Source organism: Streptomyces sp. NPDC044106, assembly GCF_056433985.1.
The window spans coordinates 55,420-112,304 of record NZ_JBWKFZ010000022.1 but is presented as its reverse complement, the minus strand read 5'-3'; the positions used below and the strand labels follow the sequence as shown (position 1 = coordinate 112,304).

At 71.8% G+C, this 56,885-nt stretch carries 47 protein-coding genes and 3 pseudogenes (1 of these 50 running past the window's edge); 23 read left to right on the top strand and 27 right to left on the bottom strand.

Going from position 1 to position 56,885, the window contains the following annotated elements; all coding sequences use genetic code 11:
- Window positions 1-1,516 precede the first annotated feature (1,516 nt).
- On the bottom strand, window positions 1,517-2,425 hold the full coding sequence (locus AC07DI_RS32195) for a pirin family protein (RefSeq protein ID WP_478907965.1): 909 nt from the start codon (window positions 2,423-2,425) through the stop codon (window positions 1,517-1,519).
- A gap of 121 nt (window positions 2,426-2,546) precedes the next feature.
- On the opposite strand from AC07DI_RS32195, the gene AC07DI_RS32190 reads away from it, so the two are divergent.
- Complete coding sequence (locus tag AC07DI_RS32190) at window positions 2,547-3,140, top strand: carboxymuconolactone decarboxylase family protein (RefSeq protein ID WP_478907963.1); 594 nt, start codon at window positions 2,547-2,549, stop codon at window positions 3,138-3,140.
- Between the two features lie 22 nt (window positions 3,141-3,162).
- On the opposite strand, the gene AC07DI_RS32185 is transcribed toward AC07DI_RS32190, so the two are convergent.
- The 4 genes from AC07DI_RS32185 to AC07DI_RS32170 all read right to left on the bottom strand — a co-directional run bounded on the left by AC07DI_RS32185 (window position 3,163) and on the right by AC07DI_RS32170 (window position 7,054).
- A complete protein-coding gene (locus tag AC07DI_RS32185) occupies window positions 3,163-3,903 on the bottom strand; it encodes a YoaK family protein (protein ID WP_478907961.1) in 741 nt (246 codons plus the stop codon).
- The gene (locus AC07DI_RS32180; RefSeq protein WP_478907959.1) at window positions 3,884-4,405 is read right to left on the bottom strand and encodes a DoxX family protein; all 522 of its coding nucleotides are present in this window, start codon (window positions 4,403-4,405) and stop codon (window positions 3,884-3,886) included. The genes AC07DI_RS32185 and AC07DI_RS32180 overlap by 20 nt, the downstream gene beginning before the upstream one ends.
- A gap of 8 nt (window positions 4,406-4,413) precedes the next feature.
- Window positions 4,414-5,076, bottom strand: a complete 663-nt coding sequence (locus AC07DI_RS32175) for a hydrolase (RefSeq protein ID WP_478907957.1) — start codon at window positions 5,074-5,076, stop codon at window positions 4,414-4,416.
- Window positions 5,077-5,176: 100 nt separating this feature from the next.
- On the bottom strand, window positions 5,177-7,054 hold the full coding sequence (locus tag AC07DI_RS32170) for an amidohydrolase (RefSeq protein WP_478907978.1): 1,878 nt from the start codon (window positions 7,052-7,054) through the stop codon (window positions 5,177-5,179).
- Between the two features lie 262 nt (window positions 7,055-7,316).
- Here AC07DI_RS32170 and AC07DI_RS32165 point away from each other — a divergent pair, with 262 nt between their 5' ends.
- Window positions 7,317-8,315, top strand: coding sequence for an alpha/beta hydrolase (locus AC07DI_RS32165; protein ID WP_478907955.1), 999 nt, complete (start codon window positions 7,317-7,319; stop codon window positions 8,313-8,315).
- A gap of 89 nt (window positions 8,316-8,404) precedes the next feature.
- Window positions 8,405-9,130: an alpha/beta fold hydrolase gene (locus AC07DI_RS32160; protein WP_478907953.1), complete on the top strand. Its 726-nt coding sequence runs from the start codon at window positions 8,405-8,407 to the stop codon at window positions 9,128-9,130.
- Between the two features lie 95 nt (window positions 9,131-9,225).
- Here the strand turns inward: AC07DI_RS32160 and AC07DI_RS32155 are convergent, their stop codons facing one another.
- Window positions 9,226-10,353 (bottom strand): low temperature requirement protein A, encoded by a 1,128-nt coding sequence (locus AC07DI_RS32155; protein ID WP_478907951.1) that lies wholly within the window; start codon window positions 10,351-10,353, stop codon window positions 9,226-9,228.
- An 83-nt stretch (window positions 10,354-10,436) separates the two neighbouring features.
- Window positions 10,437-11,837 carry a dihydrolipoyl dehydrogenase family protein gene (locus tag AC07DI_RS32150; RefSeq protein WP_478907949.1) on the bottom strand — a complete coding sequence of 467 codons (1,401 nt, stop codon included), beginning with the start codon at window positions 11,835-11,837 and terminating at the stop codon, window positions 10,437-10,439.
- Between the two features lie 265 nt (window positions 11,838-12,102).
- Between AC07DI_RS32150 and AC07DI_RS32145 the strand changes: the two genes are divergently transcribed.
- From AC07DI_RS32145 to AC07DI_RS32125, 5 genes and pseudogenes are all read left to right on the top strand, one after another.
- On the top strand, window positions 12,103-12,681 hold the full coding sequence (locus AC07DI_RS32145) for a Dps family protein (protein ID WP_478907947.1): 579 nt from the start codon (window positions 12,103-12,105) through the stop codon (window positions 12,679-12,681).
- 89 nt (window positions 12,682-12,770) lie between these two features.
- Window positions 12,771-12,881 (top strand): annotated as a pseudogene (locus tag AC07DI_RS32140) (mycothiol transferase); the annotation flags it as partial.
- Window positions 12,882-13,569: 688 nt separating this feature from the next.
- Window positions 13,570-14,604, top strand: a complete 1,035-nt coding sequence (locus AC07DI_RS32135) for a hypothetical protein (protein ID WP_384258800.1) — start codon at window positions 13,570-13,572, stop codon at window positions 14,602-14,604.
- 34 nt (window positions 14,605-14,638) lie between these two features.
- Complete coding sequence (locus tag AC07DI_RS32130) at window positions 14,639-16,189, top strand: amino acid permease (protein ID WP_478907944.1); 1,551 nt, start codon at window positions 14,639-14,641, stop codon at window positions 16,187-16,189.
- Window positions 16,190-16,278: 89 nt separating this feature from the next.
- Window positions 16,279-17,073: a GNAT family N-acetyltransferase gene (locus tag AC07DI_RS32125; protein WP_478907942.1), complete on the top strand. Its 795-nt coding sequence runs from the start codon at window positions 16,279-16,281 to the stop codon at window positions 17,071-17,073.
- A gap of 16 nt (window positions 17,074-17,089) precedes the next feature.
- On the opposite strand, the pseudogene AC07DI_RS32120 reads toward AC07DI_RS32125, so the two are convergent.
- The 3 genes and pseudogenes from AC07DI_RS32120 to AC07DI_RS32110 form a co-directional block, all read right to left on the bottom strand.
- A pseudogene (locus tag AC07DI_RS32120) lies at window positions 17,090-17,248 on the bottom strand (SAM-dependent methyltransferase); the annotation flags it as partial.
- Window positions 17,227-17,307 (bottom strand): annotated as a pseudogene (locus AC07DI_RS32115) (SAM-dependent methyltransferase); the annotation flags it as partial. The pseudogenes AC07DI_RS32115 and AC07DI_RS32120, both read right to left, overlap by 22 nt.
- A gap of 100 nt (window positions 17,308-17,407) precedes the next feature.
- The gene (locus AC07DI_RS32110; protein ID WP_478907940.1) at window positions 17,408-18,025 is read right to left on the bottom strand and encodes a hypothetical protein; all 618 of its coding nucleotides are present in this window, start codon (window positions 18,023-18,025) and stop codon (window positions 17,408-17,410) included.
- A gap of 689 nt (window positions 18,026-18,714) precedes the next feature.
- On the opposite strand from AC07DI_RS32110, the gene AC07DI_RS32105 reads away from it, so the two are divergent.
- From AC07DI_RS32105 to AC07DI_RS32095, 3 genes are all read left to right on the top strand, one after another.
- Window positions 18,715-19,308, top strand: a complete 594-nt coding sequence (locus AC07DI_RS32105) for an HPP family protein (protein WP_384258810.1) — start codon at window positions 18,715-18,717, stop codon at window positions 19,306-19,308.
- 162 nt (window positions 19,309-19,470) lie between these two features.
- A complete protein-coding gene (locus tag AC07DI_RS32100) occupies window positions 19,471-20,049 on the top strand; it encodes a carboxymuconolactone decarboxylase family protein (RefSeq protein ID WP_478907938.1) in 579 nt (192 codons plus the stop codon).
- Window positions 20,046-20,897 carry an RNA polymerase sigma-70 factor gene (locus AC07DI_RS32095; RefSeq protein ID WP_478907936.1) on the top strand — a complete coding sequence of 284 codons (852 nt, stop codon included), beginning with the start codon at window positions 20,046-20,048 and terminating at the stop codon, window positions 20,895-20,897. The genes AC07DI_RS32100 and AC07DI_RS32095 overlap by 4 nt, the downstream gene beginning before the upstream one ends.
- A gap of 120 nt (window positions 20,898-21,017) precedes the next feature.
- On the opposite strand, the gene AC07DI_RS32090 is transcribed toward AC07DI_RS32095, so the two are convergent.
- Window positions 21,018-21,992 (bottom strand): threonine/serine dehydratase, encoded by a 975-nt coding sequence (locus AC07DI_RS32090; protein ID WP_478907934.1) that lies wholly within the window; start codon window positions 21,990-21,992, stop codon window positions 21,018-21,020.
- Between the two features lie 398 nt (window positions 21,993-22,390).
- Here AC07DI_RS32090 and AC07DI_RS32085 point away from each other — a divergent pair, with 398 nt between their 5' ends.
- Window positions 22,391-23,560 (top strand): alanine--tRNA ligase-related protein, encoded by a 1,170-nt coding sequence (locus AC07DI_RS32085; RefSeq protein ID WP_478907932.1) that lies wholly within the window; start codon window positions 22,391-22,393, stop codon window positions 23,558-23,560.
- 68 nt (window positions 23,561-23,628) lie between these two features.
- A complete protein-coding gene (locus AC07DI_RS32080) occupies window positions 23,629-24,291 on the top strand; it encodes a class I SAM-dependent DNA methyltransferase (RefSeq protein WP_478907930.1) in 663 nt (220 codons plus the stop codon).
- A 170-nt stretch (window positions 24,292-24,461) separates the two neighbouring features.
- On the opposite strand, the gene AC07DI_RS32075 is transcribed toward AC07DI_RS32080, so the two are convergent.
- The 3 genes from AC07DI_RS32075 to AC07DI_RS32065 all read right to left on the bottom strand — a co-directional run bounded on the left by AC07DI_RS32075 (window position 24,462) and on the right by AC07DI_RS32065 (window position 27,087).
- Window positions 24,462-25,619, bottom strand: a complete 1,158-nt coding sequence (locus tag AC07DI_RS32075) for a serine hydrolase domain-containing protein (RefSeq protein WP_478907928.1) — start codon at window positions 25,617-25,619, stop codon at window positions 24,462-24,464.
- A 57-nt stretch (window positions 25,620-25,676) separates the two neighbouring features.
- Window positions 25,677-26,213 carry a putative immunity protein gene (locus AC07DI_RS32070; protein ID WP_478907926.1) on the bottom strand — a complete coding sequence of 179 codons (537 nt, stop codon included), beginning with the start codon at window positions 26,211-26,213 and terminating at the stop codon, window positions 25,677-25,679.
- A 70-nt stretch (window positions 26,214-26,283) separates the two neighbouring features.
- Window positions 26,284-27,087 (bottom strand): methyltransferase domain-containing protein, encoded by an 804-nt coding sequence (locus AC07DI_RS32065; protein WP_478907924.1) that lies wholly within the window; start codon window positions 27,085-27,087, stop codon window positions 26,284-26,286.
- Between the two features lie 423 nt (window positions 27,088-27,510).
- Between AC07DI_RS32065 and AC07DI_RS32060 the strand changes: the two genes are divergently transcribed.
- Window positions 27,511-28,131 (top strand): L-threonylcarbamoyladenylate synthase, encoded by a 621-nt coding sequence (locus AC07DI_RS32060; RefSeq protein WP_384258829.1) that lies wholly within the window; start codon window positions 27,511-27,513, stop codon window positions 28,129-28,131.
- 28 nt (window positions 28,132-28,159) lie between these two features.
- On the opposite strand, the gene AC07DI_RS32055 is transcribed toward AC07DI_RS32060, so the two are convergent.
- A complete protein-coding gene (locus tag AC07DI_RS32055) occupies window positions 28,160-31,414 on the bottom strand; it encodes an amidohydrolase family protein (RefSeq protein WP_478907922.1) in 3,255 nt (1,084 codons plus the stop codon).
- Window positions 31,415-31,570: 156 nt separating this feature from the next.
- Between AC07DI_RS32055 and AC07DI_RS32050 the strand changes: the two genes are divergently transcribed.
- Together AC07DI_RS32050 and AC07DI_RS32045 are read left to right on the top strand one after the other, a co-directional pair.
- Complete coding sequence (locus AC07DI_RS32050) at window positions 31,571-32,812, top strand: alpha/beta hydrolase family protein (RefSeq protein WP_478907920.1); 1,242 nt, start codon at window positions 31,571-31,573, stop codon at window positions 32,810-32,812.
- 299 nt (window positions 32,813-33,111) lie between these two features.
- Window positions 33,112-34,716, top strand: a complete 1,605-nt coding sequence (locus tag AC07DI_RS32045; protein WP_478907919.1) for a sigma-70 family RNA polymerase sigma factor — start codon at window positions 33,112-33,114, stop codon at window positions 34,714-34,716.
- 28 nt (window positions 34,717-34,744) lie between these two features.
- Here AC07DI_RS32045 and AC07DI_RS32040 read toward each other — a convergent pair whose 3' ends face one another.
- The gene (locus AC07DI_RS32040) at window positions 34,745-35,872 is read right to left on the bottom strand and encodes a hypothetical protein (protein WP_478907917.1); all 1,128 of its coding nucleotides are present in this window, start codon (window positions 35,870-35,872) and stop codon (window positions 34,745-34,747) included.
- A gap of 339 nt (window positions 35,873-36,211) precedes the next feature.
- On the opposite strand from AC07DI_RS32040, the gene AC07DI_RS32035 reads away from it, so the two are divergent.
- The 3 genes from AC07DI_RS32035 to AC07DI_RS32025 all read left to right on the top strand — a co-directional run bounded on the left by AC07DI_RS32035 (window position 36,212) and on the right by AC07DI_RS32025 (window position 39,634).
- On the top strand, window positions 36,212-36,865 hold the full coding sequence (locus tag AC07DI_RS32035; protein WP_478907915.1) for a M23 family metallopeptidase: 654 nt from the start codon (window positions 36,212-36,214) through the stop codon (window positions 36,863-36,865).
- Between the two features lie 33 nt (window positions 36,866-36,898).
- Window positions 36,899-38,659, top strand: a complete 1,761-nt coding sequence (locus AC07DI_RS32030) for an ankyrin repeat domain-containing protein (RefSeq protein WP_478907913.1) — start codon at window positions 36,899-36,901, stop codon at window positions 38,657-38,659.
- 102 nt (window positions 38,660-38,761) lie between these two features.
- A complete protein-coding gene (locus tag AC07DI_RS32025) occupies window positions 38,762-39,634 on the top strand; it encodes an AraC family transcriptional regulator (RefSeq protein WP_478907911.1) in 873 nt (290 codons plus the stop codon).
- Here AC07DI_RS32025 and AC07DI_RS32020 read toward each other — a convergent pair.
- Complete coding sequence (locus AC07DI_RS32020) at window positions 39,624-40,403, bottom strand: AraC family transcriptional regulator (RefSeq protein WP_478907909.1); 780 nt, start codon at window positions 40,401-40,403, stop codon at window positions 39,624-39,626. The genes AC07DI_RS32025 and AC07DI_RS32020 overlap by 11 nt on opposite strands.
- A gap of 84 nt (window positions 40,404-40,487) precedes the next feature.
- Here AC07DI_RS32020 and AC07DI_RS32015 point away from each other — a divergent pair, with 84 nt between their 5' ends.
- Window positions 40,488-41,297 (top strand): TSUP family transporter, encoded by an 810-nt coding sequence (locus AC07DI_RS32015; protein WP_478907907.1) that lies wholly within the window; start codon window positions 40,488-40,490, stop codon window positions 41,295-41,297.
- Between the two features lie 78 nt (window positions 41,298-41,375).
- On the opposite strand, the gene AC07DI_RS32010 is transcribed toward AC07DI_RS32015, so the two are convergent.
- The gene (locus tag AC07DI_RS32010; RefSeq protein ID WP_478907905.1) at window positions 41,376-41,810 is read right to left on the bottom strand and encodes a VOC family protein; all 435 of its coding nucleotides are present in this window, start codon (window positions 41,808-41,810) and stop codon (window positions 41,376-41,378) included.
- 388 nt (window positions 41,811-42,198) lie between these two features.
- Here AC07DI_RS32010 and AC07DI_RS32005 point away from each other — a divergent pair, with 388 nt between their 5' ends.
- The 3 genes from AC07DI_RS32005 (at window position 42,199) to AC07DI_RS31995 (ending at window position 44,183) form a co-directional block, all read left to right on the top strand.
- On the top strand, window positions 42,199-42,534 hold the full coding sequence (locus AC07DI_RS32005) for an STAS domain-containing protein (RefSeq protein ID WP_478907903.1): 336 nt from the start codon (window positions 42,199-42,201) through the stop codon (window positions 42,532-42,534).
- A 151-nt stretch (window positions 42,535-42,685) separates the two neighbouring features.
- Window positions 42,686-43,546, top strand: coding sequence for a DUF1206 domain-containing protein (locus tag AC07DI_RS32000; protein WP_384258857.1), 861 nt, complete (start codon window positions 42,686-42,688; stop codon window positions 43,544-43,546).
- A gap of 88 nt (window positions 43,547-43,634) precedes the next feature.
- Complete coding sequence (locus AC07DI_RS31995) at window positions 43,635-44,183, top strand: tellurite resistance TerB family protein (protein WP_384258900.1); 549 nt, start codon at window positions 43,635-43,637, stop codon at window positions 44,181-44,183.
- Window positions 44,184-44,330: 147 nt separating this feature from the next.
- Here the strand turns inward: AC07DI_RS31995 and secD are convergent, their stop codons facing one another.
- The 9 genes from secD to AC07DI_RS31950 form a co-directional block, all read right to left on the bottom strand.
- A complete protein-coding gene (gene secD / locus AC07DI_RS31990; RefSeq protein ID WP_478907900.1) occupies window positions 44,331-46,673 on the bottom strand; it encodes a protein translocase subunit SecD in 2,343 nt (780 codons plus the stop codon).
- Window positions 46,674-46,853: 180 nt separating this feature from the next.
- Window positions 46,854-47,270 carry a hypothetical protein gene (locus AC07DI_RS31985; RefSeq protein WP_478907898.1) on the bottom strand — a complete coding sequence of 139 codons (417 nt, stop codon included), beginning with the start codon at window positions 47,268-47,270 and terminating at the stop codon, window positions 46,854-46,856.
- A gap of 56 nt (window positions 47,271-47,326) precedes the next feature.
- Window positions 47,327-48,412, bottom strand: a complete 1,086-nt coding sequence (locus AC07DI_RS31980) for a LacI family DNA-binding transcriptional regulator (protein WP_478907896.1) — start codon at window positions 48,410-48,412, stop codon at window positions 47,327-47,329.
- Window positions 48,413-48,460: 48 nt separating this feature from the next.
- The gene (locus AC07DI_RS31975) at window positions 48,461-49,342 is read right to left on the bottom strand and encodes an ROK family protein (protein WP_478907895.1); all 882 of its coding nucleotides are present in this window, start codon (window positions 49,340-49,342) and stop codon (window positions 48,461-48,463) included.
- Window positions 49,339-51,057, bottom strand: coding sequence for a class I mannose-6-phosphate isomerase (locus AC07DI_RS31970; RefSeq protein ID WP_478907893.1), 1,719 nt, complete (start codon window positions 51,055-51,057; stop codon window positions 49,339-49,341). The genes AC07DI_RS31975 and AC07DI_RS31970 overlap by 4 nt, the downstream gene beginning before the upstream one ends.
- Window positions 51,058-51,104: 47 nt before the next feature.
- Window positions 51,105-54,329, bottom strand: coding sequence for a glycoside hydrolase family 38 N-terminal domain-containing protein (locus tag AC07DI_RS31965; RefSeq protein WP_478907891.1), 3,225 nt, complete (start codon window positions 54,327-54,329; stop codon window positions 51,105-51,107).
- 33 nt (window positions 54,330-54,362) lie between these two features.
- Window positions 54,363-55,175: a carbohydrate ABC transporter permease gene (locus AC07DI_RS31960; protein WP_478907889.1), complete on the bottom strand. Its 813-nt coding sequence runs from the start codon at window positions 55,173-55,175 to the stop codon at window positions 54,363-54,365.
- A gap of 14 nt (window positions 55,176-55,189) precedes the next feature.
- Window positions 55,190-56,164, bottom strand: a complete 975-nt coding sequence (locus AC07DI_RS31955; RefSeq protein ID WP_478907887.1) for a carbohydrate ABC transporter permease — start codon at window positions 56,162-56,164, stop codon at window positions 55,190-55,192.
- A protein-coding gene (locus AC07DI_RS31950) for an ABC transporter substrate-binding protein (RefSeq protein ID WP_478907885.1) crosses the window boundary here: on the bottom strand, window positions 56,161-56,885 show its 3' portion. The gene runs 631 nt beyond the window's last position; the window shows 725 of its 1,356 coding nt (coding positions 632-1,356); its start codon lies beyond the right edge, outside the window — the gene reads right to left on this strand; its stop codon occupies window positions 56,161-56,163. The genes AC07DI_RS31955 and AC07DI_RS31950 overlap by 4 nt, the downstream gene beginning before the upstream one ends.

Sequence of the window (56,885 nt, the reverse complement as noted above, 5' to 3'; positions counted from 1 at the left end):
ACGTGCGTCGCCCGTGCGTCAAGATGTCGCCCGTAACGCACACAACGCCCATAATGCACACCAGGCGAAACCGCAGGTCAGCGGCCCTTCTCGGCAGGCTCAAGGATCGCGACACACTCAACGTGATGGGTCATAGACAACACGTCGAGACGACTCCAACGCCCCCATCACCGGCGCAAGGTGATACATGCACCGCCGACGTCGAGCCCCGTCCTGTAGCACTGAGAGCCACCAAGCGAGCCTTCCCCTTCGGTCCTGTCAGTAGCCCTTACAAGGTCCTCCCGCTGGGGAGTATCTGGGGAGAACTGAGCGTCCTGGGGAGCGGCTGGGGAGGATCGGCTGCACAAGACCGCACGAACCTGAAAGACTGAGAAAGAAGCGTACGCGCAGGTCAGGACACTTGCAGCGCGAAAACCTGCAGGTCAGTGAGGTCAGGTGGAGGACTTCAAGAAGATCTCCTCACCTAGCCACTCCGCTGTTCAACTGGCTTGCCAGCCCGGTGCGCAAGTGCTCGACGGCGCAGCTGGCGGCCGTCGGCGGGGATCGCTCTGATGGAGCACACGGCCAAGGACGGCAGCTCGAAAATCCTCGCCGACTGCACGTTGCCGCTGACCGGCGAGTGGTGCGTCGGACGCGTGATCACGAACCTCGGCGTTCCTACCGTGACCAGGACGGTATAGCCCTGGTAGAGACGGCGCCGAGCGTAACCATCGAAGACGTCCACCCCCCGACTGCCGCTCCAGTGCTCGTCCACGCAAGTACCGAGAGCTACTGAGGCAGCGCATGATGCCTGATTCCACCCACCAGCGTCCGCCCCGAGCACAAGGCCTGCGGTGCTGGGGGCGCCGCCGATCGCTTACCGGGGCAAGTGTGAGGCTGGGGTACGACCATGCGGGGCACCCGCTCGCTTCTATCTGCCGGATGGCTCTGCGACGACCGACGGCCGTAGTCGATAGCACGGGCTACCCGCGGGAGTGCGTGCCCCACCTGCTCCCGATCGCTCCCACGACTTCCCACTATTCACCGGCCCCTATCGCCGATGCCGTGGCTACCAAGATCCGGACCAATTCCGGACCAGCCCCCGCGCGAAAGGCTTACAAAGCACCGTTTTCCGAGGTCAGCCAGGGTGCAGCTGCTGTACCACCAGCAGACGTGCTTTCTCCCAGCGGTCAGAACGCGTCGATCACTGCCACCGCACTGCGACGGCACGAGCTCGAACGGATGTGGTCAGTAGAACCAACGGGGGCAGCCTCGACTTCTCGACGCGGGATACCAAAGGAAGGCTGGGGGGAGAGAGCGGCGCCCGTCGAGCTTCTGGGCGACCTGACGCCTCATCAGGTGAGTCGGCATTGGGTCAGCATTGCTTTGCCAGATCCTGCCGCACAAGATCACACCCTGGACTCCAGAGCCACCCTACTCGGCCTCGTTCAGGGTTTTCGGCGCAGCGGCGATCGACCGGCCCCGGCATCGGGTTCCGCGCCACCCACGCGCTCTCTTCAACACACATCCACGCAGATCAGCGCACCCGACCCCGGGGCTTCAAGGGCACGGACGGGAGTTCTGGAGCGGGCAGTGGATCCCCGTCGTACCCCCGCACCTCACCGAACCGAGTCCCGGTCATCCAGTCCGCACGCGCCTGCGCGATGTCCTCGTGCGACCGTCCGATGAAGTTCCACCACATGACGATCTCCTCCTCGAACGGCGTGCCGCCCAGCAGGATCACGCGTGCCGCGGTGTCCGTCTCGTTCGTCAGCGTCAGGGTGGTGCGACCGGTGTCGAGGTAGCCCAGCTCCGCCTGGTCGAGGAGGGTGCCGGCCAGGCCGACCTGCCCCTGGTCGACAAGCAGCCCGTGCTCGAACGTGGCGTCCACGGCGAGCGTGACCGTCGCGTGCGGGTCGAGGACGAGTTCGGCGCCGAGCAGTGGTGTGAAGGTTCGCACCGGTGAGGTCTCGCCCGCCAGAGTGCCGAGGAAGACCCGCACGCGGGCGCCGTCCAATTGGACCGGGGCGGGGACGTGGTGCTGGAAGTCGCGGGCGGCGTGCCGGTGTTCGTCGGGGAGCGCCACCCACAGTTGCACGCCGTGGAGCACGGTGGTGCGCGCGGTGGACACCTCGGTGTGGCTGATGCCGTGCCCGCCCGTCATGAGGTTCAGCTCACCGGGCCGGACGAAGGCGTGGCTGCCGAGACTGTCCCGGTGCTCAATCTCCCCGCTGAACAGCCAGCTCACCGTCTGAAGTCCGGTGTGCGGATGCGGTGCCACATCCATGCCGCCGGTCTCGGCGACGTCGTCGGGGCCGTAGTGGTCGACGAAGCACCAGGCGCCGATCAGGGTCCGGGCCCGCTGCGGCAGGGTGCGGCGCACCGTCATCGACCGCGGGCCGCCGAGCGGGACATCACGCGCGGGCAGGATGTCGGCCTCGCTCATCGCGGGCTCCTTCCACCAAGGTATTTTGACTTTCAACAATTGTGTTCGATGATAAGCCCTGCGCCCGGCCGGGTGCGCCGGCACGAGCCAGGGCCCCGAGCGGCCCGCGAGGGAGTCCAGGGTGAGTGACACGACAGCGGGCACGGGCAGTCGCGTCCGCACGGGCACGGGGCATCGCGCCCACACGGGCACGGGGCATCGCGTTTACGTCGACAAGCAGAGCCCCAAGGCGTACCGCGCGCTGGTCGAGACATCCGAGGCGGTCCGCGGGACCGCGGCCGAAGCGGGCCTCGACCGCGTCCTCGTCGAACTGGTCAACCTGCGCGTCTCCCAACTCAACGGATGCGCCTACTGCCTCGACGTACACACCAGGGCCGCCCTGCGCGCAGGCGAGACCACGCGGCGCCTCGGCACCCTGGCCGCCTGGCGCGACACCGAGTTGTTCACGGAGCGCGAGCGCGCGGCACTTGCCCTGGCGGAGGCGACCACCCACCCCGCCGACGCCTCCGCGCAGGAGAGCGCCTACGACGCCGCCCGTCGACAGCTCACCGACGACGAGATCTCGGCGGTGATCTGGGTGGCGATCACCATCAACGCGTTCAACCGCGTCTCGATCCTGAGCAAGCACCCCGTGCGCGAATCCGCGGTACGCGAACCCACCGTGCGCGAGTCCGCGGTTCACGAGGGCGTCGTCCGCGAGGCCCCCGCGCGGTGACACGGGGGCCTCGCGGTCCCGGTCACCCCGGCGGCCTCGTCCAGGCGGCCGCGGAGGATGCCAGGCGCCGGGCGGCCAGCGCCGTCACCACCGTCAGCGCCGCCAGCACCAGCCCCAAGGTCAGGGCGAGTTGGCCCTTCGACAGGAGCCACGCTCCGACAAGCGCCCCCAGGAAGATGGCCAGGACGGACAGGATCCGCCGTCCCGGCCGGGGCGCCGCACCTCCGGCGGGGGCTGAGTCGGCGGCCAGCCCCGTGAGGGTCAGGGTCAGCACGGTCGTGGTCAGGTCCGGGACGCCGAGCCGCCTGGCGACCGCGTTCTGCAACCCCATGGCGAGGCCGAGCAGGACGATCAGGGCGTACTGCACGGGTGTCGTCACCCGGCCGTGTGCGACGAGCGCCGTGCCGAGGGCCGCGGCGACCAGGACCGCCTGCACCGCCGCGCCCAGGGCCAGCAGCCGCCCACGGTGCGCCGCGAAGCGGGTGCCGAACCGCCCGCCAGCCAGCGCGCCCGCGAGGAACGCGGCCATCGAGACGACGGACGCCGTCGCGGACAGTCCCTCGGCGCCCGCCAGGGCGAACCCCAGGAAGACGACGTTGCCGGTCATGTTGGCCACGAAGACGTGCCCGAGGGCCAGGTAGCTCACGGCGTCCACCAGGCCGGTCACCACGGTCAGTGCCAGCAGGAGCGGCGGCAGCGGGCCGTGCCGGTCGTCCTTCGGCGGCACCAGCGTGCGGGCCGCGTCAGCCAGCAGCGCGCGCATGGTCGCTCCTCCCTGCGGTGTACGGGCGGTGCAGCACCGCGCGAGTGAGCAGTCCGCTCGCCGGTCCTGCCACGAGGGCCGCGGCCTGTACCCAGGCGGGCCACGGGGTCAGTCCCAGGGCGTGGTCGGCCGACCAGCGGCCCGGCCCGGTAAGCACCAGCACCGCGGCGGCCCCGACGAGGACCAGAGGGTACTCGTATCCGTCGTTCTGCACCCAGAGCCCGTTGTGCCGCTTCACGGTGCCCGCGACCGTCATGACTCCCATGGCGGCCATCGCCGCCAGAGGGGTGAGCAACCCGGCCGCCAGGAACAGGCCCGCCCCCAGCTGGCTGCCGCCCGCGGCGAGCGCGGTCAGCCGGCCGCCCCGGAAGCCGTCGCGGCGGAACTCCTCCGTCCCGCCCGCCAGGCCGTTGCCGCCCAGCCGGAAACTCACCTTCTGCACTCCGTGTCCGGCGATGAGCAGACCCACCACCCAGCGGAGGACCAACAAACCGGTGTCCATGTGTGTTCCTAGCCCGCCGCGTGGTCGCCGATGACCGCCTGGGCGTAGACCACGCCGAGGCCGTAGGCGCCGGCGTGCTCCTTCACCACCTCGGTGACCGGGACGTACGTCTCCGTACGTGCCCAGTCGCGCTGGAGCTCCAGCAGGACCTGCACCCAGGTCACGGGCACCGCCCCGGCCTGGACCATGCGCTGGACGGCGTGCTCGTGCGCCTGGGGGCTGATGCCACCGGAGGCGTCCGTGACCACGTACACCTCGTAGCCCTGGGAGAGGGCGGAGAGCGTGGGCAGGACGACGCAGACCTCGGTCCACAGGCCGGCCACGACGAGCTTCGGGCGGCCGGTGGCCTTGACGGCCTCGACGAAGGCCGCGTCCTCCCAGGCGTTCATCGAGGTGCGGTCGATGACCTCCTGGTCCGGGAAGACCGCCGCGAGCTGCGGCAGGATCGGGCCCGAGAACGACTCGGCGGCCACGGTGCTCAGCACGACCGGGACGTCGAAGACCTTGGCGGCCTTCGCGAGGCCCACGGTCGAGTTGATGATCGCGGTGCGGTCGCCGCTGCCGGTGGCGAAGAACATCTGCGGCTGGTGGTCGACGAAGAGGACGGCGCAGTTGTCGGGGGTGAGCAGGTCGGGGCCAGGGGCGGGGGTGACCTGCGAGATGTCGGTCATGAGTGTGCCTTTCGGGTGTGTGTGTGTCGGGATCGCGGACGGTCGTCGTCCGCGTCACTGGTGAGAGTGGAGGAAGAGAGGTGGAGGAAGAGAGGTGTGGTCAGAGGCCGAAACAGGGGTCCAGGAACGGCTCCCCGGGCTCCGGAGCCGGGTCCCGCCGCGTCCGCCACTGCCGGTGCAGCTCGGACTCGGCGACGGCCTGGCCCAGCAACTCGGCCTGCCGGGCGCCCGATACGCCGCCGGGCGCGGCCTGATAGCCGCCGAAGTGCGCGACCGGGCTCCACTCCGGACTGACCGGCGGCAGCTCCTCGTCGAGGCCCTCGTACTCGGCGGCGGCGTAGACGATCCGCCCTCCGACCACCGTGAGCAGGGACTCGATGCGGGCGATGTCCGGTTCGGGCACGGTGAAGTAGTCCTCGGACAGCACGGCGAAGTCTCCGAGGAAGCCCGGTCGCAGGACGCCCTTGACGCCCTCCTCACCGGTGAGCGCCGCGCCCGCCTCGGTGAACATGGCAAGCGCCGTGTGCCGGTCGACCCGGTTGTGCGGCGGCCGGACCACCAGGTCACCGACGGTGCGTCCGGTGATCAGCCAGTGCAGGGCGATCCATGGGTTGTAGGTGGAGACGCGGGTGGCGTCGGTGCCGGCGCCGACCGTCAGGCCGCGCTCCAGCATGGCCCGGACCGGCGGGGCGTCCGCGGCGGCTCCGGGACCGTACCGGCGTACGAACGCCTCCCCCTGGAAGGACAGCCTGTTCTGTACGGACATGGCTCCGCCGAGGGCGGCGATACGGTCGAGGCTTTCGGCGGAGACGGTCTCCGCGTGGTCGAACAGCCAGCGGTTCCCGGCCGGGAACAGGCCGTCCGCGGCGAGCTTCTCGAACACCGCGAGGTCACGCCGGATGGTCTCGTCGTAGGTGGCGTGGAGCCTGAACCCCCAGCCGTTCTCCATGAGGAGACGCACCGCGGCCTCGAAATCCCCCTCGTAGCCGGAGGAGAGTTCCGGGCGCGGCTGAGCGAAGTTCTCGAAATCCGCCGCCGCCCAGGTGAGGTTCTCACCGGCGCCGTTGAGACGCAGCCATTCGTCCCCGTCCTCGGGGCCGGCCATTTCGATCCAGCGTTTGAGGTCGGCTATTTCCTGTCCGGCGGTCTGCGGGAAGAGGTGATAGGCGATGCGCAGCGACAACTGGCCCGCCGCGGCGAGTTCGACGACGGTGCTGTAGTTCTCGGGGAAGTTCTGGAATCCCCCGGCCGCGTCGATGGCGGAGGTGAGTCCGAACCGGTTCAGTTCACGCAGGAAATGACGCGTGGACGTCGTCCTGTCCGCCCCTTCCAGGACCGGCGCCTTGGCCAGCGTCGAGTAGAGGATCAGTGCGCTGGGGGCGGCGAGCAGCATGCCCGTGGGCGTCCCGTCCCGGCCCCGGACGATCTGACCGCCCCGGGGCTCGGGGGTGTCACGGGTGTAGCCGGCGGCCTTGAGCGCGGCGCGGTTCAGCACCGCCGACTGGTACAGGTGCAGGACGAACACGGGAGTGTCCGGCGCCGCCGCGTTGAGCTCGGCGACGGTCGGCAGGCGCCGCTCCGCGAACTGCTCGGCCGACCAGCCGCCGACCACCCGCACCCACTGGCCCTTCGGGGTGCGCGCCGCCTGCTCGCGCAGCATCGCCAGACCCTGTCGCAGGGTGGGAACACCGTCCCAGCGCAGCTCCAGGACGTAGTTCAGGCCGCCCCTGATCACGTGCAGGTGGGAGTCGTTGAGCCCGGGGACGATACGGCGGCCGAGCGCATCGACCACCTTCGTCGCCGGCCCGATCAGGGCGGCCACGTCCTTGTCGTCCCCGACGGCCGTGAGCAGGCCGCCCCGGACGGCCAGCGCCCCGGCCCGGGGGCGCCCCCGGTCTCCGGTGTGGATGTTCGCGTTGCGGACGACGAGGTCCGCGGCGTTTCCCGTGGCGCTGGGAATCAGCCCACCGGCCGGCATCGTGGACACCTTTCGACAACCTCCTGATATGTCGGCACCGCTCGATCGCTTCGCCGCCACGCTAAGCCGGGGGAATTCAGCCGGGTTTTCCCTCAGTGCACTGTCCGCGGTCCGACAGTGCACTGCGATTCCCGCCGTGCGCTGTGGGTTCAATGCCGGTGCGCTGACGGTCAATCGGGGCGGCCGGGCGGCTCTTAGGTTGAGGTCGCCGGAAGAACCGGCCTGCTGACCCACACCCTTACGTGACACCCAGGAGAACCACATGTCCGACGCCGTCGAGCCGATCGCGTCCACCCGGCCGATCGAACCCGTCCAGCCGGTCCTGGAACCGGCGGCCGCCGCGTTCGCCGAAGCGACCGGCCGGTCGCCCTTCCTCTTCGAACTCCCCCCTGCCGAAGGCCGCAAGGCGGTCGACGAGGTGCAGTCCGGTGACATCGCGAAGCCGGAGATCGACGAGGAGTGGATCACTGTTCCCGGTGGCCCGACCGGCGGTGTCCGTACCCGTGTCGTCCGGCCGGCCGGCGTCCGGGGGAAACTGCCGGTGATCCTGTACATCCACGGTGCGGGCTGGGTCTTCGGCAACGCCCACACGCACGACCGGCTGGTCCGTGAACTCGCCGTGGGCGCCGGGGCCGCGGTGGTCTTCCCCGACTACGACCTCTCCCCCGAGGCCCGCTACCCGGTGGCCATCGAGCAGAACTACACGGTCGCCCGGTGGATCGTCCAGGAGGGCGCGTCCATGGACCTGGACGGAACCCGTCTCGCCGTGGCAGGCGACTCCGTCGGCGGCAACATGACGGCCGCGCTGACGCTGATGGCGAAGCAGCGCGGCGACGTGCCGCTGATCCAGCAGGTGCTGTTCTACCCGGTCACCGACGCGCGCTTCGACACCGGCTCGTACCGTCAGTTCGCCACGGGCTACTTCCTGCGCCGCGACGGCATGCAGTGGTTCTGGGACCAGTACACGACGGACGAGGCCGAGCGCGCGCAGATCACCGCGTCCCCGCTGCGGGCCTCCACCGAGCAGCTCGCCGGGCTGCCGCCGGCCCTGGTCATCACCGGTGAGGCCGACGTGCTGCGCGACGAGGGCGAGGCTTACGCCAACAAGCTGCGTCAGGCGGGCGTCCCGGTGACCGCCGTCCGCTTCCAGGGCATCATCCACGACTTCGTCATGCTCGACGCCCTGCGCGAGACGCACGCCGCCGAGGCCGCCATCACCCTCGCCACCGGCACCCTGCACGCCGCACTCCACCGCGACTGACCGGCGGCTTTCGTACGACGACGCCCCACCACGCACACCCGCACCCCGGCACTGGACACGTGCCCTTCCACGAGGAGACCCACCCCATCATGAGCACCTCCACCACCCCCACCGTCCTGCTCGTGCACGGCGCCTTCGCCGACGCCGCCAGCTGGACCGGTGTCATCACGGAACTCCAGAACGACGGCATTGCTGTGATCGCCCCGCCCAACCCGCTGCGCGGTCTGGCGTCCGACGCCGCGTACGTCGCGTCGGTGGCCGCCCAGATCGACGGCCCGGTCGTCCTGGTCGGCCACTCCTACGGCGGCGCGGTCATCTCCGTGGCCGGGACCACCGAGAACGTGACCGGCCTGGTCTACGTCGCGGCCTACGTCACCGAAGAGGGCGAGAGCCTCGGTGAGTTGCAGGGCCGCTACCCGCTCTCGCCGCTCGGCGACCACCTGGCGCAGTCGACGTACCCCGTCGAAGGCGCCGAGCCCGCCGTCGAGTTCACCATAGAGGCGCAGGCGTTCCCGGGGATCTTCGCCGCCGACCTTCCGGTCGACGTCACCAAGGTGCTCGCCGTGGCACAACGCCCGCTGGCCGCCGCCGCGTTCACGGAGCAGGCGACGGCCGCCGCGTGGCGGACCAAGCCGTCGTGGATGCTCGTCGCCGATGCGGACCGGGCGATCAACCCCGATGTGCAGCGGTTCGGTGCGCGGCGGGCCGGTGCGACGACGGTCGAGGTCGAGGGCGCCTCGCACGCCGTCGCCGTGTCGCGTCCCAAGGAGGTCGCCGACCTGATCCGTGACGCGGTGCGCGGCACCGCCGTCTGACGGTCGACTCTCCCCAACGAGAACACGAGAACTCCCCGGCGGTGCCTTCGCGGACACCGCCGGGGAGTTCTCGCATACGTGCGGCCGTGACCTCGTCACCCTCGCGGCGCCGTGACCACTACGACGAGCACCACCAGGGCCGTACCCGCGGCGAGCGCGGGCCACGGGGTGAAGGTCGCCGCGAGGAGGCCGAACACCGCGACCGGATACGGAACTTGTTCGGCCACGGTGCCGAGGTGCGGTCGCAGATGCACGGCCCAGACAGTGCTCAGGAAGACGGCCGCCGGGACGGTGACCGCTGCCGCCGCGGCGAGTGGCGAGGTGTGCGCGTGTCCGGTGAGGTGATCGGCGTACGCGGCGAGGCCCGCGCCCTCGGCCGCCGCCGAGGCGAAGATCAGGTAGTGGCCGTAGGCCCAGACGAAGCGGTGGCGGTGCGCCCGGTGCGTGGTGGCGAGCAGGGTGTGCGCGGGCCTGGAGAAGTACAGCCACCACAGCGCGAAGGCGGTCAGGAGGCCGCCCGCCGCTGTCGCGCAGAGCGAGCCGGTGCTCTGGTGCCGGTCGAAGGCGCCGCGCACCGCGACGGTGGCGGCCGCCACGGACTCGCCGAGGACAATGAGGGTGAAGAGTTCGTAGCGCTCGGCGATGTGACGCGGGTGCCACGGGGTCATCCCGGCGGACTGGGCCCATACCGGCACGGCGACCTCGGCGAGGATCAGCGCGGCGACACCCGGCAGGCGCGCCGCTTCCGGCAGGGCGAGCAGGCCCACCCAGCCGGCCTGACACAGCGTCACTCCGGTGGCGAAGCGCAGCGCGGTGGCCCGGCGTGCGGGGTCGCTGCGGGCCGCCCGCAGCCACAGGGCTGCCAGCGCGGTGCGCAGTACGACGTAGCCGATGGTGATGGTCCGCAGGTCTCCCTCCGCGAACGCGTGCGGTACCCCGGCGGCGAGGATGAGCGACCCGGTGATCTGGACAAGCACGGTGAGCCGGTACGGGATGTCGTCCGGGTCGTAGGCGGACGCGAACCAGGTGAAGTTCATCCACGCCCACCACACGGTGAAGAAGACCAGGGCGAAGCGCAGGACCCCGGTGGCGGTCGCGCCGTCGGCCAGTGCCTCGTGCAGGCTCGCCGAGGCCTGCGCCACGGCGATCACGAAGCAGAGGTCGAAGAGGAGTTCCAACGAGGTGGCGGTCCGGTGCCGCTCGTCGGGGTCGCGCCCCGGCATGGCGTGCCGCTTCCCGGGGTCACGCCTGTGGATGGTGTGCCGCCACCGGGCCGCCGGGGGCCCGGTGGTGGCGTTCCGGGGGCTCAGCGGAGCGCTCCGAGTGCGGCTTCGACCGTGCGGTGGAACGTGGGGTACGTGTAGATCATGTGCCGGAGCCGGTGCACGGGCACTTCGGCGTGGACGGCCACGTTCAGTCCGTAGAGCACCTCTCCCCCGGCAGGGCCCGCGGAGGTGGCACCGACGAGCACGCCCCGGTCGGCGTCCTCGACGAGCTTCACGAAGCCCGCGTTGCCCGGCCCGTGGATCCAGCCCCGCGTGGAGGAGTCGAGGGGGAGCACGCCGGTGCGCACCCGCAGTCCCCGCTCCCGCGCCTGTCGCTCCGTAAGGCCGACGGCGCCGATCTCCGGATCGGTGAAGGTGACCCGGGGCAGGGCCCGGTAGTCGGCGTCGGGTCCCGGCTCGCCCAGGATGTCGCGCACTGCTATCTGCGCCTGGTACATGGATACATGGGTGAAGGCGCCGCGGCCGGTGATATCGCCGACCGCCCACAGGCCCTCCGCCGCCCGCATCTGCCCGTCCGTGGCCACGGCTCGCGCGGCCGGGTCGAGTCCGGCCGTCTCGACGGCGAGTGCGCCCAGGTCGGCCCGGCGGCCCGCGGCCACGAGAAGCCGCTCGGCACGCAGCGGCGTGCTGTCATCGACCGTCGTCCGCACACGGAACCGGGTGCCGTCGTGGCCGACGTCGAGCGCGCGGGCACCGGTGAGCACGGTGACGCCGTCGGCCTCCAGCGTCGCGGCCGCGAGCTCGCCCGCCTCCGGTTCCTCCTGCGAAAGGAGCCGGTCCTGCCCTTCGATCACGGTGACCGCGCAGCCGAAACGGGCGAAGACCTGGGCGAGTTCGACGCCGATGGCACCGCCGCCGAGCACGATCATCGACGCGGGCAGTTCCTTGGCCGCCATCGCATCGCGATTCGTCCAGTAGGGGGTCTCCCGCAGCCCGGGGGCCGCCGGGATCCCGGGGCGGGTGCCGGTGGCGAGGATCACTCCGCGCCGGGCCTCGATCGTGCGGTCGCCGACCGTGACGCGACGCGGTCCGGCGAGCCGGCCCCTGCCCCGTACGAGGCGGGCGCCCTTCGACGTGAGCCGGTCGGCGGCCACCCGGTCGTCCCAGCCGTCGGTGGCCTCGTCGCGGATGCGCCCGGCGACTCTCCCCCAGTCCGGGGTCACGACCGCCGTACCGGCCAGGGCGGGCACGCGCCCCGCCTCGGCGAGCAGGTCCCCGGCCCTGATCATCATCTTGCTGGGCACGCAGCCCCAGTACGGGCACTCGCCACCGACGAGCTCCGCCTCGACCCCGACGACGTCCAGCCCCGCTTCGGCGAGGGCACCCGCGGCGTATTCACCACCGGGCCCGAGCCCGACGACCACGACATCCGCGTGTCCGCCCCCAGGCATCCCGCCCGCACGCATTTCGTCCACACTCATCCCGTCCGCACTCATCCCGTTCCACTCCTTCTCGGTCGTCCACCTGCGCCCCGCCGTCGGGGCGGCCCGGCCGAGGCTAGGCCGGTCCGCCGCGCCGTCCCGCCGGTCAGTGCACGGGTGCTGGCACGAGAGCGAACGGGACAGAAGCGGGAGGTGAGCGCCGTGCGCGGACCGGCAGGACCGCGTGCGCTGTGGGACAAGAAGGATGCGGCGATGCCGCTTAGCGTCCTGCGGTAAGCACAGTTCGGCGCCTCAGGAGGCAACGATGACCAGCAAGTCCCGTTCCGTGAACGGCAGTCAGCCGCGGCTGCACCAGAAGGGCGAGGTGATCCAGGAGTACGGCACGGTGAAGCAGCTGCCGATCGGCCTCTCGTACGAGGCGAGGATGTACGCCTGCCAGCGCCTGAACCGGGTCCTCGCGGACACCCAGATCCTGTACGGCCTCTACAAGAAGCACCACTGGCTGATGCGCGGCGCGACCTTCTACCAGCTCCACCTGGTCCTCGACAAGCACGCCGGTGAACAGCTCGACCTCGTCGACACCCTCGCCGAGCGCGTCCAGACCCTGGGCGGCGTCGCGGTGGGCGACCCCCGGCACATCGCGGAACTCACGTCGATCCCACGCCCGCCGGACGGTGTCGAGGAGGTCCCGGCGATGCTGTCGCGGCTCCTGGAGGCCCACGAGACGATTCTCGTCGAGGCGCACGACGCGGCGGCCAGGACCGCGGAACTGGGCGACGACGGCACGAACGACGTGCTGGTCTCCCAGGTGATCAGGACCGGCGAGCTGCAGACGTGGTTCCTGGCCGAGCACTTGGTCGACACCCCACTCGTCCGCGCCTGACCCGTCCGCCAATCCGGGGGCCGTCCCCTCTCCGACTAGCGGGGGGGGCGGCCCTACCAGCTCCGCACTCCTGCTTCAAGACACCCGACCAAGCGCCCTCATTCGGGCGCATCCTCTTCCACCTGCTCCAGGAGTACGCCCGGCACGTCGGTCACCTCGATGTCGCGCGCGAGCTCATCGATGGCGAGACCGGTGAGTGAGTCCCAGCTCCGATCCCACCGCATTCACACGCGTGTCGCCCCCTGATCACGGCCAGTGATCAACGTACTGAACGGGCCGAATGATCGCGCGTTCGCAAGACGGCCATTGGGACATTCACACAGCCTCACCGCGGTGCTCCTCACGGCGGGTGGGCACCTTCAGCACGCGTGCACCCATGGCAGTTCACGTGCCGGGCACGCGCGTTGATGCTGCTTCACGGTCCGGTGGGGAGTCACAGCGACCACTCCCTTCACCGCCCGAGTGCCGCGCGTGGCTTGTTGATTACGGCATGTGACGCCCGGTTGCCGCGTGGCCGAAACCCTCGCCTGAGCAGTCAAACAATCTTGGAATCCCTGGTCATGCGCGTCTCCAGGCACTTAAGTAGCTGCCGGGCACTCGTTACCGGCAACGGGCGTAAGCCATCGACCCGGTCCTGCGCAAGCGGCCGTCTCTGCTCTGCTCGTCGGCCCGTACCGCCGCTGCCCTGCGTACGACCGTGCCACCGCCCACCCTTACCGTCCCGAGGATCGTTCTGCCTATGGCCGCCCGTGCACACCGTTCGGTGTCGTGCTCACGTCGCGCGGCGGGCCCCAGCGCTCATGGCGGGCCGGGCAGGGGTCGGCAGGCTCCCCCGACGGTCCCGACAGCAGCCGCCGCGAGGCCTCCATTCGGGCCCGAGGGTTGCTGATGGAGAGCTCGAACCCCGCGGGTGGCGTCAACCCGGCCGGCCGCGACACCGACCTCTACGCGGCCGTGCAGGACATCCAGGCCGGCTACTGGATGCAGATGCGACAGGTGCTGGCCCGCACGGACAACTGGCCCCAGTGGACCTCCCGCACGCAGGTGCTTGGCGTCCTCGCGGCGCAGGCCAATGTCGTGGAGTTATGGCTGGAGGAAGAACCCGAGAGCCTCGCCGCCCGCGTGATGTACGCCCGAGTCGCCACCGAACGAGTACTGCAGGCCCACCGGCGGGGCTGGGCGCGTGACCACCGGAAGGCGCAGGACCTGGACACGCTGGTGGCCCGGGCCCGGGATGCGTGCCACCGGGCGAGCGAGGGGAATCCCGACGACGCGGTGCCCTGGATCTGCCGCCTGGCCCTGGCCGAGGCGGACAGCGCGGGGCGCCATCCGGAACACCACGTGGCTCCGCCGCCCCACGAGTACCTGCTGCCTGGCGGGCCATGGGGCCTGCTGGCGGAAGTGCACCGACGGGATCCGTTCAACCGCGAGGCATGGCACCGTATGTCCCAGGCGCTCCAGGCCCGTCCGGGCCCTGCGGGCCGCCAGGCGGTCGCGACGGATTTCGCCCGCTGGACGGTCTCCTTCGCGCCGCTCGACTCACCACTGCTTCTGCTGCCCCTCTACGCCCGCGTGCAGGAGCACCGGGAGCGACGGGACGACGGCGCCGCGGTCATGCTGAACCTTTTATGGACCAGGGAGGACAGCACCCGGGCCATCACGCGGGCATTCGAGGGCTGGTTCCGCAAGAGTGAGCCGGCCACCAGTTCCCAGCTGGACCTGAACCACCTCGCCTACGCCCTGGCGAGGGGCGGCTTCGCTCCGTGGGCCGCCGAAGTGTTCGCCGCCATCGGCGACTTCGCCACTCCCGCCCCGTGGCACTACGACGCCCGGTACCCGGAGCGCCAGTGGCGAAAGGCATTCGAGGAGGACCGCGTCGCCTGCCTGAGATCCCGCCCGCGGCATACGGGAGGGCATCCATGACTGCCGAATTTCAGCTTTCCCGTGCGGAGAACCAATGACTGCGATGAGAACACCGCGCCAGCAGCGGAACCCTGTCGACCACGGCGTCGACCAGAACGTCGACCGCGACGGAGAGGACGCGCGCATCCTCCAGTCGCTGGGCTACACCCAGCAACTGCACCGCCGCATGGGGGCTTTCGGCAATTTCTCGGCCTCCCTCTCGGTCATCTCGATCATGTCGGGCACCTTGCTGCTGTTCGGCTACGGCCTGAACTCGGGCGGCCCCGCGGTGATCACATGGGGCTGGCTCGCCGTCGGACCGCTGGTGTTGTGTCTGGCCGCGGCCCTGGCCGAGATCACCTCCCGCTACCCCACCAGTGGCGGCCTGTACTACATGGCCCGCCAGCTCGGAGGTGAGCGGTGGAGCTGGTACACCGGCTGGCTCAACCTCTTGGGCCTGCTCGGCGGAATCGCCGCCCAGGACTACGGCATCGCGACATTCACCGCCGCGTGGATGAACCTGCAATTCGACTACACCCCGACCCCGGGCTCCCTGCTGTGGCTGTACGCGGTCATCCTTGCCCTGCACGCGGTCATGAACCTCTTCGGCACCCGCCTGATGAACATCCTGACGTCGTTGAGCGCGTGGTGGCACCTGGCAGGGGCCGTCGTCATCATCGGCTCCCTGGCATTCGTACCCTCCCACCACCAGTCGGCCGGCTTCGTCTTCTCCGAGTTCACCAACAACACCGGGTGGGGCGCCCCGGCGTACGTGATTCTGCTCGGCATGCTGCTGCCCGTCTTCGCGCTGGCCGGCTACGACACCTCGGCCCATCTGAGCGAGGAGACCACCCATGCCTCCGTCGCCGCGGCCCGCGGGGTCTTCCGCTCGGTGGCGGTGTCCTGGATCGCCGGGGGCATCCTGCTGACCACGCTGCTGTTCGCCGTCCAGGACTACACCGCGACTCTGGGCAGCCGGACCGGCGTACCCGTGGCACAGATCCTGCTGGACGCGCTGGGCATGGCGACGGCCAAGGCGCTGTTGCTTGTGATCATCGTGGCGCAGTTCCTGTGCGGCTACACCGTGACCGCCAGCGCCAGCCGGATGATCTACGCCTTCGCCCGTGACGGCGCCCTGCCCGGATCGGCCCTATGGAAGAAGGTCAGCCGCCGCACCGCCATCCCCGCCAACGCGGTCTGGCTCGCGGTCGTCGTGGCGTTCGTACTGGCACTGCCTTCCCTGTACTCCAGCACGGCGTTCTCCGCGGTGACCGCCATCTCGGTCGTGGGATTCACCTCGGCCTACGCCATCCCGGTACTGCTACGGCTGATCCATCCCGACCGATTCTCCCCGGGGCCCTGGAACCTGGGCCGCTGGAGCCGGCCGATCGGCTGGATCGCGGTGGTGTGGGCGGCTGCGGTCACGATGCTGTTCCTGCTGCCGCAGAGCAGCCCGGTCACCGCCACCACGTTCAACTACACCCCTGTCGCCGTAGCGGTGGCCTTCCTCATAGCCGCCTTGTGGCGCCGCTTCGGCCGCGACTCCTACCATGTTCCGCGCTCCAACTCCCCCACAGAGGAGAAGCAATTCGAGAGCATCATCTGATGACGATGACAGCGCCGTCCCCGTCCCAGTTTACGGCGACCTCAACCACCTCGACCACTTCAACCACCTCAACTGCGCATGGGAGTACGGTGACTGGCCTTACGGCGTCCATCGAATCAGTACAGCAGCTCACCGTGGCCTGGCGCGCCCTGGTGCTCGACCGCGATGCGGACGCGGATACGCGCGACCTCCCCGGCATCGCCGTCCGCTGGGCCGACTGCCGATTCTCGTTCTACAACTGCATCACCCTGACCGAACCAGGAGCGGGAGCCGACCTCCTGACGCAGCGTCTGGCCCAGGCGGCGGACATCATGCGGGCGAAGAAGCACTTCGGCTTCCTGTGGCTCTTCGAGGACCTCCTCGAAGACGAGGCCCGCACCACACTGAGCGCGGTGGCCGAACAGGCCGGCCTGCGGTACGCCTTCCCCGGCACGGGCATGGCCGGAGACCTCCTGCCCATCCCGGACCCGGTCCACCCCGACCTGACGTTCGTGCGTGTGCGTACGGACGACCACTTGCGGGCCTACGCGGACCTCCAGTCGCGCGCGTACGGTTTTCCCTTGGAGGAGGGCCGCGACGGCCTGGTCGGATCCGCGCACTGGAAGAGCGGGGTCTACGCGTACCTGGCCATGCGCGGCGATGTACCGGTGGCGTGCGCCGCGACGGTCGAAGCGGACGGCCGTCTCTTCGTCGCCTTCGTCGCCACCGACCCGCAGTGGCAGCGCAAGGGCTACGGCGAAGCGGTCACACGTAAGGCCCTCCATGCGGGCGCCGCGGCCACCGGGCTGACCCGCGCGACTCTCCACGCGACCGTTGCCGGGGCGCCCGTGTACCCGCGTATCGGCTTCGAGCCGAACACACCCATCCACTTCTTCAGCCTGTAGCAGCGAGCCGGGTCCATCACGGGATGCGCGCCACGGCCGCGTAGATCCCGCAGTTCTCCGTGGCCGGCTCCGCCGTGCCGTTGAACCACTCCGTGGCCGTCACCAGACCTGGTTCACGGAGGTCCAGTCCGTCGAAGAAGCGGGCGACCCCGGACCGCCGAGCAGCCAGTCGTAGACACGGGCGGGGTGCGGGTTGCTGGTGTCGATCGTCGGCTTGGGCACACCTGTGGTCATGGCCTACTCCGTTGCTGCTACGAGACGCTTGGCGCGCCGCAGTCTGCCACAGCAACACCACCTTGCCGGAGTGCCGTTGGGGAGGGCCCGCTCAGTTTGCTCAGGCTGCCGGAGTGGCCTTCGGCCAGTCGCTGTCGTCGCGTTCGTTCCTTGACCGAACCCGGTCGACGGACCACGCGCCCAGCCCCACCAACGCCGCCACCCCGGCCGCGTAGACCGGCAACCACAAGGTCGTGGTCGCGGACAGGCAGTCGGCGACGGCGTCATGGCTCTGTACGTCCTGCGCCACGGCCAGGGCGGCAGCGTCCCGGTGCGCCAGGTCCGCCAGCGCCGCCTCCGCGTGGAGCCTCGCGTAGGCGCCCAGCTCGGGGCAGCTCGCACGGGTGCCCGGCATCGGGAACAGCCAGGCCCAGCGCTGCAGCACGGGGGCCAGGGCGATCGCTGTGCACAGGCCGACGACGAGCGAGAACGCCAGCAGGTTCCGCAGGTATGCGGAGCGCAGGCCGGGCGCCCACGGGGGCAGTCGGTAGAAGGAGAAGATCACCGCGAGAAGCGTCACCCCGATGTACGTGGCGAACCACTGCCACGATCCTTGCGCGAACGCGGCCGTCAGGACGGCGGCGAGACCGATGCCGATGACCCCCGCCTGGCCGGAGGCATCGCGGCTCACCCTCGTCGACACCGGACCGCCGCTTCCGTGCGGGGTGGGATCGTCCACGGTCTCTCCCTGTCTGGTCCGGCCCCCTGGTCCTCACCTCCCCCCAGCATCCAGGCGCGTACGCCGCCGTCCACCGGACCATGCCGGACCGGACCGGACGCCCGGCCCGATTGGCGGAACCACCCTGCCCCTGAGCTCCACCGTGTCCACTGTCACGTCTGCCGCAGCCGCTCAGTCCGCATCGCAGCCCGGAAGCCCGGCAGTCCGGCAGTCCGGCCCGGTCATCGTGAGGCGTGCTGATCGGCATCGGCGCACGGACCGCCGAATTCTCCACGCGGTCCGCCGCACACGTCTTCGTGGCCACGCTCTGCCCCGGGCGGGCCCCGGCGCGTGTGTTCGTCGCCGTTGCCCGTCCAGCGCGGGGACGGCGCCCGATCGTCCTCGCGGCCGGGGGCTGATTTCGTTGCGGCGCGGGGCCCGCATCACGCGCGACGGGTCGCGGGCGCGGCGGCACCGGCCGGGCGTCGACAGACCCCCGCCGCCTCGCCTCCGGAGGTCGACAGGACCCTGACCTGCGGCTACGAGTCGACGCCTCGTACAATCCGGAGAGAGTACGCGGATATCCCGACCCCCGGACCGCCGCCGGTGCCCACGTTCCCTGCCGACCGCGAGGGAAGCCGGGCCTACTCCTGCCCTTCTGCCTTCGCCGTCCGGGTCTCCCGTCGGCCCTGCCCCGGAACAACACTGTCTTGAAGACCGACGACATAGTCATCGAGGCGCCGCCCTCGCCCGCCGACTCCCGCCTCCCCACCCGCCCCGGGCCCCTCCCCCGTCCGCGATCCCGCATCCGCACCCGTCTCGCGGGCCGCGCCCCCGCCCCGCCGCCACCGGGTGCCGCAGCGCACAACATCAGCGCGGCCACGGCCGTGCTGCTCGCCCTTGTGGCCATCGGCTCCTTCATCCACGAGCCCGTACTGATCCCTCCGCTGGCCGCCTCCGCCGCGATCATCCACGGCGCTCCGCGCCTGCCGCTCGCCCAGCCGCGCAGCGTGATCGTGGGCCACCTGCTGTGTTCCGCCGTCGGGTACGCGGTCGTCGCCGTCTCGGGCAGCACGCCGTGGGCCGCGGCGCTGGCCGCGGGGATCAGCCTGGCCGTGATGACGGTGGCCCGCACCCCGCATTCGCCCGCGTGCGCGACGGCCGTGGTCATCGTGCTCAACACCCCGCGGCCCCTGACCTTCGTCCCGCTGCTCGTGGGCTCCAGCGCGCTGCTCGTCCTGGCGGGCTGGGCGGCGTCGTGCGCCCGACCCGGCGCACCGCGCTACCCCGCCTACTGGTGGTGAACCGGAGACGCCGCACGCCCCCGGCCGCGTAGCGGGAAAGCGGGAGTGTCACATCTGCCGACCGGGCGGTGTCTTCATGCCGAACAGCCAGACAGGCAAAGAGCCGGACAGGCAGAGAGCCAGTCAGGCAGACGGCATAGAGACAGATACAAGGAGAACACCGTGACACTGCGTCTTCCCAAGACCGAGCTCCCCGCCGATCTCAAGGAAAGCATGATCGAGCGGTTCGGGGCCGTGCCGGAGAACGTCGAGGTGGCGTGGCACAACCCCACGGTCACCCAGGCCAGCCAGGAGTTCGGCGGCTCGGTGGCCGGGTGGGACACGGTCGACGCGAGCCTCAAGACGTTCGCGCACATGGCCGTCGCGGCACAGGTCGGCTGCAGTTGGTGCCTCGACGTCGGCTACTTCCACGCGAAGAACACGAACCTGGACCTGGCCAAGGCCAGCCAGGTGCCGCTCTGGCGGGATTCGGCGGTGTTCACACCGCTGGAGCGGGACGTGCTGGAGTTCGCCGAGGCCATGACGAGCACGCCGCTCACCGTCACCGACGAGATGTACGCGAGCCTGCTGGAACGGCTCGGCGCGGAGGCGATGGTCGAACTCTCCACGTTCATCGCCTACATCAACCTGGCGACCAGGGTCAACGTGGCCAACGGCGTCACCTCGCAGGGCTTCTCGGACGCCTGCGAGATCCCGTTGGCCCAGCGGTCCGAGCAGCCTGGCGTACCGTCGCACGCATGATCGAAGATCCGTTCGTCACCCATCGCAGCCTGTTGTTCACGGTCGCCTACGAGATGCTCGGCTCGGCGGCCGACGCGGAGGACGTGCTGCAGGACTCCTGGCTGCGGTGGGCCGACGTCGACCCGAGACAGGTGAGCGACCCGCGGGCGTACTTGGTCCGGATCGTCACACGGCAAGCGCTCAACCGTATGCGAACGTTGTCGCGCCGCCGTGAGGACTATGTCGGCGAGTGGCTGCCGGAACCGCTGTTGACCAGCCCCGACGTCGCCGAGGACGTCGAGCTCGCGGAGAGCGTTTCGATGGCGATGCTGACCGTCCTCGAAACGCTCGGACCGACGGAGCGCGCGGTGTTCGTGCTCCGCGAGGTCTTCGACATGCCGTACGGCGAGATCGCCGAGGCCGTCGGGAAGTCCGCGGCCGCGGTCCGGCAGACGGCGCGGCGGGCCCGCGAGCATGTGGCGGCCCGGCAGCCGCGGGTGCGGGTGAGCCGGTCGGAGCAGCAGGCGGTGGTGGAGCGGTTCATGACCGCGCTGCGCACCGGCCAGGTGCGGGAGTTGCTGGAGGTCATGGCCCCTGATGTGGTCCTGATCGCCGACGGTGGCGGCATCGCGACCGCTGCCCTGGTTCCGATCCATGGGGCCGAGGTGGTGGCGAAGGCCCTCGCCCGCCCGGGCCGGATGGTCTCCCTCCTGTCGCTCAACGGCGCGCTCGCGGGCCGGACCGAAATCGACGGCCGGGTGGCCGCGGTGAGCCTCGTGGTGGAGAACGGGCGGGTCACCCGCATCTACGCGGTGGCGAACCCGAGGAAGCTGACGCGTCTGGACGAGCCGGCCGAACTCACGAGGTAGATCTGCGGGCGTGTGTTGCAGTGCGTGTTCCGTGCGGCCCGGGCAAGGGTCGCACGGAACACGCTTGACGAGGGTGCTCCGCCGGCAGGCGAAGTGGCCGAATGACCCAGTAGTGCTTCGTCAGGTTCTGGCTCGGGCCCCTGCCGGGGGTTGTGCGGGGTAGGCGGTGATGTCGTCGAGGGTGGTGTTGCCGCCGCAGATCACCAGGCCGAGGTGTGTGTCGTTGCCGGTCTTGGCCAGGACTCGGCGGGCGGCGGGCAGGAGGCAGCCGGCTGCGGGTTCGGCCCATACCTTGGCGTGTTCGGCCAGTTCGCGTACGCCGACGTAGGCCTCGGCCTCCGGCACTACCAGGACCTCGTCGACCATGTCCCGCACCATCGTGTAGGTCAGCGGGGAGACCGTGGGCGCGCCGAGTGTGCTGATGCGTGAGTCCACGTTCACCTGGAGCGGTCCGCCGTGGGCCAGGGCCTGTGTCATGGCGTCGGCTCCGGTGGTCTCCACTCCCCATACCCGTACTCCGGGCCGTCGCGCTTTGAGGGCTGCCGCCACGCCCGCGATCAGGCCACCGCCGCCGATGGAGACGAGGACGTCGGTCAACTCGCCTGCGTCTTCGGCCAGTTCCAGTCCTACGGTGCCCTGTCCCGCGATGACCACCGGGTCGGCGAAGGGGTGCAGCAGGGTGAGTCCGTCGGCTTCCAGCTGTTCCATGAGTGCGAAGGCTTCGGCCATGGTGGGGGTGAGCCGGACGTCGGCGCCTGCGTTGCGGGCGATGTCCACGGAGCGTGCCGGGGCGGTGCGGGGCATGACGACGGTGGCGCGTATGCCCAGAGCGGCGGAGGTCTCGGCCACGGCGACACCGTGGTTGCCGCCGGAGACGGCGACGACCCCGGCCTCGCGTTGTGCGTCGGTGAGGGTGAGGAGCTTGGCGACCGCACCGCGCGCCTTGAAGGAGCCGCTGCGCTGGAGCAGTTCGAGTTTGACCGTCACCGGTACGCCGAGCAGTGCGCTCAGGCCCGGGCTGGGCACTGTGGGAGTGCGCACCACGTGGCCCGCGATGTGTGCCGCGGTGGCCTCCAGCTTCTCGACGCCGATCATGGTGCTCCTCCGGAGGGTGGGTCAGTCGTATGGCGTGTTCGCTCGCACGATACGTGGAGGTGGGCGGGAGGGAGGGGCGGTAAAGGGATGTTGGGACCGGCTTGGCTCAGGCATCCCCGCGTAGGAGCATGCGGCGCCTGCGCCGGGGCGCGGTAAATCGTGTGCCGAGCCGGACCGAGCGCGTTATCGTAGATCGCATGAACGTCACCGGCCATGGCCACGACCTCACCGCGACCGCGCGAGCGACCAGCTCGCCGGTTGCCGCCGCCTGACGTCTTCACCTCCCATCGGCGACCGGAAACGGCCCGCCGATGGCTCCGCGGTTTCACTCCGCGCCTCACTGTTCGTGCGGACCCGTGTCCGGTGCCTCCCCGCTTGTTGTTGCGAAGGAGCACCCCATGAACACCGACACGGACCGTGTCATCCGCACATTCGTCGAGTACTTCGAGGAGCGCGGGCACCAGCGGATCACCGGTTCCACCCTGTTGCCGCCACCTGGCGACTCCGTGCTGTTCACCACCTCGGGCATGCATCCCCTCACGCCCTACCTGGAGGGGCGCCCGCACCCCGGCGGCAGGCGGCTGGTCAATGTGCAGCGCTGCCTGCGCACCACGGATCTGGAGGAGGTGGGCGACGCCACGCATCTGACCGTCTTCGAGATGCTCGGCACCTGGTCGCTCGGCGACTACGAGGGTCCGCAGAGTCTGCGCTGGGGGTATGAGCTGCTGACGGAGGGTTTCGGCGTCGATCCGCGGCTGCTGCACGCCACGGTGTTCGGCGGCGACCAGGCCGGTCCGGACACGGCCTCGTCCGAGGTGTGGGACGAGCTCGGGGTGCCGGTGGAGCCGACCGTCGAGGACAACTGGTGGGACAACGGCCCGACCGGCCCGTGCGGCCCCGATTCGGAGATCTTCCTGTGGACGGGCGACACCCCGCCGCGGTCGACGCCCACACAGGACGACCGTTGGGTGGAGATCTGGAACCACGTCACGATGCGCTACCGCAGGCTCGACGACGGTTCCCTCGTGCCGCTGCCCCAACGCAATGTCGACACCGGGATGGGCCTGGAACGACTGGTCTCCCGGCTGCAGGGCAACTCCTCGGTGTTCGAGTGCGACGTCTTCGCTCCCTGGCGTCTGCTCGTACCGCGTCTGTGGCCGTTGGACGAGCCCTCCCTACGGCTGGTCTGCGATCACCTGCGGTCGGCGGTGGTGGTGATCGGCGACGGGGTGCGTCCGGCCAACACCGGTCGCGGGTACGTGCTGCGCCGGCTGGTACGGCGTCTGCTCACCGTGTTGTGGCGTGACGATTCCACGCGCGGCCTCCATGACCTGCCGGGCGAGCTGGTAGGGCACACCCTGGACCACTTCCGTCAGGACGTGGACCCCGCTGTCGTACGCGAGATCCTGCTGGAGGAGGAGCGGCGGTTCCGTCGGCTCCTGGAACGCGGCCGCCGGATCCTGTCCCGGCCCAGGTTCCAAGGCCCGCTCACCGAAGACGACTTGCACTACCTCCATGACACACACGGCCTGCCGAGCGATCTGGTCCTGGGGCTGCGGACGGAGTGAGAGAGAGGGCGGAGAGCGGGTCCGCATCACTGCTTGCGCGAGAGAGCACAGCGCTACTGTCGTCGACCATGACTGAAGCCACCTACTTGCAGGCCACTCGGACCGCCTACGACACCGTTGCCGCCGACTACGAGAAGCTTTTGCGCGACGAACTGGACGCCAAACCGCTGGACCGCGCCATGCTCGCCGCGTTCTCGGAGCTCGTGCGGGCAACGGGCGTCGGGCCCGTCGCGGACCTCGGTTGCGGTGCCGGCCGCATCACGGCCCACCTCCACTCTCTCGGGGTGGACACCTTCGGCATCGACCTCTCCCCCGAGATGATCGCCGTCGCCCGCCGGACCCACCCGGGTCTTCGGTTCGAAGAGGGGTCGATGACCGCTCTGGACCTGGCGGATGAGGCGGTCGGAGGCGTCGTCGCCTGGTACTCGACCGTCCACACCCCGCCGGAGCTCCTGCCGACCGTGTTCGGTGAGTGTCACCGGGTGCTGGTCCCGGGCGGTCACATGCTCCTAGCGTTCAAGGTCGGGGACGAGCGTCGTCATCTGAAGCAGGGGTACGGCCACGAGCTCTCGCTCGACGTCTACTGGATGTCCCCTGATCGCGTCGCGGACCTGATGGGCCAGGCCGGCCTCGTCGTGGACGCCCGATTGGTCCGCGAACCCGACGAGAGCGAGCGGCCCCGGTCGGGGCGGCAGGCCTTCTTCCTCGCCCACAATTCGCCCAGTCACTGACCGCGTCCCGGAACACACTCATCTCCGCCATGAGGGCGAATCTGCGCCTCCCGGCCCGGCCCCGCGGGACGTCCCGGAATATTGATCCCCTGGGCCCGCGGACTACCGCGCTGCCGAATCGGCAAGCCGCCGAGCCGCCGAATCGCCGAATCGCGATGAGGGGCGTCCGCCTACGACGCCCCCTGCGACCGCGCCGCGCACCTCCAGAAGTCCCGCATCAGCGGCGTCGGTGCCGGGCTCTCCATCGCCACCTGCGTCAGCAGGATCGCGACGGTTCCCGTGGACGGGACGAGGTGCGCGGTCGTCCCCGTCCCGCCCACCCAGCCGTAGCGGCCCGGAACGTTCCAGGGATCGGTCGGGGCGACGTCGACCTGGCCCCCGTAACCCCACCCCTGGCCGTCGAGGAAGAGCGTGGACCTCTCGCGTTGTGCGGCCGTGAGGTGGTCGGTCGTCATGCGGCTGACCGAGGCCGGGGTGAGGAGGCGGTGGCCGTTGCCCTCGCCGCCGTTCAGGAGCATGCGGGCGAAGGCCAGCCAGTCGTCGGCCGTGGAGACGAGGCCCCCGCCACCCGACTGGAAGCGCGGAACGTCGCACCACTCGCCGTCCGGGGAGTCCCTCAGCTCCAGGCCGCCTCCGGGAGCCGGGGCGTAGGACGAGGTGAAGCGGTGGCGCTTCGCCGCGGGGACCGCGAAAGCCGTGTCCTTCATGCCCAGTGGCTGGAAGATCCGTTCCGTGAGGAAGTCGGAGAGCGTACGGCCCGAGGCGCGGGCGATCAGGATGCCCTGGAGGTCCGACGAGGTGCCGTACAGCCAGGCCTCTCCCGGCTGGCAGAGCATCGGCACCTGCGCGAGCAGGCCGAGCCAGGTGTCCTGGTCGGGCCACTCCTGCAGGGCGCGGCCGTCCTTCTGCACCGTGAACAGGGACCGCACGGCCGGGAGCGCGAAGTTCGAGGGGAAGCCCCAGCCGGTGCGGGAGGTGAGCAGGTCCTCGACCGTGATCGGCCGGGTCGCCGGGACGGCGTCGTCGGCCGGGGCGTCCGGGGTGCGCACGACGCTCGGTTTCGCCAGTTCCGGGAGCCAGGTGTCGATCGGGGCGTCCAGTGCGAGTCGCCCCTCCTCCACCAGCATCTGGACCGCCGCAGCGGTGACCGGCTTGGTGATGGACGCGATACGGAAGATCGAGTCCCTGGCCATCGGGGTGATGCCCTCGGAGTCCACCGAGCCTACGGCCACCACCTCGGTGCCGCCGCCGTCGCTCAACAGGCCGACGGCGCCCGGCACCCTCCCGTCGTCGACATAGCGGTGCAGGGTGTCGCGCAGAGCGTTCATCGGTCCACCTTCAGGTCGCGTCGTCGTTACCTGTACGACCCCGAAAGCGCCGGAAAGTCATCGGCCGCGCAGGTCTTCGTCCAGCATGCGGATCAGCTCGCCGACCCGTCCTCCGCCGTCCGGTGCCGCCGGAAAACGAGTGAGCACGTCGACCACGGCCGGTGTCGCACGCCGTGCCGCTTGTCCGAGGTGTTCGGTACCGACGGTCCGGTCGTCACCTGCGGCGAGTTCGGCCGCTCTGGCCGCGTGGGCGCCCGCGCCGAGGATGTGTTTGACCTGGGTGGCCTTGGCCAGCGGATGCAAGTAGGCCGCACCCGCCGCGGACATCGCCGCGCGTGCGGACTCGCGCGCGGCCTCGGTGTCCGCGCTCTTGGCCGCCCGGAGCGCCGCCCACGCCGTGTCGCGCAGAGCCTTGCCCCGCTCACCGCCGCGAGCGAACTCCCATGCGGCGTCGACGGCCTCCCGCGGGCGCGGGTCGTCCGGCTGGTCCGCCTCGAACACGTCGAGCACCGCCTCCGCGCACGCCGCGGCGAACGCGGTGACCTCACGGAGGTCCTGCTTGCTCAGGACGATCTCGTCCGCTTCCCCTGGCATGGCCCCATCTTCGTCCACCGCGCCGGACCGGGATGCGCGGATGTCCCCGTGGTCACGGTGGTCACGGTGGTTACGGCCGGTGGCCCCAAGCGGAGATCATCGGGGCGGTGGCGAGGTCGAGGCGGCCGTCGGCGACATGAGCCAGGTGACGGTCGATCTCCTCGCCCGTGGCGAGTCCTTCCGTCACCAGCAGCCGGCGGATCTGCCGCACGGTCGCGGCCTCCAGGGCGACGCAGGCGGGCGACGTGATCGGGAAGTACGCGTCGGCCCCCACATCGTCCAGACCGGCCTCGCGCAGCAGTCTCGGCAGGGTGCGCCCGTACGCGAGGTCGGCGCCGCGCGCGGCCATCAGGGTGCGGAAGCCGGACCGCAGCCGGTTGGCGAGCCGCTGCTCGGGGCCCGACTCGTCCGGGCACAGCAGCGGCTGCAGCCCCGGGTCGGCGTCCTCCAGGAGGAGTCGGCCGCCCGGCCGCAGCGCCTGAACCATCCTGCGCAGCGCCTCCGCCCGGTCGGCGACGTGGACGAGGACCAGCCGGGCGTGGACGAGGTCGAAGCCGCCGGGTGGCGGCGGGTCCGCGGCCACGTCGTGGCGCAGCACCTCGATCACGCCACCGGCGATCCCCCGCGTCCAGGACACGTCGATGTCGGTGGCGACCACCGTCCCCGTGGGGCCGACGCGCTCGGCCAGTCCGAGGGGTACGGAGGGGCCGCCGGCGCCGATCTCCCAGCACCGCATGCCGGCGGCGAGCCCGAGCCGGTCCACGTGCCGGAACGTCACCGGATCGAACAGCTCGCTCAGCGCCGCGAAACGGACCCCTGCCTCCGACTGCCGGTTGTCCAAGAGGTATCCGTGGTCCGCGCCCTGGTCAGCCATGGGGTGATTCTGGCAGAGGGGGGTGGGCTCTGCCGCTGCGCAGGCGAAGAGCCGAGGAGTCGAGGGCCGGAAACCTGGCTTCTGTCCTGTGTGGCACACGTCACCCCATATGTGGCGGTGGGCCCGGAACAACCCGAGAAGGCTCCTCGTTCATTCAAGTGTGGCTGCGGAGGGGACAGTGTCCCCGGGCCTCACCTATAGCCCATGGGGACGATCGTTCGGCTGAAGCCCCATGGAGCCTTTCGCCGAGAGGCGACCGCCCTCCGCTTGCCACCTTTACGGCCCCGGCTGGTCTCCCCCGTCCAGCCGGGGCTCTTTTCTTGCCCGCCCTGTCCGACTCCGACTGGGTCGAGGCCCTGGCTCACGCGCCACACAGGTGTCGCCGCGCCCCGGCCGTCCCAACCCGTCACCTAGACTCGAACAATGGCCAAGTACTTCGACGTGCATCCTGACAACCCCCAGCGGCGCAGCATCAGCAGCGTGGTCGACGGGATCCGGTCCGGCGCGCTCGTCGCCTATCCGACGGACTCCTGCTACGCGCTGGGTTGTCAGCTCGGCAGCCGCGACGGCATGGACCGCATCCGGTCGATCCGTCAGCTCGACGACCGCCACCACTTCACCCTCATGTGCGAGAGCTTCGCGCAGATGGGGCAGTTCGTGCATCTGGACAATGACGTGTTCCGCGCCATCAAGGCGGCCACCCCGGGCAGTTACACGTTCATCCTGCCCGCCACCAAAGAGGTGCCGCGCCAGATGATGCACCAGAAGAAGCGGACCGTCGGTGTACGCATCCCCGATCACACCGTCACCCAGGCGCTGCTCGCCGAACTCGGCGAGCCGCTCCTCTCCAGCACGCTTCTTCTGCCCGATCAGGAGGAGCCGCTGACCCAGGGCTGGGACATCAAGGAGCGCCTCGACCACCTGGTGGACGCGGTCATCGACTCCGGCGACTGCGGCACCGAGCCCACCACGGTCATCGACTTCTCGGGCGGCGAGGCGGAGATCGTCCGCCGGGGAGCGGGCGACACCTCGCGCTTCGAGTAGCGCCCCAGGGACACGGGCGGTCCGCCGCTCAGGTCGGCGGTGCGCAGCAGCCGTCCCTGCGCATCAGGCGTCCCGCCTCCAGCCAGTACGCCTCGTCTTTCCCGTACGCCTCGTCCTTCCGGTACGCCTCGTTCTTCGCGGCCGGGGCCGGGCGGGCCGTACCCGCCCTGGTCCCGGGCCGCCGCTCGAACGCGGACGTCAGGTCGTCGGTCGCGTACGGGGTGCCTCCCCGAAGTACCGATACCGTCCGCACCATCGTGTCGAAGTCCTTGAACGGGTCGCCGTCGACGATCGTCAGGTCGGCGACCTTTTCCTCCTCGACGGTGCCCAGGTGCCGGTCGAGGCCGAAGACCCGGGCCGGCAGCACCGTCGCGGTGCGCAGCGCCGCCGCCGGGGAAAGTCCTCCCCGGTGCAGGGCGCGCAGCCCCAGGTGGAGCGAGAGTCCCACCGGGACGAGGGGCTGGTCGGTGCCGAGGGCCACCTGGCCGCCGGCGGCCAGGACGCGCCGGTAGATATCGGTCTCCCTGCGGAGTGTGGCCAATTGGGCCTCGCTCGGTGGCACGCCGGCCCCGGCCTTCACCGCGGCGGCGTCCCAGGGCGGCATCACCGCGGTGACCCGCGGGTCGTCCGCGAGAGCCGGGTCGGCGCCGAGCAGGGGCGCCGAGGTGAACGGCGTGGCGATCAGGGAGAAGGCCGCGCCGTGCGCGCTGTAGATCTCGATGACGTCGTCCCAGGCGCGGCCCGATGCCGTGACGGCGTGCCCGAACTCCATGCGTTGAGTGGCCTGCAGATGGGTCGTCAGGTCCTGGCCCAGCTGGATTCCGGGTGAGAGAAGATGGCTTCCCGCGCGTACGCCGAGCTTCTCGTGGGCGAAGCGTGCCGCCTCCGCCATCACCCAGCCCGGCGCCCGTACGTAGGTCTTCACGAAGTCCCAGTCCAGTGCCGCCGCCCGGTCGAGCGAGCGCCTCAGCGCCGCCCTGCTCCGGTGGGCGCGGCCCATGCTGTACGCGACACGGGCGCCGTCCAGGAGTTCGCCCGTGGTCAGCAGGCGGGGGCCCGCCAGTTCGCCCGCGGCCACCGCTTCGCGTACCCGGGCCTGCTCGTACGCGAAGCCGCCCAGGGACACCGCCGTCGTGATGCCGTACGTCAGCTGGCCCACCGTCTGGCGTCCGCCGTACGTCGTCTGCCACGGGTGGGTGTGGGTGTCCCACAGGCCGGGGACGACCGTCTGCCGGGAGGCGTCGACGCGTCGTGCGGCGGGGGTCCGGGCCGCGGGGCGGTGCGGACGCACATCGGTGAACCGGCCGCCGCGCACGACGATGTCGACGTCCTCGCGCACCGTGTCCCCGGTGCCGTCCCACAGCCGGCCCGCGTGCACGACGAGGTCGGCGGGCGTGGGCCTGCGCCGGTCCAATGGCACCTGCACCGTACGGGGAGTGCCCCCGTCGGCCCCGATCAGACGCAGTCGGCCGCTCGACAGATAGAGGAGTGTCTTCCCGTCGCCCGACCACGACGGGTGGTCGGCCGGTTCGGCGGAGAGCATGCGCGGCGCACCGTCCGGCGTGCCGTCGGGCGTGACGGGCAGGAGGTGCAGCGCGGATTCGACGATCACCGCGATTCTGCGGCCGTCGGGGGACCAGACGGGCCCGGAGTCGTACCGGTCGGAGAGCGAGGTGTGCGGGGCGACGGCGTGCAGGCGGTCAGCTCCGGTGGTGGCGTCGACGATCCGGATGAGGTTGTAGCCCTCGCGGAAGCGGTAGTTGAGGCGGTTGCGGTCGCACAGCGCGAGGTACCGGCCGTCCGGCGACCAGCTCGGTCTGCCCGGCAGTCCGCCGCCGCCGAGGGGAGCCGCGAGCGCGCGTTCGTCGCCCGTGGCGAGGTCGCGCACCATGAGGCGTCCGGTCATGTCCAGGCAGGCGAGCCGCTTGCCGTCGGGCGAGAGCGCCGGATGGACCCGGCCACCGGTCGCGAGCGCGGTCTCCTTTCCGGTGGCCAGGTCGTGGCGGTACACGCCGAGAAGTCCGTCGCGGTCGTCGGCGTACACGAGCGACTTCCCGTCCCGTGCCCAGGTCGGGCCGATGAGGTAGCCGGTGGCCGCCGCCCGGCGCAGCCTGCGGGGCGGACGGCCGCCCGATGTGCCCGCAAGCCAGAGCGAGTTGAGGGCCGCGAAGGCGATCCGGCGCCCGTCCGGCGACAGCGCGGGCAGGTGAATGCCACGGGTCGGACGCGCTCGCCCCAGGCCCAGGTCGTACTCCTTGACGCGGTAGTGCGGGCGGTCCACCGGCAGGGTTCCCTCGAAGGGGATCACCTCGCGCTCGCCCGGACTGCCGGGACGTACGAGCGTGAAGCGGCCGTCCACGGTGAGGAGGAGCTGCCCTTCCTCCGTCCAGCGCGGTGGCACCGGAGCCAGGTCGCCGGCCAGCTCGACGGGGCGGCCGTCGACGACGAGGGTGCAGGAGGCGTGCGGGGAGGCCGTGGTGCGCAGGTAGGCGACGCGGTGTCCGTCCGGGGCCAGGGCGGGCGTCATGACCTGCGCGGCCGTGGTCTCGGTATGGGTGACGGTGACGGGGCCCTTCCCGTCCACGGGGACGGCGGCGATGGTCCGGGCGTCGAGCGAGGTCCCTTGCGGTGTGGTGACGGGCTTGCCGCGGACGAAGAGGATCCGCTCGCCGTCCGGTGACCAGGTGGGATCGAAGTCCTCCCACGGCCCGTCCTGGAGCGGCCCGTCCTGACCGGGCAGCCCGGTCACCCGGCTGATCCCGCCGCTCGCGAGATGGAGGACGTGGATGCGGTACGAGCCGCCCTTGACCGGGTCGCCGCCGCGCTCGGACGCGAAGGCGACGCGGGTGCCGTCGGGTGACCAGGCGGGGCCCCGGTCGTCCCAGGGGCCCTCGGTGCGCCTGCGCAGCTGAGTGCCGTCGGTGCGCATCGTCCAGAGGTGGAAGCCGCCGTCCTGGTAGGCGCAGAACACGACCGACGCGCCGTCCGGGGCGTACACCGGCCTGTTGGGCTCCAGGCCCGCCGGTGTCAGCGGCACCGCCTCGCCGCCGCCGCGTGGCAGTGACCAGAGGGTGGCCTGGGCTTCTACGATCAGCCGGTCCGCGGCGGGCGAGAGGGTCGCCGAGCCGTTGGTGACCCGGGTGAACGAGAGGGGAACCGTGGTGCGCGGCCGGGCCGGAGCGGGGGCGGTTCCGAGGGCGGCGACCGCCCCGGACACGCCTGCGGCGACGAACAGTTGGCGACGGGTCAGGGGCAGCATCGCATGGTGCCGGTCACAGTCCATGACACAGAACACTCGCCCATCGCCGCGCACGCGGACAACACCGCGGGGCGACAACACGCCGCTGATCCGCATCGATCGTGTCCACCCAAAGTCTGATCGCGCGTGCTACCGCAGGTCGACGCGGCGCCAACCCCGTTGTCCCTACTGTCTTTCGACATGACGAGAACCACCTTCGGCATGACGAGAATCCGCACCGCGCGGCGCGGCGGTACCCTTGCCGCCGCCCTCGCGCTCGCCGTCGCCCTGCCGGTCGCGGGCGGCACGGCGGCCTTCGCCGCCGGACCGGGAGCCACCGGCGCCGTGCACGGCGTCGGCCCGGACGACCGGGCGGGAGACGCGGTCACGGCGCCGCTCCAGCTGCCCCGGCCCACCGGCGCGTTCGGCGTCGGGCGCGACACCCTGCACCTTGTCGACAAGAGCCGCCGCGACCCATGGGTGCCCTCGGCGGGCGCACGCGAGTTGATGGTGTCCCTGTACTACCCGGGGCGGCACAGTGGCGGGCGCCCCACCTCGTACACCTCCGAGGAGGAGGCCCGGCTGCTCCTTGAGTGGTGGAAGGTGGACAAGCAGCTCCCCGCCACCGCGTACAGCTCCACCCGCACCTTCGCGCGCGCCGGGGTGCGGCCCGCGCCGGGACGCTTCCCCCTGGTCGTGCTCTCCCCCGGGTTCACCGCTCCGCGCTCCACGTTGACCCACCTCGCCGAGGACCTGGCGAGCCGCGGCTTCGTCGTCGCCACCGTCGACCACGCCTACGAATCCGTGGGCACGGCCTTCCCCGGTGGCCGGATCCTCACCTGTGAGGCTTGCGGCCCCTCAGAGGAGGACGGCGGCGGCAAGCGCGTCACCGAGGGGCGAGCCAAGGACCTCTCGTACGTTATCGACCGGCTGACCGGCCGAAAGGCGTCCTGGCGGCACGCCGGCATGATCGATCCCGAGCGGATCGGTGCGGGCGGGCACTCCATAGGCGGTGCCGCCGCGCTCGCCACCATGGCGGCCGATCCCCGGGTGCGGGCCGGTATGAACATGGACGGCCACTTCCACGTCACGCCCCGCGGGATCGGCGGCCGGCCGTTCCTGATGCTGGGCACCGAGGTACAGCACACGCCGGGGGTCGAGGACGGCGAGAACTGGGACGAGACCTGGCAGGGTCTCGACGGCTGGAAGCGCTGGCTCACCGTCAAGGGCTCCGGTCACTTCTCGTTCACCGACATGCCCGTGCTCGCGGACCAGGCCGGGATGGTCGTCGACCCTACGGCGCCGTTGTCCGGCGAGCGCTCCGAGCGGATCACCCGGGCGTACATCGGGGCGTTCTACGAGCAGCAGTTGCGCGGCATCCCGCAGCCACTGCTCGACGGGCCGACGGCGGGCAACCCGGAGGTCACCTTCCAGCGGCGCTGACCGTTCGCGGACCTGCGGGAGGTCGCTACGACACCACCTTCCGCAGGAGTTGGACGGGGTGCCAGGCATCCGGTGCCGTGGAAGATCTGCCGGCGGCAGGAGACGCCCGTGGCGACGACGATGCAGGTCGCGTCCATCCACGCGCCCGTTCGTCGTACCGAGTTCGCTCCGACCCCGCCCTGCACGTGCATAGTGGACCGGCGCCGACAGCGACCGAACAATTCCTGTTATCGGGGTGGGCGCACGGCGTCTCCTCTGTGTCGGAGGAGACAGCCCCCCACACAGAAAGTGGTCACAGCGTGAGCAGCGAACGTCGGATCGCGATGATCAGAGCGGCACAGGACGGAGATCAGCAGGCGCAGGACGCGCTGGTGGCGGAGTATCTGCCGCTGGTCTACAACATCGTCGGGCGGGCCCTGAGCGGCCACGCGGACGTGGACGACGTGGTGCAGGAGACCATGCTCCGCGTCCTCGGCGGACTGGTCGGGCTGCGCGGTCCTGAGAACTTCCGCAGCTGGCTGGTGGCCATCACCATGAACGAGATACGCGGGCACTGGCGGGAGCGCGCCTCGTCCGCGATACCCACCGGCGCCGGTCCCGCGGACGGGTACGACGTGGCGGACCCGGGTGCGGACTTCGTGGACCTGACGATCACCCGGCTCGGACTCTCGGGGCAGCGCCGGGAGACCGCCGAGGCCACCCGGTGGCTGGACGAGGACGACCGGGCGCTGCTGTCGCTCTGGTGGCTGGAGTCCGCCGGGGAGCTCACGCGGCCGGAGGTCGCCGAGGCCCTTGAGCTCTCCACCCAGCACACGGCGGTGCGGGTGCAGCGGATGAAGGCGCAGTTGGAGACGGCTCGCGTCGTCGTCCGCGCCCTGTCGGCCAACCCGCCGTGTCCGGTCCTCCAGCAGATCACGGCCGGCTGGGACGGTGTGCCGTCGGCCCTGTGGCGCAAGCGGCTGGCCCGCCATGCCCGCGACTGCGCGGCCTGCGAGGGCCACTGGTCCAATCTCGTCCCCGCCGAACGCCTCCTTGTGGGCCTCGGGTTCGTCCCGGTGGGCGCCGCGCTCGCAGGGCTCGTCGTGCCGCCCGACCTCGTCGAGGTCGGCTCGGCCACTCCGGCGTCCGGGCACGGGTCCGGCCATGGCGCGGGGGCACCGCTCTCCGCGCGGGCGCAGGCCCGCCATGACCGCGCCAGGCGCCGGCGTCGTACGACGGGAGTGGCCGCCGCGGTCCTCGCGCTCGGCATCGGCGGCGGCGCGGTACATCTCCTCACCGGCCCGGAAGGGGACGACAGCGCGCCGTCCACCGCCGCGGCCCCGGCCCCTCCCACCCTCCCCTCGGCCTCGAAGAGCGCCTCCCCCTCCCCCACCCGCTCCGCCTCGCACAGCCCCAAGCCCTCGCCCAGCAAGTCGAAGAAGAGGGCCAAGCCCTCCCCGAGCCACAGCACGGCCAAGCCGAAGCCAGAGCCGAAGCCGAAAACCACCCCCAAGTCGCCCGATCCCGTGCCGTCGAAGCCGAGCGGCGCCGCCGGGCAGGTCGTCGCGCTGGTCAACTCCGAGCGCGCCAAGGCGGGTTGCGGCCCCGTCCGGTCCAACGGCAAGCTCGCCACCGCGGCCGCCAAGCACTCCGCCGACATGGCGGCCCGCGACTACTTCGACCACACCAGCCCGGACGGCACGGACCCCGGTGACCGCATCACCGCGGCCGGCTACCGCTGGAGCACGTACGGCGAGAACATCGCCCGCGGGCAGCAGAGTCCGGCTTCGGTGATGGACTCGTGGATGAAGAGCCCCGGCCACCGCGCCAACATCCTCAACTGCGACTTCAAGGAGATGGGCGTGGGCATCCACAACGGCTCCGGCGGCCCGTGGTGGACACAGGCCTTCGGCACGGCGCTCTGAGCAGCGCTTACGCTGGCCGTCCGCGGAGTCAGCCGACCTGCTGCGTGTGGAACTGCTCCAGCCGCCGCTGCGCGAGCAGCAGGGTGCCGCTCCGGCGGCCTGGCACCCGGCGGCGCAGGTCGATCAGGGCGGGCCCCAGCGCACGGACCGCCTCGGGATCGCGTACGCGGTCCCACAGGTGATGGGCGCGGTCCGCCGCGGCTTCCACCTCTGTCGAGTCGGGGGCCTGTCCCGCCGTGAGGCGGGCCGAGGCCACCGCGAGCCAGGTCTCGCAGCTGCGCGCCGGGTCACCGGCGAACTTCGCCAGATCGGCCCGCACTTCCATCCAGTGGATGACCTCCTTCGAGCCCGGTCCGTGCATGCGCAGCGCGCTCTGCTCCCACGAGGCGGCCAGGGCCGACGCCTCGCCGTGCCGCCCGGCCTCGACGGCCGCGGTGATCGCGGCGTGCGGATCCATGCCGGCGTCGGCCTGCGGGCGGGGCGCAGCGGGGGCCGCGGCCGGGGCGGGTGGCATGGGCGGTGGTGCGCCCGGGTCGCGGGCCGCCAGCAGATCCTGCGCGTCCTCGCCGAGTCCCTGAGCGACGGCGTACTGGTGCAGCTCGGGCAGGGGAGGACGGTGGCCACTGCGGAGGATGGTCGCGACGGCCTTCATGTACGAGGGCGACGCGGGCGTGCGACGCCGGGCCGGCGGAGCGATCCGGCCGTAGAGGGCGACGCCGGGGCCCGCGTCGAGCGGGTGCTCCGTGAGGGCCTGCCAGCTCTCGGGGTCGGTGTGCAGGTCGACGAGGACGGCGGTGCTGCCCGCCGGGCGCAGCCGCAGCTCCTGTGTGATCCAGTGCCAGGGAAATCCGGTGTAGCGCACTGTCGCCGTCGTGGTCCTGGCGAGCGCGACGTGCAACTGCCGCTGGCGGCGGTCGAGATGGACCTGCCCGATGAGGTAGACCGTCAGGGGCCCCGGCGCCATGGCCGCCGCCCGCAGCCGGGTGAGGACCGCCTGCGGGTCCAGGGGGTCGGCCAGCTCCACTACGCTCGCGGTCGGTGTTCCCGCGAGCGTCTGCGGTGACACCGCCGCAAGCACCGGGAGCACGGACGCCGCGTCCACCAGACGTCCCCTGCCCACGGGGGCGGCCGCGACGAGCAGCACGGTTCCAGGCATGGGCCCCTCCCTCTCGATCAGCACGTCAGCACCGTATCCGCATCTCCCGCCCGGCGCGCCCGCCGGGCGGAGTTCGGAGCCGACACTGAGAGCCTGTCTTTGGAGCCGCGCGGGGCTTCTGGTGAACCGGTGAACTCGCTCGCCCCGATCCGCGATCGGGGCGGCGTGGGGTTCTTCGCGGGGCAGTTGCCCGACGTCCTCGACGAGGTGACGACGGCCACGGAGCGGAGTACCCGGTAAACCCCGAAGAGGCCCGCTTCCCCCGGTGGCGCGGCCTCGCGTCCGCCGGATGGCGCAGTCGGCGTGCGTCCTGCCGTTCCTGACGATCTCCTTTCGTAGATGGGTTACGACATAGAACGCCCGCTCCGAGCGGGCACCACACGACGTGACGCACTGGGCATGGCCGCGGTGCTGCTGACGGGCGGCGCCCTCACCGTGGGGGCGGACTCGCCCTGGGCCGACCAGGAGCCCGACGACTCCTGCGAGGTCGCCTACGACGCCGAGTTCGAGGAAGTGCTCGCGCGGGCCGACGCGGAAGTTCCCGAGGACGACGCCCGCGGGCTCGCCCCGGACGGCCCCGCCCGCCGGCTCCAGCCGCCGCTGCGCCGCCGCTTCCGGGTCTCCACCCGCTACGGCGTCCGCGGCAGTTGGCTCGCGGGCCACCACCCCGGGGTCGACCTCGCGGTCCCCCGCGGCACCGCCGTGTACGCGGTGGGCGGCGGGGTCGTGGTGCTGGCCGGCTGGGCCGGGGCGTACGGCAAGGCCGTCACCGTGCGGATGCCGGACGGGCACTACGCGGTGTACGCGCACCTCTCCAGTATCCGGGTGCGCCAGGGCTCCCGCGTCGGCACCGGCGCGCGGCTCGGCAGCAGCGGCGCCACCGGCCGCGCCACCGGGCCCCACCTGCATCTGGAGATAAGGGCCAAGCGCCACTACGGCTCGGACGTCAATCCCTACCGCTACCTCGCCCGGCGGGGCGCCCGACTCTGGTGATCCGTTGTCAGACCCGGCTGGCAGCATGAACGCATGGGATTCTTCGATGACTTGGCCGCGCCCGAGGAACCGGCCGGGCCGCGTGACGAGGTGGCCAGGCTCGGCCCTTGGGAGGAGCGGACGTCACGGGAGCGGCCACCGGTCGACTGGTTCTCGCCCGCGTTGGTGCCGCAGCTCGCCGTGGCCGGTGGTGGTCCTGCCGCCAAGGTGCTGGTGACCGGCTGGTCCGTGTGGCCGGACTCGGTCACGCTGCATCTCTCCGTGCACCGGCCGGTCCACTGGCAGGGCCGGCAGGGGGGCCGGCAGTCGGGGCTCCGGGTGGGGCTCCTGCTGGGCGACGGCAGGCGGGTGACCTCGCTCGACGCGCCCGAGGAGTGGGTGCTCGGGCCCGCGCAGATGTACGCCGCCATGACGGGTCTGGGGAAGGCGACCGGTCTGATCCCGCTGGATCCCGGTTCGGGCGACGCCCGCCGTTCGCTGTACAGGAGGGACGTCGACCTGCACCTGCCGGAACTGCCGCCCCCTGGCGAGACGCTGCTGGTCGTCGAGTGGCCGGACGAGGAGATCCCCGAGACCCGCACGCCGGTCGACGCCGACGCTCTGCGCGCCGCGGCCGCCCGCGCCCTGGAGGTCTGGCCCGGCCTGCCCTCCCAGGAGACGGGCACGGGCTTCGCGGCCATCCTCGACGTCCAGGCGGGCGGGCCCCCCGAATTCCTCGCCCGGCCGCTGTCCGCGTACGAGCGCAGGATGCTGCGCGAGCAGGAAGAGGAACGCCTGCGCTATGTACCGCGGGCCGACTGGGAGGGCATGCGCTACGAGGACTGGGGCGACGCGGCCCTGATCCGGGCCCGGCTCGACGGCGGCGCACCGGCCGACGCCGACATCTGGTCGGGTGCCACGCCCCTGCACCTGGCCGCGGAGCGGGGCGGCGCGGAGGCGGTGGCCGCGCTGCTCCCGCATGTCACACGTGTCGACGCACCGGACGACGAGGAGCACACCGCGCTGTGGCACGCCGCCTGCCAGGGCGACGAGGGCAGCGTCCGCGCGCTCATCGGGGCCGGGGCGGACGTGTGGTCCCCGCAGACCGGCCCCTGGTCACCGGGCCGACTGCTGCTGACGACGCCGCTCGCCCCGGTCGTCGCGGAGCTGCCGGGGGCGGTGGCACTGCCGGCCGACGAACTGGCGGCCTTCCGTGCCGCGGACACCCTCGTCGAGGCCTTCGGCGCGGAGGAACCGTGGACCGAGGGGCTCGGCATCGCCTTCGTCCGCGACCTCGGCGAGGACGAGGTCATCCGGCGGCTGGGCGCGGACCCCGCGCACTGCCCGGAGGTCACCCCGGAGGACGGCTCGTTCGACGAGGAGGACCGGGAGGAGGAGGCCCCCGATGATTCTCTGCGCTACGTGTCGGTGACCGCGCTGCCCGGCAGCCCCGGCGGCTGCGTCATCACCCAGGACGGGTACATGCCGAGCGATGACGCCGTGCTGCGCGCGATATCGCCGGGAACCAGCGTCTACGCGCTGTACTTCAACCCCAAGGGCGGCACCCACGGCACGCTGGCCAGGGACGGCGAACTCGTGGACCACGAAGAGGTCGGCCTCTCCCCCGACGAGACGGACCGGCCTGCGCACTGGCACTTCCGCTTCTGGCAAAGCGGCTCCTACGTCCCGTACACCGCGCGCACGCTCGCCTACGCCTGTGCGGCGGCCGGGCTGCGTGTCACCGACGGCAGGGCGGCCCTCGACGACCGGCACCCTCGACGCCGGGTGGAACTGCCCCCGGAGCTCACGCGCTGACGGCCACCCGACAAGATCAGGCAGCGGGTGTCGGGTCCGCCACCGTACGCGTTGCCTAGCGTTGCCTAGCGTGGTACTCGCAGGAGAGGAAGGAGGCCGGGCGTGCTGGAGCGGCTCAACCAGGCCATGGAGTACGTCGAGGGCCACCTCGGCCAGTCCGTCGACGTGGCGGAGGCGGCCCGTATCGCGGCCACTTCGGACTATCACCTGCGCCGGATGTTCTCGGCGCTCGCGGGCATGCCGCTCTCGGAGTACATCCGGCGCCGGCGACTGACCCTCGCGGGTGCCGAGGTGCTGAAGGGGCGGGACACGCTCCTCGAGATCGCGGTCCGCCACGGGTACGGCTCGGGTGAGGCGTTCGCCAGGGCGTTCCGTGCCATGCACGGCATCGGGCCCGGCGAGGCCCGGCGCACCGGAGCCACGGTCAGCTCCCAGTCGCGGATGACGTTCCGGCTCACCGTCGAAGGGAGCACCGACATGCGCTACCGCGTGGTGGACAAGCAGGCGTTCACCGTCGTCGGGCCCAAGGCCCGGGTACCGCTGGTGCACGCGGGGCCGAACCGGGCGATCATCGATTTCGTCCGGGGAATCCCGCCGGAGGAGATGGAGCGTCTGGAGAAGCTGTCGGACCAGGAGCCGAAGGGCGTCCTCGCCGTCTGCGACGACCTGGACCCGGGCCGCGCCGAAGGCACGGAACTCGACTACTACCAAGGCGTGATCACTTCCGCGGCGGCACCGGAGGGTGCGGCGACGCTGTCCGTCCCCGCCGGGTCGTGGGCGGTCTTCTCGGCCTCGGGCCCGGTACCGGAAGCCGTTCAGCACCTGTGGCGGGACGTGTTCACCGAGTGGTTCCCCTCCAACCCGTACCGCAGCCGCCCCGGCCCCGAGATCCTGCGGACGCGCCTGTCGGCGGACAAGTCCGGGGCGGACTCCGAGCTGTGGCTCCCCGTGGAGCGGGAGGAGATCAGGGGCTGACGCCCCGGCGGCTCGCGGCGAAGCGGGACGGGGGCATGCCGAAGGCGCGGGTGAAGGCGGCGGTGAACGCCGCGGGAGAGGAGTAGCCGATCCGGCTGCCGACTTCGCTGACCGAGGCGGTGCGCAGCAGGGGGACGGCCGCGAGCAGGCGCGCGCGGCCCCGCCAGACGGCGGGGCTTTCGCCCGTTTCGGCGCGGAAGCGGCGGGTGAAGGCCCGCTCACTCATCGCCGTACTTTCGGCCCAGGCGGCATTGGTGGCGTCGGGGTCGGGGGCTGCCAGGTAGGCGCGGCAGAGCCGTGCGAGGTCGGCGGAGGCGGGGATTCCTACGTGGAAGGGGAGCGGGGCGCGTTCGGCGATCTCGTACAGGAGGAGCGCGGCGATGTTCCCGGCGCGCCCGGAGAGGCTGTACTCGGCATCGAACTCGACGGCGGCCAGAAGCAGTTCGCGCAGGAGCGGGGGGACGTCCACGACCGTGCAGGTGGCGGGCCACCAGGGGACCGCGTCCGGTTCGATGTACAGGCTCCGGGTGCTCACTCCCAGCATGCGGACCCGGTGGCGGGTGGCGGGCGGGATCAGGACGGCGCGCTCGGGCGGCACGGTCCAGGCGCCTTCGGCGGTGTCGACGGCCATGACGCCGGTGGCGCCGTAGAGGAACTGGGCGCGCCGGTGTTCGTGCCAGTCAAGGACGTGGCCGGGCGGGTAGTCGGTGCCGATGGGCAGGACGGCCCGGTCGACGTGGTCGACCTCGGCCAGCGGGATGTTCTTCACCCCTCCACCGTAGTGGCCGAGACGCGAAAGAACCGTGCCGACCATCGCATGCGGGTGGGGCGGCGCGGCTGGTGGGGTGGGGCCATGGACTTCGTGATGTTGGTCGGGGTCGGGCTCCTCACCGGAGTGACGACGGTGCTGTTCGGTTTCGGTGGCGGGTTCGTCGCCGTGCCGGTCGTGGTGGGGGCGGACGCCGTGCTCGGCGCGGACGCGATGCGGGTGGCGACGGCGACCTCGGCCCTGGTGATGGTGGTGAACTCGGGGTTCGCGACGGCCGTGACCCCGCGGCGCGTGCTCGTCGCGCTCCGCGGCAGCGGCAGGCTCCTCGCACTGCTTGCCGCCGGTGCCGCGGCCGGCGCGTTCGCCGCCCGCATCGCCCCGGCCGGTCTGGCCCGCTGGGCGTTCGTCGGTTACGTCGTCCTGACCATCGTCGACCTGCTCCTGCGCCCGGGCTTCCTACGTCCGCAGGCGGGGGCGCGGACCGAACCGGCCCCTACTGCTCCGCGTCCGCTGTCGCCCGCCCTCGGCGCGCCGATCGGCGTGGTCGCCGCCTTCCTCGGCGTGGGCGGCAGCGTCATGACCGTGCCCGCGATGCGGCGGGCCGGGCACACGATGCGGGTGGCGACCTCGCTGGCCAACCCCCTCACCCTCGCCATCGCGCTCCCGGCCACCGCGGTCTCGCTCGGCGTGGCGGCGGTCCCTACAGCCGCGGACGCGCACGTGCACTTGGTCGGCCTGCTCGACCTCCACGCCGCCGCGGCGCTGCTCCTGGGCGCCTTGCCGGTCATCGCGGCGCTCCGCCGACGCCCGCCGCGCATCCCCGACCGCGTCCACGCCTGGGCGTACGTGGGCCTGCTCGCGCTGGTGGCGGTCGCGATGCCACTGCTCTCCTGAGCCGGGACGCCGGCCCGGGCTTCCGGAGCGAGCCGCTGAATGACAGAGCTCGGGCCGCGCCGGAACCGTGGGACGAAATCAGTCGAGACAGAACTCGTTGCCCTCAATGTCCTGCATCGGTATGCACGACTCGTTCTCCTCGTCGGCATACAGCGTCTGCACGTGTACCGCGCCGAGCGCGACCAGCCGTGCGCACTCGGCCTCGAGCGCGGCAAGCCGCTCCGCCCCCACGAGCCCGGTACCGACCCGCACGTCGAGATGCACCCGGTTCTTCACGACCTTGCCCTCGGGAACGCGCTGGAAGTACAGCCGCGGGCCGACACCCGAGGGGTCACTGCACACGAACGACGCGCCCTGGCGCTCAAGCGGCTGCGAGCGGATGAACTCGTCCCACGTGGCGAATCCCTCCGGCGGCTCCGGTACGACGTACCCGAGCACCTCGCACCAGAAGCGGGCGACGCGCTCTGGGTCCGCACAGTCGAAGGTGACCTGGAACTGCTTGATCGTTGACATCGGCGCACCATAGCAGGGGGCTCTTTCGCTCATCTCCCGGGATTGGTACGGGAGTTGGCGGGGCCCGGCACTCTCAGCGGACGAAGCCCTGGGTGACGCGCACCCTCACGAGTCGACTCGGACACACAACTACTCTAAGTAGTCATCCAGTTGACGTTGGAACAGTTGCGGTGTCGTGACAATCCGACCGGCCTACGAGGATACAAACGGACTCTGAGCGGGAACGATGGAGACGTGACCTCGGTGCCGTCCAGGACTTCGGTGGCGTCCGGCGCCGGTCATCGCACGGCGTGCCACCACTCCGCTGATTACTCTCCGTGAAGGGAGAGGGACACTGCTTCACTGGGAAACGGGCACCGCCGACTTCACCTTCGGCCTGCGTCACCGCGTGGTGAACGGCACTGATGTCCTTGCGTTTTGGGGCGAACTGGACGCCTGGGCCGACCAGGAGCTCGCCCCCCGTGTCACAGCACTCCTCGACCGGGCCGGCCCGCGGGTCGTCACGGACCTGCGGGAGGTGACCTTCATGGACGCCGGCGGCCTGCGGCTGCTGGTCCGGATCCGGCGACAAGTGGCCCACCACCAGGGCACCTTGTGGCTCGTCCCCGGCAGCGCGCGCAACTGGCGCCTGCTGCGCATCACCGCGCTGGACCGGGCCTTCACCATCCCGGCCTCCCCGCCCGTCCCCTGCGTACGGACCGGCGCGCGCAGCGGGTACCGCTGACCCGACCGCGCGACCACCACCACACGCCACCACACCCCACGCCCTATGCCCGACCCCACGCCCACACACCCCCGCACCGTATGCGGGGCGTCCGGCAAGCCCGCATGAGAAGGAGCGCGCGGGGCATCCGGCAGCTATGCATCTCCCATCCATGCGCCTCCCCTCCCCGCGTCTCCCCTCGACCGCCGGCCGCGGAAAGCTCAAGGCGCGGCGTGCGGCCAAGGGCCGGGGCGTCGCCGCCGCGGCGCGCGCCGGATTCGTCGGGCGCGGCGTCATATACCTGCTGGTCGGCGCGCTCGCCCTGCGGATCGCCTTCGCCGACGGCGGGGGCGGCCGGCAGGCCGACCGCGGCGGAGCCATGGCGGAGCTCGCGGACCGGCCGTTCGGGAACGTACTCCTGTGGCTGCTCGGCTGCGCGCTGGCGGGCATGGCCCTGTGGCGGCTCTCGGAAGTCTTCTTCGGCCAGGCGGGCCCCGACGGCGACACCGCAGGAAAGCGGGCCCTGGCCGGTGCGCGCTGCCTCTTCTACGGCTTCGTGTCGTACTCCGTCCTCGCCTACGCCTCTGGCGACGAGGGCAGCGGCAGCGGTGCGAGCGACCGGAACACCCAGGACGCGACGGCGAAGGTGCTGGACTGGCCCGGCGGGCAGTGGATCGTCGCCGCCGCGGGCGCCGGGGTGATCGTGGCGGGACTCTGGATCGCCGGGCGCGCGCTCCTGCGCAAGTTCCACCGCCGACTGCGCATGTCCGAGATGTCCCGGCGGGTCCGCCGGGGCGTCGACATCCTCGGGACCACCGGCGGCGCGACGCGGGGCGTGGTGTTCGCCGCCGCCGGCGTCTTCGCCGTCACCGCGGCGCTGCGGCACAAACCGGGTGAGGCCAAGGGCATGGACAACACTCTGCGTTCCTTCGCCGACACGGCCGGCGGACCGTGGCTGCTCGTGCTGATCGCCGTCGGCCTCGGCGCGTTCGGCCTCTTCTCCTGGGCGAACGCGCGCTGGCGCAAGTTCTGACTCCGGAACTCCGTGGGGCGGGAGGGCGTTGGCAGAACGACGCGCAGAACGCGCGGGCATGGACGAACGGGTAGTCGAGGTGGCACGGATGGCGATGTGGGACCGGATCAAGGACCAGGCCAAGGGTCTGCAGCAGCAGTCGCAGGGGGCTCGGGGCGGCGGCCACGGACGGTCGGGGTCCGGGTCCGGCGGTGGCTCGAAGGCGCAGCTCGTGGGCGTGCTCAAGACCCAGCTCGCCTCCCTCAAGACCGAGCTCAAGAGCGGTGCCTACCGGGACGCGAGCATGGCCATGTGCGCGCTGGTCGCGGCCGCCGACGGGTCGGTCGACCCGGCCGAGCGGCAGCATGTGGAGTCGCTGATCCTGCAGAACGACGTCCTGCGGAACTTCCCGCCCGAGCAGCTGCAGCAGCGGTTCAACAAGCACGTCGACCAGCTGACGGCCAACTTCCAGCAGGGCAAGACCCAGGCCATGCAGGAGATCGCCAAGGCGGCGAAGAAGCAGACGGAGGCCAAGGCCGTCGTGCAGACCGGCTTCGTCGTCGCCGGAGCGGACGGGTACATCGCTCCGGCCGAGGAGCAGGTCCTGCGGGAGGCGTGTGCGGCGCTCGGCGTCTCCCCGCAGGAGTTCGGCCTCTGATCCGGCCGCTATCCGGTCTGTGACCAGGCCATGATCGGGCCGCACAGCGACCTGCCCGCTCAGGCGCCCGCCCGCAGGCACACGCCCGCTCGGTCCCGCTCCGGGACCGAGCGGGACCGAGGCCCGCGTCCTGCCTCGGAAAGCGGTTCAGACAACCGCTCCCGTGCCTCGCTCCTTCCTCCTGCGCGCCTCCAACGGGCTGTATGCGCCCGGTTCGTCGTCGGAGTCGTCGGACCGGCCCGGGCGCGGGGCCGGTGGCGTCACGGGGTGGCGTTGTTCGAGCGCGACGGCGAGGGGGACGGCGGTGAAGACGGTCGAGGCCGTGCCGACGAGGACGCCCGCGATCAGCGCGAGCGAGAAGTCCGCGAGCGAGTCCCCGCCGAGCACCGCGAGGGCGGTGAGGATGAACAGGGCGCCCATTCCCGTGTTGACCGTACGCGGCAGCGTCTGCACCACCGCCCGGTTGGCGGTGCCCGCGAGATCGCCGCGCGGATGGCGGCGGCGCGCCTCCCGCATCCGGTCGAAGACGACCACCGTGTCGTTGACCGAGTAGCCGATCACGGTGAGCAGCGCGGCGAGGAAGACGCTGTCGACGGGCTTGCCGAGCCAGGCGAAGAGGCCCACCACGAGCAGTACGTCGTGGACCATCGCCGACACGGCCGCCGCCGCGAGCGTCCAGCGGAATCGCGCGCTCAGATAGATCAGCTGGGCGGCGACGGCGATACCGAGGGCGATGAGCGCCTTCTGGCGCAGCTCGCTGCCGAGGCTCGGTCCGATCAGTTCGTCGCGTTCGACGGTGACGGTGCCGCCCCGCTGCGCCAGAGCCTCCTTGACGCGCTGCTGTTCATCGTCGGTGAGCCGTTCCGTGCGTACGGAGATGTCGCCGTCCCCCGACTCCTGCACGACCGCGCGCGGAAAGCCCGCGTCGGACACGGCGCCACGTGCCGTGTCGGCGTCGACGGACCTGCTGGTGCTGTACTCGACGAGGCGGCCACCGGTGAACTCGACGCCGAATTCCAGCCCCCGCAGCGCGATGCCCGCGACGGCGACGGCGACCAGGAGGCCGCTGACGCCGAGCCACCGGCGCCGGTGGCGGACGGGCCGCGGATCGCGGCGGGCCAGCCAGGTGCGGACGCGGCCCGCCGAGGCGAGGCCCGTCAGCGCCGGACGCCTGCGCACGAAGCTGCGGCCGACGGCGAAGTCGGCGAGCACGCGGGTGATGATCAGCGCGGTGACCATCGACGCGAGAACACCGATGCAGAGGGTGACGCCGAAGCCCTTGACCGGTCCTGTGGCGAAGAGGAAGAGCAGCCCGGCGGCGAGCAGCGTCGTCACGTTCGAGTCGATGACCGCGCTCCACGCCTTGGTGAAGCCGGTGCGGACCGGTTTGGCCAGGTCCTTCGAGCGTACGGCGAGGTACTCCTCCCGCGCCCGTTCGAAGACGAGCACGTTGGCGTCGACGGCCATGCCGATGGCCAGGACGAAGCCGGCGAGTCCCGGCAGGGTGAGCGTCGCGCCGAGCGCCACCAGAGCGGCGTACGAGAGGAGGCCGTAGAGCGCGAGGGCGAGCGCGGCGAGTGCGCCCATGAGCCGGTAGACGACGGTGAGGAACAGCGCGGTCAGGACGACGCCGATCACCGCCGCCCGGCTGCTCGCCTCGATGGCCTCGGCGCCGAGCGTCGGGCCGACCGTGCGCTGCTCGACGACGTCGACGGGCACCGGCAGCGCGCCGCCCTTGACGAGCGCGGCGAGGTCGCGGGCCTCGGTCCGGTCGAAGTCCCCGGTGATCTGGGTGGAACCGCCGGTGATACCGGTCTTGCACGCCACGCCAGGGTTGACGCCGGGCGCGGAGATGATCTTGTCGTCGAGGGTGATGGCGACGCGTCGTTCGGGTGCGCCCTGGGGCGCGCAGGCCGCGTCGCCGGTGAGCGTCGCCCAGGTGTGCCCGGCCGCCTTGCGGAAGTCGAGGGAGACGGTCCAGCCGGCGAGGGACTGCTGGTCGAGCATCGCCTCGGCGTCCTTGACGCCGTCGCCGGTCAGCGCGGTGGGGCCGAGTTCGAGGTGGTTGCCTGGGCGGTCGGGGTCGGGCAGGGTCCGTGATCCGTCGGCGGCGGGCCGCGTGCCGCCCTTCTCCGCCGTTTCCCCGGTCACCGGGTGGATCGTCAGCTGGGCGGTGCGCCCGATGACTTCGGCCGCTTTGCGCGGGTCCTGCACGCCGGGCAGTTCGACGATGATGCGCTTCTCGCCGGAGCGTGCGATGCCCGGTTCGGAGACGCCGAGGGCGTCGACGCGCTGTCGCAGGACCTCCAGGGCGCGGTCGGTGGACGCGGCGTCCGCCTCGACGGTGGGCGAGTCCTTGGTCTCCAGGACGATTTGGGTGCCGCCTCGCAGGTCGAGGCCGAGGCGGGCGGATTGGGTGAGAGCGATGTAGAGGGACAGGGCGACGGCCGCGAGTGCGACGACCGCCCGCCACAGGGGTGCGCGTGACATGGGTTCTCCGCGATGAGGGCAGGACGGAAGAACGCGTGACCGGGCAGCGCGCATACGGCGGGCACGCACGGTGTGAGCGCGAGCGAGGCTCACCCCATAAGGGCTCGCGCACACGGCGTGCGCCGGGCCCCGTGCGGCATGCGTGTGCGACGGGTCAGGCGTCGGGAACGGTCTGCTTGCTCATCGGTGGGGCGGCCCGCGCGGAGCGGCCGTCGCGCGGGGCCGCTGCGGCGGCGCGAGGTCGGTGGCGGGACGTGCGTCCGCCCAGCCGCGCGCACGGTGCGGCGCCGAGTCGAGGGCCGTCGGCCCGGGACCGGGCGGCTGCGGACCGGGGATGTGCGCGTCCGGCCGGTGCGTGACGGCGATGTGGAGGGCCGGGGTGTCGTGGGGCCCGGTCGGGCGCCCGGCGTGCGCCGCCACGGCGTGCCGGGTGGGCGGCGCGCCGGCCGGTGCGCCGTACGCCGCCGCGGAGGGGACGAAGAGGGCGAGCACCGTGACGACGAGGGAGAGCGCGGATGCGGCCAGGCGCGCGGAACGGCTCTGCCGCGGCATGCCGACCCCCGTCCTGCGCTGCTCGTCCGGAAGCGCTCGGCGCACCCCCGAACTCCCCAACGTACGGAGAGCCGGGCCGGTTCCGAGCGAGGGGCCGGACTTCACGCCCCGTACTCCACCAGGCTGGTCGGCACGACGATCCGGCGGGCGGGCGCCTGCGCGGCGGCCTCCTCCCCCGCTTCGGTTCCTCGGGCGCGCAGACGGTCCACGAGGAGGCGGCCCGCCGCGCGGCCGACCTCGTCGCTGTCGTACGCGACGAGCGTGAGGGCCAGGCCGAGCGCGTCGGCCAGCTCGAAGTCGTCGAAGCCCGCGAGGGCGACACCCGTGCCGCCCGCGCCGCCCGCACGGCCCTCGGCCCGCAGCGCGCGGAACGCCCCTATCGTGTTGCGGTTGTTGGAGCAGAACAGCGCGGTCGGCGGGTCGGGCGACGCGAGGAGTTCGGCCGCGGCGCGGGTGGCCTCCTGCGGTTCCGTCTGGCCCTGGCGTACGAGGCCCGGGTCGACGGCGAGCCCGGCCGCGGCGAGGGCCGCCGCGTATCCGCGGAGTCTCTGCGTGCCGGTGTAGACGGCGGGCGGTGAGCCGAGGAAGCCGATGCGGCGGTGGCCGCGCGCCAGGAGGCGGGCCGTGGCGTCGCGGGCCCCGCCGAAGTCGTCGACCAGGACGCAGTCGGCGGCGAAGCCGTCGGGCGGGCGGCTGGCGAGGACCACAGGGACGCCGCCGGCCGCCGCCGCGGCGAGATGGCGCTGGTCGGCGCCTGCCGGGACGGCGATGACGCCGTCGACCCGGCGGGCCAGCAGGTCGGCGACCAGCTCCTGTTCGGCGTCGAGGTCCTGTCCGGTGTTGCCGATGACCGTCTTCAGGCCGTGCCGGGTGACCACGGAGTCGACGCCGAGGGCGAGACGTGAGTAGAAGGGGTTGGCGAGGTTGGTGACGACGAGCCCGACGAGGCCGGTGCCGCGGCCGAGCCGGAGGCTGCGGGCCACCTCGTTGGGGCGGTAGCCGAGCGCGGCGGCGGCGGCCCTGACCCGCTCGCGGGTGGCGGGCAGCACCTGCGGATCGTCGCGCAGCACTCGGGACGCCGTCATCGCACTGACCCCGGCGCGTTCGGCGACGTCCCGCAGGGTCGGCGGACCGCTTTTGGGCTCGCGCGGTGGCCGACCGCTGCTCGGGTCGTGCGGTCCGGGCATGGTGCGGATGTCCTTCCGTTCCGTTCGGCGCCCCGCGTCGGCCCCCACTCAGGGCGCGGCTGCCGCGTGCGCCGCCGCGCCGACGAGCGCCGCGTTCCCGCCGAGGCGCGCGGGGCGCAGCGTGACGGGAGTATCCCCCAGCCCGGCGCGCAGCGCGGGGCGGAGCAGGTCCCAGGAGGCGGCCATGGCGCCGCCGACGACGAGGACGCTCGCGTCGAAGGCGCGCAGGTGCGGGCCGAGAACGGCGCCGAGGATCGTGAAGGCCTCCTCCAGGACGTGCCGCGCGTGCCGCTCCCCCGCCCGCGCCCGGTCCGCGATGTCGCTCACATCCAGGTCCGCGGTCGTGTCCTTGCCGCCGTAGCGCGCGAGGATCGCCCGTCGGGACACCGTCTCCTCCAGGGGTCTGCCGTCCGCCTCGACGAGGTCGATGCGGCCCTGTGGCGGTACGCCGGGGCCTCGGTGCTGTACGTCGCCTGCCAGGAGGAAGGCCGAACCGACGCCTGTGCCGAGGGTGATGCCCACACTCCGCTCGTGCCCGTGCGCGGCGCCCGCCCGCCACTCGCCGAGGAGGAAGGCGTGCGCGTCGTTGAGGAAGACGGCTTCCGCGGGGCGCGGCCACACGCCGTCGAGGAGCACCGCGCGTACGTCGATGCCGTACAGGTCGTCGAACTTGCCGACGCCCTCGAAGCGGGCGACGCCCTTCTCGTAGTCGAAGGGGCCGGGGACGGCGACGCCCCACACCTGTCCGGCCGGGGCGTCCAGTTCTCCGGCGCAGCGCACGAGTGCGCCGAGGACGTGTTCGGCGGTGCCCCGGGGGTGGACCGGCCGCCGCACGTGCCGGGTCACGGTCGCGGTGGCGGGGTGGGCGAGGGCCGCGGTCACGTGGCTGCCGCCGAGTTCGAGGACGGGCATCGGGTGTGGCGGCCTCATGCGTCCGCTTCGGGGTGCTCGGGGCGGACCAGTGCCTTGACGACCTTGACCGGGGTCTCGCCGAGCGCTGCCAGCTCGTAGGGGCCGACCGCGGCGGGCACCGTCAGCGTCTCGGCCCGGTAGAGCGTATGCCGTTCCCCCGCCGCCGTGCGCACCATGACGCCCTCGCCCTCCACGACGTTCAGTACGTGGAAGCGGCCCGCCGTGTCGTCGTCGGCCACGGCGCCCTCGTCCAGGGCGTGGCGCCGCACTTCGTAGAACATCTCGTCCAGGGCGCCGAGGAGTTCCTCGCGCCAGCCGGGCCCCGCGCGCAGGGTGCGTGGTTCCTGGACCAGGTCCCGTGCGACGGCGGCGCCGCGACGTCCGGATTCCAGGTTGGCGAGGCCGTGTTCGTAGGGGAGTTGGCGGAGGCGTCCGTCGGCGTCGGGGCGCAGCCAGTCGTAGAAGCGGAGGGAGTAGAGGTAGGGGGTCGCGCTGATCTCCAGGACGACGTTCCCGGCGCCACTGGCGTGCGGGGTGCCCGCGGGGATCATGAAGAGGCGGCCCTGTTCGGCGGGGAAGGTCAGCACGTGGTCCTCGGGGTCCATGGGGACCCCGTCGTGCGCGGCCTCCTCTACCTCCTTGCGGAAGAGGTCGAGGTCGGCGTCCTCGCGCAGGCCGAGGAAGACGCGGGCCCGCGGGCCGCCCAGCGTCACGTAGTAGGTCTCGTGCTGGGTGTAGGACCAGCCGAACCGCTCCCTCATGTACGGCGCCTTGGGGTGGCAGTGCACGGAGAGGTTGCCGCCGCCCGCGGTGTCGAGGTAGTCGAAGCGGATCGGGAAGGAGGTGCCGAAGCGGTCGGCGACCTGGGTGCCGAGCACCGCCCCCGGGTGGAGGGAGCACAGCAACTGGAAGGGCACTTCGCACTGTTGGCCGGGGTGGGTGCCGATGAGGAGACCGGACTCGGGGGCGATGAGTTCGTATCCGAGGGCGGTGTTGCGGGCCTCGGCACCGAAGCCGAGCCGCTGCTGTCCCCAATGGCCGCCCCAGGGCGTGGCGTTGAAGTAGGGCCTGGTCCGTACGGGGTGGTGCGCGAGGTGCGCGAGGGTGGCGCGCAGCCCGGCGCCGTCGATGCAGGTGGGCCGGTCACGGTCCTGGACGTCGAGCCAGGCGTCGAGGCGGGGCGCGAGGGCGTCGCGGTGGCGGTCGAGAACGGGCCAGTCGATGTAGAAGAGCCGCCTCAACGTCCCTTTCGCTCCCGGGAGTCCGAGGTTGCGGCCGGTTCCCGCGGCGACGGCCGCCTCGGCGTGGCGCTTGGGCAGGTCGGCGTACCAGAGCACGTCGTGCGGGACGAGGCATGCGCCGGGGCCGTGGACGAGCAGCAGCTCGCGGTCCTGGGGCCGCTCCGGCCGCGGCAGGTCGTCGAAGAGGTCGCGGAGCGGGGTGTCGGCGAGCTTGGCGTAGTACGGGTCCTGGGCGTCCTCGGCGGATTCGGTGCGGCGTCGCACGGTGTCGGGCGGGGCGTGGTGGGCGCGCAGGTCGAGGGTGCGCACGGTGGTGCCGCGTTCGGACAGTTCCTCGGTCAGCCGGGCGGCGAGGCCGTCCCAGTCGACCGTCGGCGGGCCGTCCACGGCGACGGTGGCGGGGCCCGGGGGCAGTTGCGCGGCGACGCCCTGCCAGCCCGTGGCGAGGACGGCCCCGTGCGCGGGGGCGTAGCGCGGGTCGAGCCGGTACACACGTTCTCCTTCGCGCGGACGTACGGGAACAACGCTCGGGGCGGCTTTCACGGACGTACCGGAAAACCACCGGAAGCACCTGCAGGCCCTTCGGCCACCGCGTCCGGGCGCGTGAAGAGCACGGCGGTCGTGCCGAGCGCGGGCACGTCCAGCGCCACCTCGCCGCCGGTGCACGGCAGTTCGTCGATCGCGGTGCCGAGGAAGTCCGCGCGATGGGCGGCGGCCACCGGGAAGCGGGCGCGGACCCGGCAGGTCACCGGCTGCTCCGCGAACGACTGCAGGCGCAGCAGGACGTGTCCGGGCCGCGGGGTGGTCGCACCGACGAGGCGCACCCGTGGGTCGTCCAGATCGGCGAAGCAATGGTGGTCCGGCGCGGCGTCCGAGACTCCTCTGGCCCGGACGGCGCGCATCGGACGGCTCCAGGCCGCGGCCGTCGCCGGTCCGAGTCCGGCCGCGCCTGAGCCGCTGGCCAGGCTGTACCGGAAGGTGAGCTCGAAGCCCTGCGCACTGGGGAAGTTGGTGTCCCAGAGGTTGTTGTGGATCCAGGAGAAGACGGTGGCGGGCTCGTCGTGGTCCATCGTCCTGGGGAACGGCGCGTAGGGCAGGGCGATGTTGCCGAACTGCACGAGCGGCGCGTCCTGCGTGGACCAGGCCACCGCCAGGTCGTCGTCGGCCAGGGTCACCCAGCGGCGCACCGCGCGCATGTGCGGGGCGGAGCCCGGTACCACCGGCAGTCCGCTGCCGGTGGCGCCGCCCGAGGCCTCCATCCGGACGACCGGTGCGTCGAAGGCGAAGGGGAAGGCGAAGTAGGCGCTCTCCTTGCCGAGTCCCCCGTCCTTGTCGAGGCGGTTCTCGATGTCGAGGCGGGGCACGCCGTGCCGGAGGGTGAGCGTGGTGCGCAGCCGGTTGGCTCCGGCCGGACGGGTCTCGTAGGTGACGGACTCGGCGACGGCCGTCGAGCGGCGGGCGATGAGTGCGGCGGGCGGGGCGACGGCTCGGACGCCGAGTTGTTCGAGGCGGTCCGACGCCGTGGTGCGGCTGGAGTTGTGGTTGAAGGCGCCCGCGGTGGTGTAGCTGTCGTGGACATAGCCGTTGAAGCCGACGACGGCGTCCGGGCGGACGAGTTCGCGGCCGGTCCGCTTGTCGATGACCGACGCGACGCAGGCGTGCGCGAGGTCGACGCGGACGGCGAGGTGCTCGTTCTCCAGGAAGGCCGGCTCGGGGTGGGCCAGCGCCTCGGCGGCGGACTCGGCGGGGTCCTCGCGTTCGGTGCCGCCGGTCGGGTTCCATCCGGTGGCGGCCCGCACCGTCGTGCCGTCCGGGTCCCGGGACGTCTCGGCGGCCGCGAGACGGATGTCGAGGCGCACCGATCCGGCGGCCGGCACGTCGTCGACGCGGACGAGCAGGAACCGGCCGGCGTCGCGGTGGTCGTCATTGGTCTGCGGCCTCTCCTCGCAGGCCAGCCGGCGCCCGTCGCGCGCGTCGTGAACGGTCACGGGCCGCTCCAGCGGCACGGTGCTCTCGGGCAGGAAGACGCCGACGACGTCGGTGCGCGGCCACGAGCAGGTATTGACGACGTGGTACGTCGCCGCGGCGTCCGGCGAGGCGGCGAGCCGCTGTCCGAGGCGGGCGCTCGCGCGGGCGAGCAGCGCGTTGCTGTCGTCGTGGGCGCGCATCGCCTGCCCGTACTTCCAGTGCCACTGGTGCTCTCCCGAGTGGCCGCCCTCGTCCCCGTGGGTCCATGGGTCGCCGGCGCCCCAGGTGTGCTCGTCGAAGAGCGACACCGCCTCGTAGACCCCGGCGGCGTCCCTGCTGTCGTCCTCGGCCCCCGTGGCGTCGAGGAGGGCGGCGAACGTGCCGATGGTCTGGGCGTCGGCGACCACTGACTGGGCGGTCCGGGCCAGGGACAGCGGGAGCGCCCCCGACCCGACCCCGTCGACCCACCAGTCGGTCCAGTCCCCCTCGAAGGTGCGGATCTCGTGGCCGAGCCTGGCCTCGGCGTCGGTGAAGAAGTCCTCGTTGCGGGAGAGCCGCAGCCGGGGGAAGGCCCAGGTGTCGTTCCAGCGGCGGACGGTGTCGGCGATGACGCGGCGGGGCGGCGCGTTGTCGCCGAACTTGCCCTGGACGCGCAGGTGCAGGACGTCCCAGGGGTAGGGCTCGCGTTTGATCTCGGTGTGGTCCATGGCCCAGCCGAAGATGCCGCCGCGGTAGGGGTAGGGGTGGGTGGCCAGGGAGGTCAGGTAGGCGGGCAGCAGGTCGTCGACGTCCGCGTAGCCCGTGTCGAAGCCCAGGAGGGGGCCCTCCATGTAGGCGAGGCCGTGCGGGGTGTCGGTGACCCACACCAGAACGCTGTTGCCGCTGGGTGCGCGCCACCGGAAGAGGCGGGGCAGGTTCCCGCCGCCGACCAGGTGGGGCACGGAGCGCCCGGCCCAGTTGTGGGCGACGGAGAGGTACTTGACGCCCGCCGCGGCGAGGGCGTCGACGAGGCCGACGACGGCGCCGGGCACGTCGGTCTGCATGGCCGAGGTGAAGTGGACGCCATGCTCTTCGCTCACGGCACGGGCCGGGCGCAGGAGTTCGTGCAGCTCGTCCGTGGAGCAGGTCTCGGTGTGCAGGTTGAACGGCAGCGCGGTCAGTTCGATGCGTCCCTCCCCGACCCGGCGCACGAACTCCTCGACCTGTTCCGCCGGCCGGGCCCTCGCCCACTGCCGGAACGACCACAACGACTCGACGCACCACCGGAACCGGGACTCCTCGGGCCAGCCGTCGGTGGCGCGGGACAGTTCGAGGCAGGAGTCGAGGAACGACAGGTGCTCGGCGAGGACCCGGCCCTGCGGGTCGGTGTAGCCGATGTCGAGGTGGGAGTGGTGGATCAGGTGCAGGGTCCACCGACGCTGCGGGGTCAGCTGTACGTCGATGCCGTCCCGTCCGTCCGCGAGGCCGACCGTGACGCGGGTGGCGCTCTCCACGGCGGGCAGCAGGAGCCGCACGGAGCGGCCGGGCCCACCGACCCGTTCGCAGCGCAGGGCGGCACCGGATTCCGTACGCACGGTCAATCCGCCGGGTACCTCGGCTCCGTCGACGGGCTCGACCCGCAGCGACTGGAGGAGTGTGCCGCCGTCGTCGGTGTGGCGCAGGAGGGGTTCCTGGGTGAGCCGCAAGGTGGTGCCGTCCGGCAGAGTCCCCTGCGCGCCGACCACGCCGGCGCGCAGGCTGTCGCGTATCCGGTCGTTGTCCCAGTCGGTGGTGCGGACCAGAGCCCGTGTCGTCATGCGGATCTCTCCCGGGAAAGGGGGTGGGTCGGGTCAGCGGGTGGATGCGGTGATGCCGCGCAGGAACAGGCCGCGGAAGAGCAGGAAGAGGACGAGGGTCGGCACGGACACGATCAGTGCGCCGGCCAGGATGACGGGCGGGCCCGTCGAGGAGTAGGACTTGTTGAGGGTGGCCAGGGTGGCCATGACCGGCTGGATTTCGGGGCTGCGGCTGAGGGTGATGCCGAGGAGCAGGTCGTTCCAGACGGCCGTGAACTGGAAGAGGAAGGCCGCGCCGAGCCCCGACCTCATCAGGGGGACGTGGATGCGCCAGAAGATGCGGCGGAAGGAGGCGCCGTCGATCAGCGCCGCTTCCGTCAACTCCGGTGGCATGGTGGTCAGCTGATTTCGGATCAGAAAGAAGGCGAACGGTACCGCCCACGCCGCGTACACCAGCATCAGGCCGAGCCTGGTGTCGTACAGGTCGGCGTCCGCGTACAGGCCGAAGAGCGGCGCGAGGAACATCTGCAGCGGGAAGAGCGTGCCTGAGTAGATCAGCCAGAACCAGAACGCGGGCCTGGGGATGGGCAGCACGACCACGGCGAACGCCGCCATGGACGCCACCAGGACCGCCACGAGGCCGCAGACCACGGCGTACAGGAGCGAGGAGCGGAAGCTGTCGCCGATGCCCGCGGCCCGCCAGGCCGTCCTGACGTTCTCCACCAGGTCGAAGCCCTGGAAGGTCCAGTCGGGCTTGCCGGTGTAGTCGGCCACCGGGGTCAGGGCGTTGACGACGAGGAGGTACAGCGGGACCAGCCAGAGCACCACGCACCCGGCGGCGAACACATTGCGTACCGCGCGTCCCATGGGACTCCCCCTCCTCAGCTCTTCGCCGGGTTCGTGTCGGGCATCTGGCGGCGCAGGTACAGCCAGGACGAGGCGACCACGATCACCGAGAGGACCAGGGCGATGGCCGAGCCGTACCCCACGTGGAAGAGCCGGAACGTCTCCCGGTACATGCTCAGCGCGAGGGTCTCGGAGGAGCGGGACGGGCCGCCCTGGGTGAGGATCCAGATCATGTCGAACGCCTTGAGGCTGTTCACGATGGCCATGCCGACCACCACGACGGTCACGGCGCGCAGCCCGGGCAGCGTGATGTGGCGGAACATCCGCCAGCCGCTCGCCCCGTCCAGCTCGGCGGCCTCGACCGTCTCCCGTGGGATGGCGCGCAGGCCGATCGCGAAGAGGACGACGTTGAGACCGGTCGCCTGCCAGGTGCTCGCGACGATCATCGAGAGGGTGTTCTGCGGCCACTCCAGGAGCCAGGAGTGCGCGAGGCCGTCCAGTCCGGCGCCGCGCAGCGCCTGATTGAGCGCGCCCTGCGACGACAGCATGAAGTACCAGACGACGGCGGTGGCGGTGCCCGAGATCGCGTACGGCAGCACGATGATCAGCTGCGCGACGCCGCCGAAGCGCATCCGGTGGGTGGCGACGGCGATGAGGAGCCCGGCGAGGACGGGCAGGAGCAGCGTTCCGGCCACCCACAAGACGGTGTTGAGCAGCGAACGGCCGAAGATCGGGTCGTCGGCGAGACGCGCGTAGTTGTCGAATCCGGTGAAGCTGCTGGTGAAGCCGTTGTCCTCGAAGAAGCTGCCGTAGACGCTGCGGAAGAACGGGTAGACGAGCAGGACGCCGACGAACGCGAAGGCGGGAAGCGCCCAGGGCAGCGCGGCGAGGGGGCCGCCGAGCCGCTTGCCGCGCGCCCTCGCGGCCTGGTGCGGGCTGCGGACCGGCACCCTCCGGCGCGGGCGCGCGGACCCCGGCGCGCCGTGCGCGGGCGTCACGATGTCGGTCATGTCTTCTCCGCCTCCCGCCACACCTGCCAGGCGTCGTCGGCACGGTCCTGCATGGTGCGCAGCGTCCTGCGGTACGAGGAGGGGTTCAGGAGGAAACCCGCGAGGTCGTCGACGGTGGCCTCGACGAGTTCGGGCGGCCCCTGTTCCCAGAAGCGGTTGAGCAGCCACAGCTTGTCGCCGCGGACCTTCCTCGCGAGCGAGCCGATCACCGGGTTGGCCGGGGCGACCTCGGGGTTGGGGCAGCCGTCCTGGAGGGTGTGCGAGAAGGCCGTCATGACCTTGGGGTGCAGCCAGGCGGCGGTGGCCCGCAGCGCCTCGGTGTGGTCGGGTCCCTTGACGGTGGCGACCAGGGCGCTGGACTCGAAGATGACGGCGGGGCGGGCCGTGGGGTCGGCCATGGGGAGCACGAACGCGCCGAGGTTCTTGCCGGGCCTGGCACCCGCGGCAGCGAGGGTGGAGCCGAGCCAGGTGCCGCAGGGCACCATGCCGAGCTTGCCGTGCACCACGGCGGCGGCCGCGTCGGGATGGTTCATGTCCATGGGCGTGAACCAGTCCTTGTCGAAGAAGGACACGATGGTGCGCAGGGCTCGTTCGGCGCGCGGGTCGGTGTACCGCTCGCGGCCGTTCATCAAGTCGTCGTAGAAGCGGGGGTCCTGGCGGCTGAGGATCTCCTGGAACCAGATGAAGGAGGGCCAGCGGTCACCGGCCGTGCCGTGCAGCG

Coding starts and splice junctions, on each gene's coding strand:
- AC07DI_RS32195 (WP_478907965.1), bottom strand. CDS start 2,425: ATGAGCGAGGCCGACATCCTGCCCGCGCGTGATGTCCCGCTCGGCGGC.
- AC07DI_RS32185 (WP_478907961.1), bottom strand. CDS start 3,903: ATGCGCGCGCTGCTGGCTGACGCGGCCCGCACGCTGGTGCCGCCGAAG.
- AC07DI_RS32180 (WP_478907959.1), bottom strand. CDS start 4,405: ATGGACACCGGTTTGTTGGTCCTCCGCTGGGTGGTGGGTCTGCTCATC.
- AC07DI_RS32175 (WP_478907957.1), bottom strand. CDS start 5,076: ATGACCGACATCTCGCAGGTCACCCCCGCCCCTGGCCCCGACCTGCTC.
- AC07DI_RS32170 (WP_478907978.1), bottom strand. CDS start 7,054: ATGCCGGCCGGTGGGCTGATTCCCAGCGCCACGGGAAACGCCGCGGAC.
- AC07DI_RS32165 (WP_478907955.1), top strand. CDS start 7,317: ATGTCCGACGCCGTCGAGCCGATCGCGTCCACCCGGCCGATCGAACCC.
- AC07DI_RS32160 (WP_478907953.1), top strand. CDS start 8,405: ATGAGCACCTCCACCACCCCCACCGTCCTGCTCGTGCACGGCGCCTTC.
- AC07DI_RS32155 (WP_478907951.1), bottom strand. CDS start 10,353: ATGCCGGGGCGCGACCCCGACGAGCGGCACCGGACCGCCACCTCGTTG.
- AC07DI_RS32150 (WP_478907949.1), bottom strand. CDS start 11,837: ATGAGTGTGGACGAAATGCGTGCGGGCGGGATGCCTGGGGGCGGACAC.
- AC07DI_RS32145 (WP_478907947.1), top strand. CDS start 12,103: ATGACCAGCAAGTCCCGTTCCGTGAACGGCAGTCAGCCGCGGCTGCAC.
- AC07DI_RS32135 (WP_384258800.1), top strand. CDS start 13,570: ATGGAGAGCTCGAACCCCGCGGGTGGCGTCAACCCGGCCGGCCGCGAC.
- AC07DI_RS32130 (WP_478907944.1), top strand. CDS start 14,639: ATGACTGCGATGAGAACACCGCGCCAGCAGCGGAACCCTGTCGACCAC.
- AC07DI_RS32095 (WP_478907936.1), top strand. CDS start 20,046: ATGATCGAAGATCCGTTCGTCACCCATCGCAGCCTGTTGTTCACGGTC.
- AC07DI_RS32090 (WP_478907934.1), bottom strand. CDS start 21,992: ATGATCGGCGTCGAGAAGCTGGAGGCCACCGCGGCACACATCGCGGGC.
- AC07DI_RS32085 (WP_478907932.1), top strand. CDS start 22,391: ATGAACACCGACACGGACCGTGTCATCCGCACATTCGTCGAGTACTTC.
- AC07DI_RS32080 (WP_478907930.1), top strand. CDS start 23,629: ATGACTGAAGCCACCTACTTGCAGGCCACTCGGACCGCCTACGACACC.
- AC07DI_RS32075 (WP_478907928.1), bottom strand. CDS start 25,619: ATGAACGCTCTGCGCGACACCCTGCACCGCTATGTCGACGACGGGAGG.
- AC07DI_RS32070 (WP_478907926.1), bottom strand. CDS start 26,213: ATGCCAGGGGAAGCGGACGAGATCGTCCTGAGCAAGCAGGACCTCCGT.
- AC07DI_RS32065 (WP_478907924.1), bottom strand. CDS start 27,087: ATGGCTGACCAGGGCGCGGACCACGGATACCTCTTGGACAACCGGCAG.
- AC07DI_RS32060 (WP_384258829.1), top strand. CDS start 27,511: ATGGCCAAGTACTTCGACGTGCATCCTGACAACCCCCAGCGGCGCAGC.
- AC07DI_RS32055 (WP_478907922.1), bottom strand. CDS start 31,414: ATGGACTGTGACCGGCACCATGCGATGCTGCCCCTGACCCGTCGCCAA.
- AC07DI_RS32050 (WP_478907920.1), top strand. CDS start 31,571: ATGACGAGAACCACCTTCGGCATGACGAGAATCCGCACCGCGCGGCGC.
- AC07DI_RS32040 (WP_478907917.1), bottom strand. CDS start 35,872: ATGCCTGGAACCGTGCTGCTCGTCGCGGCCGCCCCCGTGGGCAGGGGA.
- AC07DI_RS32035 (WP_478907915.1), top strand. CDS start 36,212: ATGGGTTACGACATAGAACGCCCGCTCCGAGCGGGCACCACACGACGT.
- AC07DI_RS32030 (WP_478907913.1), top strand. CDS start 36,899: ATGGGATTCTTCGATGACTTGGCCGCGCCCGAGGAACCGGCCGGGCCG.
- AC07DI_RS32015 (WP_478907907.1), top strand. CDS start 40,488: ATGGACTTCGTGATGTTGGTCGGGGTCGGGCTCCTCACCGGAGTGACG.
- AC07DI_RS32010 (WP_478907905.1), bottom strand. CDS start 41,810: ATGTCAACGATCAAGCAGTTCCAGGTCACCTTCGACTGTGCGGACCCA.
- AC07DI_RS32000 (WP_384258857.1), top strand. CDS start 42,686: ATGCGCCTCCCCTCCCCGCGTCTCCCCTCGACCGCCGGCCGCGGAAAG.
- AC07DI_RS31995 (WP_384258900.1), top strand. CDS start 43,635: ATGGCGATGTGGGACCGGATCAAGGACCAGGCCAAGGGTCTGCAGCAG.
- secD (WP_478907900.1), bottom strand. CDS start 46,673: ATGTCACGCGCACCCCTGTGGCGGGCGGTCGTCGCACTCGCGGCCGTC.
- AC07DI_RS31980 (WP_478907896.1), bottom strand. CDS start 48,412: ATGCCCGGACCGCACGACCCGAGCAGCGGTCGGCCACCGCGCGAGCCC.
- AC07DI_RS31975 (WP_478907895.1), bottom strand. CDS start 49,342: ATGAGGCCGCCACACCCGATGCCCGTCCTCGAACTCGGCGGCAGCCAC.
- AC07DI_RS31965 (WP_478907891.1), bottom strand. CDS start 54,329: ATGACGACACGGGCTCTGGTCCGCACCACCGACTGGGACAACGACCGG.
- AC07DI_RS31960 (WP_478907889.1), bottom strand. CDS start 55,175: ATGGGACGCGCGGTACGCAATGTGTTCGCCGCCGGGTGCGTGGTGCTC.
- AC07DI_RS31955 (WP_478907887.1), bottom strand. CDS start 56,164: ATGACCGACATCGTGACGCCCGCGCACGGCGCGCCGGGGTCCGCGCGC.